Consider the following 57,671-nt stretch of genomic DNA (forward strand, 5'->3'; position numbering starts at 1 on the left):
AAAGAGCTGATCTGGGTGCCCTTCCTGGGTCTGGCCTGGTGGGCGCTGGATTACCCGTTCATGAAGCGCTACGGCAAAGCCTTCCTGGCCAAACACCCGGAACTGGCGGGCAAGGATCTGGAAATCACCAGACAGGCCTGCGAGCTGTTCAAGCGCCAACCGGTGACGGTGGTCAATTATCTGGAGGGCACCCGCTTCACGGCGGCTAAAAGTGCCCGGCAACAGTCACCGTTCAATCACCTGCTCAAGCCCAAAGCCGGCGGCGTGGCCTTTGTGCTGGCGGCGATGGGTGAACAGCTGGACGCGATTCTCGATGTGACGGTGGTTTACCCGCAGCAGCAGATTCCGGGGTTCTGGGACTTGATCAGCGGCAATGTGCCGAAGGTCATCATCGATATCCAGACCCGCGAACTCGACCCGGCGCTGTGGCAGGGCGATTACGAAAACGATCCTGTATTTCGCGAGAAGGTCCAGAACTGGGTCAACCAGCTCTGGATCGAGAAGGACCGGCGCATCGACGCCTTGCGCGCCGGGTGCCGCTGAATCAGCTACCGGCGCCAGCGCCCCAGATGCTGCCCAGACTGCTCAGCAGCGTACCGCCGACGCCCTGCTGACCGAAGTATTGCAGGAGCACCGGGGCAAACTGGCCAATCATCCCGCTGTCCATGCCCAGGGCGCTGAAAGCGTTGTTGAGGTCGTTGGTGTCCTTAACGTTGCCCAGGGCGTTATCCAGCCCTGCCGCTTTGCCGCTGGAGCCAAGCAGACTGGCCAGCGCACCCAACTCACCGCCGCCCGAGAGCATGTCGATGCCCGGCACGCTTTTGGCCAGTTCCGAGTAGTCGGTTGAGCTCAACTGGTTCTTCGCCAGCCCCAGCATCGCCCCGGCACCGCCGATGGCTTGCTGCGGGGTGATGTCCAGTTCACTGAGGGTGCTCAGCAGGTCGGCTGTCTGCGGCGTCGGTGCGGCAGTCGCGGCCGCGTCACTGCCCTTCATGCCCGAAATCGCATTGGCCGCATCGCTCAGGTTGAACTGTGCAAAGGCCGGGCTGGCGGACAGCGCCAACAGCGAAGCCAGTGCAATACCGCGTGAAATCTTCATCCAGACATCCTCTTGTGCCACGAAACCATCCGAAAACCGGCGGTAAAACTCCCGGTTTGACCGGGCATCTTCAATCATGTTCCTTGCCGCGCATCCGTTTTTACACAGGTCACGCATAAGAAACGTGAATCCCTGGATGCCGTGCGATGAATGGCATGACCGGGCAACCGTTTGAAAAAGATATCCAAACAAAAACGGCGACCCGAAGGTCGCCGTTTTGTATTACGCAAAGACTTACGCCGCGCTGAACATCTTGTGCGGATCGATCACAAACTTCTTCGGCACGCCCGCGTCAAACTCGCCATACCCCTGTGGAGCCTGGTCCAGGCTGATCACCTGAACGCCTACCACTTCGGCGATGTTGATACGGTCCCACATGATCGCTTGCATGAGCGCGCGGTTGTACTTCATCACCGGGGTCTGGCCGGTGTGGAAGCTGTGGGATTTGGCCCAGCCCAGGCCGAAGCGGATGCTCAGGCTGCCCATTTTCGCCGCAGCGTCGACGGCACCCGGGTCTTCGGTCACGTAGAGGCCGGGGATACCGATCTTGCCTGCCACACGCACCACGCCCATCAGCGAGTTGAGTACGGTGGCCGGGGCTTCGTGTTTCACGCCGTCATGGCCGTGGCCACGGGCTTCGAAGCCAACGGCGTCGATGGCGCAATCCACTTCCGGTTCGCCCAGCAGTGCGGCGATCTGTTCGTGCAGCGGCGTGTCCAGTGACAGGTCGGCGATTTCGAAACCCTGGGCCTTGGCGTGGGCCAGGCGGACGGTGTTGACGTCACCGACGATCACCACCGCCGCACCCAGCAGGCGAGCGGATGCGGCCGCCGCCAGGCCGACCGGACCGGCACCGGCGATGTACACGGTGCTGCCCGGGCCGACGCCAGCGGTCACGGCACCGTGATAGCCGGTCGGCAGAATGTCGGAGAGGCAGGTCAGGTCGCGGATTTTTTCCATCGCCCGGTCGCGATCCGGCAGTTTCAGCAGGTTGAAGTCGGCATACGGCACCATGGCGTATTCGGCCTGGCCGCCGGTCCAGTCGCCCATGTCGACGTAACCATAAGCACCGCCCGGACGCGCCGGGTTGACGCTCAGGCAGACGCCGGTGTGCATTTCTTTGCAGGAACGGCAGCGCCCGCAAGCCACGTTGAACGGTACGGACACCAGGTCGCCGATTTGCAGGTTCTCGACGTCGCTGCCCTTCTCGATCACTTCACCGGTGATCTCATGACCCAGCACCAGGCCGGTTTGCGCCGTGGTACGACCGCGCACCATGTGCTGGTCGGAACCACAGATGTTGGTGGAAACCACACGCAGGATGACGGCGTGGTTAATCTTCCTGCCGCGCGGGTCCTGCATTTTCGGATAGTCAATACTCTGTACTTCGACCTTGCCAGCGCCGAGATACACCACACCACGATTACCAGACATGCTTTCACCTCGCTGTTGTTTTTATGGAACCGCGTTGCCCAGGCAGGCAGCGCGTTAAGTGCTTGGGTTATTGCCTGTGTGTCTTGTGTTGTCTGTTATGCCGCTATCGCGAGCAGGCTCGCTCCTACAGGGGTATGCATTCCAATGTAGGAGTGAGCCTGCTCGCGATGGCAATCTAAAGAACGACTGTTCTGTTCGCGTTTAAAAACACGCGTCTCTCAATGTGATACCCGACGGCTCGGGCCAGGGTCAGCCCTTCGATATCCCGCCCCTTGGCAATCAGGTCTTCCGGGTAATGGCTGTGATCCACCGCCTCGACGCCCTGGGCAATGATCGGGCCTTCATCCAGGTCGTTGTTGATGTAATGCGCGGTGGCGCCCACCAGTTTCACGCCCTTGTTGTAGGCCTGGTGATAGGGCTTGGCGCCCTTGAAACCGGGCAGCAGGGAGTGGTGGATATTGATCGCCTTGCCATCGAGCTTGCGACACAGTTCCGGCGACAGCACTTGCATGTAGCGCGCAAGGATCACCAGTTCCGCACCGGACTCTTCAATCACCTGCCACACCTGACGCTCTTGCGACGGCTTGTCGTTCGGGTCCAGCGGGAAGTGGTAGTACGGAATCTGGTGCCAGTCAGCCAGTGGCTTGAGGTCCGGGTGGTTGGAGACCACGGCGGCGACGTCCATCGACAACTGGCCGATGCGCTGGCGATAGAGCAAGTCGTTGAGGCAGTGATCGGCCTTGGAGACCATGATCACCACTTTCGGCCGATAGTTCGGCGCGGTCAGTTCGAAGATCATGCCGAAGGCTTCACCGCGCTCGGCCAGGCCCGCGCGGAAGGACTGCTCGTCGAAACCGTCAGGCTGGCGGAACTCCACACGAATGAAGAAACGGCCCGAGAGCCGGTCATCGAAGGAATGGTGCTCGGTGACGTAGCAGCCCTGCTCGAACAGAAAGCGGGTCACCGCATCCACCGTGCCGAGTACGCTGGGGCAGTCGGCGGTCAGAATCCATGTGTCTGGGGCGCGGCTCATAGTACGGTGACTCCTGAGAAATCGGTGGATGCCTACTGTAGGAGTGAGCCTGCTCGCGATGGTCGTCAACGATGACGCGTACTTCCTGACTTAACGCGTCGCTCTCAAGTCCATCGCGAGCAAGCTCGCTCCTACAGGGTCAGGTGGTGATCAAGCCTGAACGCTCAGCCCGAACTCGGCAGAAGCATCCTGCAACCACAACCACCAGTACTCCGAGAAGCTGCGACGAATCAGCAGTTCCCAGGTGTCTTCGGCGGTGTGACGGATCATCAGTTGCGACTTGGCGAACACCGTGCCGACGGCTTTACCTACCGGGAAGTTGTTCGGATGCACGTCGTAGCTGGTGGATTTCATCAGCACCTGGCGCACGTTCGGGCCGCTCAGTTCGAGGAGTTGCTGGCCACCGCTGACGTTGACGATTGCAATGTGCAGATCGCCCAGTGCTTCGCGCAGTTTTTGCTCGGCGGCCAGTTCTTCACCGGTCGGCACGATCAGCAGCCATTCATCCGGCCCCATCCATTGCAGGCTGGTTTCACCTTTGACGATGACGCTCAGCGCACCCGGCAATTCGATGCCCAGGGCCTTGTGCACGCCCGCGGCGAATGCGGCATCGTGGCCATCGCCACGGATGGTCAGGTGGCCGAGGAGTTTTTTCTCACGCACGGTCACACCGGCGTTCTTGCGACCCTTGCCCACCAGGCTGGCGAGGTCGGCGTGATGCAGCGACGACTCGGCCTTGGCCCCGGTGGTTGGGCGTTGTTGGTAAACATTGGCTGCGGTCATAAAGCACCTGTTCTGAATTCTGTTGGTTCCTGTGGTGGCTGCACTGCCGCCATCGCGAGCAGGCTCACTCCTACAAGGGTTACGCGGTCACCTGTAGGAGTGAGCCTGCTCGCGATGAATTCACCACGGTGCAGCTGCACCCCACAGGATCCGAACCATCAAACGTTCTGGCGTTCGCCTTTCGGATCGAAGAACACCGAAGAAACGATTTCCGCCTCGATCACGCTGCCGTCGGCCAGCGGTGCGAACACGCGCTCGCCCATGCGGTTCAGACCGCCCTTGACCACGCCCATGGCAAACGAATAGCCCAGGGAGTTGTGCAGGTAACTGGAGGTCACGTGACCGACCATGGTCATCGGGATCGCCTGCTTGGTGTTGAACACCAGTTGCGCGCCTTCCGGCAGCCATTTGTTCGGATCGATCGGCTTCAGGCCAACCAGTTGCTTGCGCTGATCACGCACGCAGTCTTCACGGTTCATGCCACGCCAGCCGATCCACGAGAACGGTTTGGTGCGACCGACACACCAGCCCATGTTCAGGTCGTCCGGGGTCATCGAGCTGTCAGTGTCCTGACCGACGATGATGAAGCCCTTCTCGGCCCGCAGTACGTGCATGGTTTCGGTGCCGTACGGGGTCAGGTTGTACTTCTTGCCGGCATCGACGATTTTTTCCAGCACGCCCATGGCGTAGTCGGCTTGCACGTTGACTTCGTACGACAGCTCACCGGTAAACGAAATCCGGAATACCCGCGCCGGGACACCACCGACCAGACCTTCTTTCCAGGTCATGAACGGGAACGCTTCGCTGCTCAGGTCGATGTCGGTGACTTCAGCGAGCAGCTTGCGGCTGTTCGGCCCGGACAGGGTCATGGTCGCCCAGTGGTCGGTGACGGAGGTGAAGAACACCTTCATGTCCGGCCATTCGGTCTGGTGGTACAGCTCCAGCCACTGCAGTACGCGAGCCGCGCCGCCGGTGGTGGTGGTCATGACGAAATGGTTGTCGGCCAGGCAAGCCGTCACGCCGTCGTCGAAGACCATGCCGTCTTCTTTGCACATCAGGCCATAACGGGCCTTGCCCACATCGAGCTTGGTCCAGGCGTTGGTGTAGACGCGGTTGAGGAACTCACGCGCATCCGGGCCCTGGATGTCGATCTTGCCCAGGGTCGAAGCATCCAGCAGGCCGACGCTGTCGCGCACCGCTTTGCATTCGCGCTTAACGGCGGCATGCAGGTCTTCACCGGATTTCGGGAAGTACCAAGGACGCTTCCACTGGCCGACGTCTTCGAACTCGGCGCCGTTTTTCAGGTGCCATTGATGCAGTGCGGTGTAGCGCACCGGCTCGAAGATGTGCCCACAGTGACGACCAGCCACGGCGCCGAAAGTCACCGGCGTGTAGTTCGGACGGAACATGGTGGTGCCCATCTGCGGGATGGTCACGTTCAACGAGCGGGCAGCGATGGCCAGGCCGTTGACGTTGCCGAGCTTGCCCTGATCGGTACCGAAGCCCAGCGCCGTGTAGCGCTTGACGTGCTCGACCGACTCGAAGCCCTCGCGGGTCGCCAGTTCGATGGCGGCGGCGGTGACGTCGTTTTGCAGGTCGACGAATTGCTTCGGCGCCCGTGCGGTGTTCTTTTCATGAGGCACCTGGAACAGCGCCAGGGTCGGTTCTTCGAGACGGCTCAGGGCTTTCGGCAGTACGCCTTCGACCGATTGGAAGCCGGCTTCGGCAGCAGCGCGAACGCCACCTTCAAAACCGTCGGCCAGGGAATCGCCAAGGCCGTAGACGCCGTTGATACCACCGACGCACACGCGTTTCTGCGGTGCTTCGCCCGGTACGAAACCGAGGATATCTTCACGCCAGATCGGCTTGCCGCCCAAGTGCGAAGCCAGGTGAACCACCGGGCTGTAGCCTCCGGAGCTGGCGACCACGTCGCAGTCGAGCCATTCACCCGGGCTGGTCACGGTGTGGGCCTTGACATCGATCGCGGCCACACGGGCAGCGGTCACGCGCTTGCTGCCACGGGCTTCGATCACGGCGCTACCGGTGAGAATGCGGATGCCTTTGGCGCGGGCTTCTTCCACCAGCGCACCACGGGGATTGCTGCGGGCGTCGGCGATCGCCACCACTTGCAGGCTGGCATCGAGCCAATCCAGGGCAACGCGGTAGGCGTGGTCGTTGTTGGTCGACAGCACCAGCTTCTTGCCCGGTGCCACGCCGTAACGACGCACGTAGGTCGAGATGGCGCCGGCGAGCATGTTGCCCGGTACGTCGTTGTTGCCATAGACCAGTGGACGCTCGTGAGCGCCGGTCGCCAGTACCACGCGATTGGCGCGGACCCGGTGGATGCGCTGACGCACCTGGCCAATCGGTGCGCGGTCGCCGAGGTGATCGGTCAGACGCTCGTGAATGGTCAGGAAGTTATGGTCGTGGTAGCCGTTGACGGTAGCGCGCGGCAACAGCAGCACGTCCGGGGTGTTCTTCAGCTCGTCGATGACGCTGGCCACCCACTCCATCGCAGGCTTGCCGTCGAGGCTTTCGCGGGAGTCGAGCAGGCTGCCGCCGAACTCTTCCTGTTCGTCCGCCAGGATCACACGGGCACCGCTGCGCGCAGCGGCCAGTGCTGCGGCCAGACCGGCAGGGCCGGCACCGACGATCAGCACGTCGCAGTGCTGGTTCATGTAGTCGTAGGTGTCCGGATCGTTCTCGGTCGGCGAGCGGCCAAGGCCGGCGGCCTTGCGGATGTACTTCTCGTAAGTCATCCAGAACGATTGCGGGTACATGAAGGTTTTGTAGTAGAAGCCCGGCGGCATCAGCTTGCCGCCGACCTTGCCGAGAATTCCCATCATGTCGTTGTTCACGCTCGGCCAGCCGTTGGTGCTGGTGGCGACCAGGCCTTGATACAGCGCCTGTTGCGTGGCGCGCACGTTCGGGATCTGCGTGGCTTCGGTGGCGCCGATCTGCAGCACCGCGTTCGGCTCTTCGCTGCCTGCGGCGAAGATGCCGCGCGGACGAGAATACTTGAAGCTGCGACCAATGATGTCGACACCGTTGGCCAGCAGTGCAGCGGCCAGGGAATCGCCTTCGAAGCCTTTGTAGTTCTGGCCGTTGAAGGTGAAGGTCAAGACTTTGTTGCGGTCGATCCGTCCGCCGTTGGACAGGCGATTGATCTGGCTCATACCTTCTCTCCCAGAGCCGTGCTGGCCGCTTTCGGGCTATCGGTCTTGTCGGTGAATTGTGGCTTGGTGCCGATCTTGTAGGTTTCGAGAATCTCGTAGGTCACGGTGTCGCGGGTGACGTTGAAGTACTGACGGCAGCCGGCGACGTGATCCCACAGCTCGTGGTGCAGACCGCGCGGGTTATCGCGGAAGAACATGTAGTCGCCCCACTCCTCGTCGGTGCAGGTGTTCGGATCCAGTGGACGCGGGATGTGCGCCTGGCCGGATGCATGGAATTCCTCTTCGGAGCGCAGTTCGCCGCAGTGAGGACAGAAGATATGCAACATGGGGATTTCTCCTGTTAGTGGGCAACCGCAGCAGCGCCGTGTTCATCGATCAACGCACCGTTGTGGAAACGGTCGATGGAGAAAGGTGCGGCCAATGGGTGCATTTCACCCTTGGCCAGGCTCGCGGCAAATACGTTGCCCGAACCAGGTGTCGCCTTGAAGCCACCGGTGCCCCAACCGCAGTTGAAGAACATGTTCGGTACCGGTGTTTTCGAAATGATCGGGCAGGCATCCGGCGTGGTGTCGACGATGCCGCCCCACTGGCGGTTCATGCGTACGCGCGACAGCACCGGGAACATCTCGACGATGGCCTGGATGGTGTGCTCGATCACCGGGTACGAACCACGCTGGCCGTAGCCGTTGTAGCCGTCGATACCGGCACCGATCACCAGGTCGCCCTTGTCGGACTGGCTGATGTAGCCGTGTACGGCGTTGGACATGATCACGCTGTCGATAATCGGCTTGATCGGCTCGGACACCAGCGCTTGCAGCGGGTGGGATTCGATCGGCAGACGGAAACCGGCAAGTTTGGCCATGTGCCCGGAGTTACCGGCGGTCACTACGCCGACGCGCTTGGCGCCGATGAAGCCCTTGTTGGTTTCAACGCCGATGCACACGCCGTTTTCCTTGCGGAAACCGATCACTTCGGTCTGCTGGATCAGGTCCACGCCCAGGGCGTCGGCGGCCCGGGCAAAGCCCCAGGCCACGGCATCGTGACGGGCCACACCGCCGCGACGCTGGACGGTAGCGCCCATCACCGGGTAGCGAGTGTTTTTCGAGCAGTCGAGGTACGGAATCTCATCGGCAACCTGCTTGGCATCGAGCAGTTCACCGTCCACGCCGTTGAGGCGGTTGGCGCTGACCCGACGCTCGGAATCACGGATGTCCTGCAGGGTGTGGCACAGGTTGTAGACGCCGCGCTGGGAGAACATCACGTTGTAGTTCAGGTCCTGGGACAGGCCTTCCCACAGTTTCATCGCGTGTTCGTACAGGTGCGCCGACTCGTCCCACAGGTAGTTGGAGCGAACGATGGTGGTGTTGCGCGCGGTGTTACCGCCGCCCAGCCAGCCTTTCTCGACCACGGCCACGTTGGTGATGCCGTGTTCCTTGGCCAGGTAGTAGGCCGTGGCGAGACCATGCCCGCCACCGCCGACGATGACCACGTCGTAGACCTTTTTAGGGGTCGGCGTGCGCCACATTTTCTGCCAGTTTTCATGATGGCTGAGAGAGTGTTTGAAGAGGCCGAAGCCCGAGTAGCGTTGCATAGTCATTTACTCCAAAACCGCACTCAGCGATAAACCGGGAAGTCCGCGCACAGGGCTGCCACTTGCTCGGCGACATTGGCCTCGACATCGGCGTCGCCGAGGTTGTCGAGGATGTCGCAGATCCAGCCGGCCAGCGTGACGCACTGGGTCACCTTGAAGCCGCGAGTGGTGACCGCCGGGGTGCCGATGCGCAGGCCGGAGGTCACGAACGGCGACTGTGGATCGTTCGGGACAGCGTTCTTGTTCACAGTGATGTGGGCGCGACCGAGTGCTGCATCCGCCTCTTTGCCGGTGAGGCCCTGACGGATCAGGCTGACCAGGAACAGGTGGTTGTCGGTACCGCCGGACACTACATCGTAGCCGCGTTTGATAAACACGCCGGCCATGGCCTGGGCGTTGTCGATCACTTGTTGTTGGTAAACCTTGAAGCCAGGCTCCAGCGCTTCCTTGAAGCACACGGCCTTACCGGCGATCACGTGCATCAGCGGGCCGCCCTGGGCACCCGGGAAAACTGCCGCGTTGAGCTTCTTCTCGATTTCTTCGTTGGACTTGGCCAGGATCAGGCCACCACGCGGACCGCGCAGGGTCTTGTGGGTGGTGGTGGTGACCACGTCAGCGTAAGGCAGCGGGTTCGGATACAGACCAGCTGCGACCAGACCGGCAACGTGGGCCATGTCGACGAACAGCAGCGCACCGACCTTGTCGGCGATCTGGCGGAAGCGCGGGAAGTCCAGGGTCTTGGAGTAGGCCGAGAAGCCGGCAACGATCATCTTCGGCTTGCACTCGACGGCCAGGCGCTCGACTTCGTCGTAATCGATCAGACCGGTCTTGGTGTCGATGCCGTACTGCACGGCGTTGTACAGCTTGCCCGAGGACGACACTTTGGCGCCGTGGGTCAGGTGACCGCCGTGGGCCAGGCTCATGCCGAGGATGGTGTCGCCGGCTTGCAGCAGGGCCAGGTACACGGCGCTGTTGGCCGAGGAACCGGAGTGCGGCTGCACGTTGGCGTAATCGGCGCCGAACAGCTGCTTGGCGCGCTCGATGGCCAGCGCCTCAACCTTATCAACGTGCTCGCAGCCACCGTAGTAGCGCTTGCCCGGATAGCCTTCGGCATATTTGTTGGTCAGGCCGCTGCCTTGCGCTTCCATCACGCGCTTGCTGGTGTAGTTCTCCGACGCGATCAGCTCGATATGATCTTCCTGACGTTGCTCCTCGGCATTCATCGCCGCCAGCAGTGCATCGTCGTAACCCTGGATCTGGTCTTGCTTGCTGAACATCGCGTCTCTCCCAGCGGCGGCGGTGCGCCATTCGTCTCGGTGAGGCACTGGCGTTTCGGCAGTGCCCTTTGGTAGCGATGGTATGACTGGCTTGGAGTCGTCAAATGCCTACGGGCGCCACGCAAAGGTGCGTTTACGACATGACGGTAAATGGCATGCCGGACACGACCGTCGATCCGGCGCAGATCCTCTGTAGGAGCGAGCCTGCTCGCGATAGCGGTGGGTCAGCCACCATCATTACCGAATGTGGCGCCGCCATCGCGAGCAGGCTCACTCCTACAGGGTCAGGCGATGACCTGTCGCACTGCGAGCAATAACAGGAAATGCGCGGGATAGAGCGCATACGCCCAGCGCCGCATCGGCGGTGGTTTTACGCCCTTTGCATGTCGCAACAAGAACAGCCCGAGCCATGGCGCAATCAGGCACGTGACGATGGCCGGAATCGCCGCGACATTGCCCAGACGAGTGGCGTAATACAGTACCTGCCACTGATTGGCCGCCAGGCATACCACCCCCGCCAACAGCGCGAAATACCAGGGCCGCTGCAGTAACAGCAGCATCGCCAGCGGCAACAGCACGCCAAAAAACCCGAACATCAATCGCTGGGAGAAAACCCCTGCCAGCAGCAACGCGCCAACGGCCAGCAGGCGCGAGGCAAACACCGGCTGCTGCCAGCCACGAATCACCAGCAAACCCAGGGCAAGGGTGGGCAGTACGTTCAAGGTGTCGGGATTGGGAATATACATCCGGTAAGGAATTTCACTCACCGCGCTAAACAGCAACAACCAGCCCAGATAGCGCCACTGGCCACCGGTCGTCGTAGTTCGCGCGCGCGCCAGATTGGCCGCCATTGCCAGGCAGAACCACGGAAACGCCAGGCGCCCCGGCACATACAGCCAATCGGCGGAATAACCGACATATCGCAGGTGATCGAGCACCATGCTCAAAAGCGCCAGCCACTTGAGCAGATCCAGTGCACCGTCGCGCTGTTTTAAGTGCATGGCCTTGTGCATGCTCTTGTGAATAGTCACGTGCATAATTGCCCTTCGACTGTGTATGTTCCCGACAGCGACATCCTGTGCGCTCTACCTGACGATCTTGGGTACAGTGCGCACCCTCATTACCACGGGACGCTTCACCATAGGCATCTCGACCACGGAAGCAGGCCATGACCGACAAGAGCCAACAATTCGCCAGCGACAACTATTCCGGCATCTGCCCTGAAGCATGGGCTGCCATGGAACAGGCCAACCACGGCCACCAGCGCGCATACGGCGACGACGAGTGGACCGCCCGCGCGTCCGATGATTTCCGCAAACTGTTTGCGACCGACTGCGAAGTGTTTTTCGCCTTCAACGGCACCGCCGCCAACTCGCTGGCGCTGTCGTCGCTATGCCAGAGTTACCACAGCGTGATCTGCTCGGAAACCGCCCACGTCGAAACCGACGAATGCGGCGCCCCGGAGTTCTTCTCCAACGGTTCCAAACTGCTGATCGCCCGCACTGAAAACGGCAAGCTGACCCCGGAATCGATCCGCGAAGTCGCGCTCAAGCGCCAGGACATCCACTACCCGAAACCCCGCGTTGTGACCCTGACCCAGGCCACTGAAGTCGGCAGCGTCTACACCCCGGACGAAATTCGCGCCATCAGCGCCACCTGCAAGGAACTGGGCCTGAACCTGCACATGGACGGCGCACGGTTCTCCAACGCCTGCGCATTCCTCGGCTGCACTCCGGCTGATCTGACCTGGAAGGCCGGCGTCGACGTGCTGTGCTTTGGCGGCACGAAAAACGGCATGGCGGTGGGCGAGGCGATTCTGTTCTTCAACCATAAACTGGCTGAAGACTTCGATTACCGCTGCAAGCAAGCCGGGCAGCTGGCTTCAAAAATGCGCTTCCTGTCGGCGCCGTGGGTCGGGATCCTGGAAAACGACGCCTGGCTCAAATACGCCAACCACGCCAACCACTGCGCGCAATTGCTGGCCGAACTGGTCAGCGACATCCCTGGCGTGGAACTGATGTTCCCGGTACAGGCCAACGGCGTGTTCCTGCAACTGTCGGAACCGGCCATCGCCGCACTGACCGCCAAGGGCTGGCGCTTCTACACCTTCATCGGCAACGGCGGCGCACGCTTCATGTGCTCGTGGGATACCGAGGAAGAGCGCGTGCGTGAATTGGCGCGGGATATCCGTGAAGTGATGTCTCACTAACGCCACAAACCCTGTGGGAGCGAGCCTGCTCGCGATGAGGCCCGATCATTCACCAGATCTGCTGGATGAAAGACCGCTATCGCGAGCAGGCTCACTCCTACAAAAGCCCTCCGCATCCCCTGACAGTCCGCACCTGAAGACTTCGTCTACATTGTCTGTCGAGCCACCCCGCTCACATAACAACAATCAGGAGCGTCAGCATGTCATTGCAAGGCAAAACCCTGTTCATCACCGGCGCCAGCCGCGGCATCGGTCGCGAGATCGCGCTGCGGGCCGCACGCGATGGGGCCAACATCGTGATCGCCGCCAAAAGTGCCGAACCCCACGCCAAGCTGCCAGGCACGATTTTCAGTGTGGCCAAGGAAGTGGAAGCCGCGGGCGGCAAGGCGCTGGCCTTGCAGGTGGATGTGCGTGAAGAGGATGCCGTACGTGCGGCCCTGGCCCAGGCCAACGAACATTTCGGCAGCATCGATGCACTGATCAACAACGCCGGGGCGATCAAGCTCACCGGGGTCCAGCACCTTGAGCTCAAGCGCTTCGATCTGATGCACCAGATCAACACCCGCGCCGTCTTGCTGTGCAGTCAGGCTGCGTTGCCGTACCTGAAGAAGTCCGGCGGCCACATCCTCAACCTGTCTCCGCCGCTGAACCTGGCCACCAAGTGGTTCGCCCAATACAGCCCCTACACCGTCACCAAGTACGGCATGAGCATGCTGACTTTGGGCATGAGCGAGGAATTCAAGAACTACGGGATCAGCGTCAACTCGCTGTGGCCACAGACCATGATCGCCACTGCCGCGATCGAGTTTCAGCTGGGGTCGAGGGAGTCGTTCAAGCATGCGCGTCTGCCGACGATCATGGCGGATGCCGCCCATGTGATTCTGAGCAGCGCAAACCGCAGCCTGACCGGGCGCTTGCTGATTGATGAGGAAATTCTGCGGGAAAGCGGTGTGACGGAATTCGAACACTATCGGTTCGCGCCCGACAGCAGCGACAAGCTGATGACTGACCTGTTTATTGACTGAAACACCCTCCCCTGTAGGAGCGAGCATGCTCGCGATGAACCTGAGAACGCCGCGGGGTGTCAGGTTGCAAGCGTTATCGTTGACGTCCATCGCGAGCATGCTCGCTCCTACAGGGGTTATTGCGTGACCATCAATATTCGATCCGCACATCCCCCTTCGGCACGCTGCAGCACGACAGGATGAACCCTTCCGCTTCGTCTTCCTCGGTGATCCCGCCGTTGTGATCCATCTCCACTTCGCCGCCCAGCTTCAGTACCTTGCAAGTCCCGCAAATCCCCATGCCGCAGGCTTTCGGAATCATCAGGCCGACTTTGGCCGCCGCCGCATGCACGGTCTCGCCCGGGGCCACACGAATGCTCTTGCCGGACGCCGTGAATTCCACCTGGTGCAGATCCGCCACGTCGACTTCCGGCGCCTCGGCCGCTTGTTCGGCGTGTTCCACGGCGTCAGCGCGCGCCTCTGGCGGGGTCGCACCGAAGGATTCTTCGTGATAACGCGACATGTCGAAGCCAGCGGCTTCCAGCAAGCGCTTGACCGCATTCATATAGGGTGTCGGCCCACAGCAGAACACTTCGCGCTCAAGGAAGTCCGGCGCCATCAATTCAAGCATTCTGTGGTTCAGGTAACCGCGATAACCGGCCCAGGGCTCACCCATGCCGTGCTTCTCGCAGATCAGGTGCAGGCTGAAGTTTTCGATCCGCGATGCCATATGTTCCAGTTCGCGGTGGTAAATGATGTCTTTGGGCGAACGGGCGCTGTGAATAAACACCATGTCGACATTGCCGTTGGTGTCATAGAACCAGCGCGCCATGGACATGACCGGCGTGATACCAACGCCGCCGCTGAGGTAGAGCACTTTCGGCGCGGTGAAGTCCATGGCATTGAACAGTCCGACCGGCCCGTGCACCGCCAGCTCCTGGCCTTCGTGCAGCGTGTCGTGCAGCCAGTTGGACACCTTGCCGCCCGGCACGCGCTTGATGGTCACCGAAAAGCTGTACGGCACTGACGGCGAGCTGGAAATGGTGTACGAACGCATGATCGGCTGGCCTTCAATCTCCAGCTCCAGGGTGACAAACTGCCCCGGTTTGAAGAAGAACAGGATCGGCTGGTCGGCCATGAAGCAAAAGGTGCGCACATCCCAGGTTTCCTGGATGACTTTGACGCAACGGACGATGTGTCGACCATTGGCCCAGGTCTGGGTGGTTACCGGGTTCAGGAAGCTGTTGGACATGCTGATCTCCACGGCCGACTGCCGGCCTTCATGTTGGCGATTCTGCGTATAGCGCGAATCATCCATTTACCTATCTGCGACATTGACATGCTTATCGCGACCAGCCCCCAACGACCGGGGCTTGCGCGTCGGGAACAGATTGCACCATGTCGCCCATGGATAAGGTTCTGGCCAGCGCCGGCCCCACACTCGCCCCATACCAAGACACAACCATTACACCTTGCGTAGCAACCCTGATTAGCCACTTTCGCCGGCCACGCAGATGGCCTTGAGGATTAAACGATGGACGTCACTACTACCCTGAGCCTGGGCGATCCGCTGGAACCCGCACGCAAGGCCACCGCACAGATGCTGCAAGAGCGCGAGCGCACGTTCTCGCTGCCGCAGCCGTTTTACTCTGACGAACGCCTGTTTGATATCGACATGCAGGAAATCTTTCAGAAAGAGTGGTTGATCGCCGGCATGACCTGCGAGATCCCGACCAAGGGCAACTACCTGACCCTGCAGATCGGCAAGAACCCGATCATCGTCATTCGTGGAGCCGAAGGCGTGGTGCATGCGTTTCACAACGTCTGCCGCCACCGTGGCTCGCGCCTGTGCACCAGCGACAAGGGCAAGGTCGCCAAGCTAGTCTGCCACTACCACCAGTGGACCTACGAACTCGACGGCCGCCTGCTGTTCGCCGGCACCGAAATGGGCGCCGACTTCGACATGAACCAGTACGGCCTCAAGCCGGTGAACGTGAAGACCGCTGGCGGCTACATCTTCATCAGCCTGGCGGAGAACCCGCCGGCCATCGATGACTTCCTGTCGACGCTCAACCATTACATGGAACCGTACGACATGGAAAACACCAAGGTGGCAATTACCACCACCTTGATGGAAAAGGCCAACTGGAAACTGGTGCTGGAAAACAACCGTGAGTGCTACCACTGCAACGCGTCGCACCCGGAACTGCTGAAAACCCTGCTGGAGTGGGACGACGTTACCGACCCGCGCGCGGACCAGGCCTTCAAGGACCACGTAGCCGCCTCCGCCGCTGCCTGGGAAGCCGAGAAAATCCCTTACGCCCACGCCAGCTTCGGCCTGCGTAACCGCATCGTGCGCATGCCGCTGCTCAAGGGCACCGTGTCGATGACCATGGACGGCAAACAGGGCTGCGCCAAGCTCATGGGCCGCATCAAGAACCCGGACCTGGGCTCGATGCGTATCCTGCACCTGCCGCACTCCTGGAACCATTGCATGGGCGACCACATCATCGTGTTCACCGTGTGGCCGATCAGCGCCCAGGAAACCATGGTCACCACCAAGTGGATCGTGCACAAGGATGCGGTCGAAGGCGTGGACTACGACGTGGAGCGTATGCGCCAGGTCTGGGACGCCACCAACGACCAGGACCGTCGCCTGGCCGAAGAGAACCAGCGCGGCATCAACTCCACCGCGTACCAGCCTGGTCCGTACTCCAAGACCTATGAGTTCGGCGTGGTCAACTTCGTGGACTGGTACAGCGAGCGCCTGCTGAGCAACCTGGGGGCCGAGCCTGCGCCGTACCTCAAGGGTGTACCAGTACAAGGCTGAAGCAACTCCCTGTAGGAGCGAGCTTGCTCGCGAAAAACCCAAAGCCACCGCTGGCATCTGGTTTTAAGCGTTATCGTTCACGACCTTCGCGAGCAAGCTCGCTCCTACAAGGGGCTTGCCCGCGACAGGTTTTCTCTCAGCGCATTAGAACTGTACGAAATATGACCTATCTCGTTCAGGCCTATGCCCGCCGCACCTCCCAGCCTTCCGCGAACAAGTTATCCACATCTCCACCCACAGCTATTGGGGACAACTGTGGAAAGACCGCAAATTTTCTTCACAAAACCCAAAGATAAATCGTGACTTGTCCAGAAGCATGCTTCCACGGGCGAGCTGATCGTTTTTTAGCCACAAGTCTGAAAGACACGGACTGCGTAGCTTACAGAGGATCGCAAACACCTTATCCACAGAAACGCCAACAGACTTTGGGGTTAACTTCGAAGGCTCTGTGGAAAACCGCTACAACCCGTAAGAAACCGGTGTTTGCGTGGAATTCCATGGCTCAAACACACCAATTGATCACTTTTTGATCGAACCCATGAAAGCCGCTGTTTATAAGGCCTACAGCCGATAACAAACATCTTATCCACAGAAGCGCCAACAGAGATTGGGGGCAAGTCGGCATCTACAGCAGCACTTATCCCCTTGAAAAAGCTTGGAAAAACCACGAGCAACACTGGTTGTTTTTTGAACGACGACTTGCAAGGCTTGATTTGTATGGGGTGTAGCGAGGGGCGAACATGTTATCCACAGAACCACCAACAGGGATTGTGGGTAAACACCGACGTTGCTCAAACTTTATTGAGGCATGAGCGACCTGAATCCAGGTCCAGGTTCAACTCAAAGTCTTTGAACGCGCGCCATCCGAGCAATATCGACGGGACGTATTGCCCACCAATCAGCGACGGCGGGATGGTAAAGCCCGGGTAGTATTTGTAGGTGACCGCCATGGTGTTGCCTTGCAGGGCCAATACGCCGTCGTAGCGTTGGAAACGCTTGTTGTCGTTGGTGGAAACGCTTGAGCTTCCGGGTGTCAGCCCCTGCACGACACTGAGCTGTCTGCCGGGCGACGAGGCCGTCAGGTAGTCGACATTTCCGGTATCGATGATGGCCTGCGTTGCCCGGCGATCCAGCTGTGCGGCCATCACCAACCGTTGATTGAGATCCAGGCGGCTAATGACAATCGACGCATCACAGCGTGTGGCCGGCGGCGGATTCAGCTCCAGTGTTCTGCTGGTGATCCTCAAGCGCCCCAGCTTGCCGATCAGATCGAGCCCCAACAGATTATCCCGGTCGCTGACAAAGACCAGGACGTTCCTGAACTCGCGGGTGCCGACTTTCAGCGACCGGAGAATTCCCAGTCTCGCGGCCAAGCCCTTTTCGCCATAAAACGTGCTGTAGCGATAAAAAGCATCGGGCAACAACCTGATGCCCATCTGTTTCGCAGTGTCGATGTTAACCCGGGTTTGCGGTGCGCCCGTGTCCAGGACAAAACGCGCCGAGACACCATTGGCCGCGCCGACCTCGATAAATGGCAGCACTTGTTCAGCAGTGTATGAGTCGTCAGCATACGGATGAAGCGGCAGCACCTCATGCCGCGCCGAACCGTTGATCGTGAAATCGCCGGTCGCCGCCAGGATAGCCAGTGATTTACTGCCAAACGTGGAGAACAGGGGCTTCAGATCGGCGCTGGCGGCAATCGCCCGGGCATGCCTGGCTTTTATCGCCAGGTAGTATTCGGGGATTTGGTTGACGGCCTTGGCTTCGAGCATTCTGGCGAAGACCGTCACCGAACAGCTGAGGTGTCTATCGGCATCCAGCACCTTGTCGCACTGTTGCCGCAGTTGCGCCAGGGACGCGCTACGACCCTGTTCGGAGTCTATCCAGCGGTAAAAATCCTGATCAGCCTCGGACGCTTTTGTCTGGGCCGCAGAGATCAAGCCTGTGGATAACCACATGGCCAATGCACAGAGCAACAGAAGAGCGAAAGTCCTCATATTCAGACCAGTCATAAAAACAGGGTTTTATGAGTCAGCGCTGAATGTCTGAAAACTCCCGAAAGCATGCCGCACCCTTGATCAGCGCATAGAAAACTGTAGCTCACCGGGCTGACGAGTGTGGTGCGGGACGAAGAGATCCTGTGGGAGCGAGCTTGCTCGCGATGACGGAGTATCAGTCGACATCAATGCCGCCTGATACGACGCTTTCGCGAACAAGCCGCCCCCACAGTGTTTGCTAGCGAACTACACCTTCTTCAATCAGCAATTTGAGGATCGCCTCGGCGCCGGCCTGAGCCGTCACACCCTTGAGCACCTGCCCGCCTCCACCACTGGCCTTGGCCGTCGCGGCTTTCATGCGGTCGGCGCCACTCTTGGCCTTGATCACCTTCAAGCGCTTGGGCCGTGGCTTGGCCGGTTGCAGGGTGGCGACCGCGAGCAGCTCATCGTCGATGACCTCGACGTCCTGCGCTTGCAGCACGCCGCGTCGGGCCGGGCCATAAGCGCTCTGCCGAGGCTTGGGCGCGGCGTTATCCACCGTTGCCAGGAACGGCAGGCGCACCTTCAGACGACGACGCTGACCGCGCGGCAAGGCTTGCAGCACCAACGCCGAACCGCCACCGATGGACTCGACCTGCGCCAGCCCCACCACCAGCGGCCAGCCCAGGCTTTCGGCGAGCAGGAAGGGCAGCATGCCCGAGCCTTCGCCGGTTTCCGCCTGACTGCCGGTCAACACCACCTGAGCACCGGCATCGCGCAGATACTCGGTCAGCGCTGGTAGCGCATCGGCGCCTTGCGGTTGCTCCAACACATGCAGTTGCTCCAGCCCCATGCCCAGGTAAGCGCGCAATGCAGGCTCGGCGATGTCGCCGGCATGCAGCACCTGCAGGTTATCCCCAGCCAATTGCAGGCCCAGTTCTACCGCCCGTGCATCCTGTTCCGCGCGACGCGGTCGACCGGACGTCGGGTGGGCACCGATGGACACCAGGCTGATGATTTTCGTGCTCATAACCCTTTCCTTCCCTTAAGCCGCATCGCGCTTGGCGTCGTTGCGGTAAGCCTCTACCGCCTCGATCAAGGCTTGAAGAATCTCCGCGCTCTCACCGATCACCGAGAGGTCCGCGCGCTTGATCATGTCGCAGCCTGGGTCGAGGTTGATCGCCACCACCTTGTCGCAGGCACCGATGCCTTGCAGGTGCTGGATCGCCCCGGAAATCCCCACTGCCACATAGACCCGTGCCGTGACCCAGGTGCCGGATGCGCCGACCTGGCGGTCGCGGGCCATGAAGCCGTCGTCCACCGCCACCCGCGATGCGCCTTCGGTCGCGCCGAGGGCTTCGGCGGTCCTGTGGAAAAGTCCCCAGTCCTTGACCCCGTTGCCGCCGGAGAAAATGAACTCGGCTTCGGCCATGGGAATTGCCGCCGGATCGACGGCCACCGCGCCCAGATCTTCGATCCGCGACAGGCTACGCGCCACGGTTGTGGATAACTCCACCGGCAAGGCTTCGTGACGGGTTTCGCTGACCGGTTCGGCGCATTCGACAGCCGCCAGAATCAACCGCGCCAGCGGCCGCGCCAGGTCTTGCAAACCGGCACCGGCACGGCCGATACACTCCTGATCCTTGACCTGCCAGACCCGCGTGGCCGGGCGTTCGCCCAGGGCGGCGGCAAAGCGCCGACCCAGTTCACCGCCACCGGTGCGACTGTCCGGCAGCAACCAGTGACGCGGGCTGAACTGGTTATCCACAGCCCGCAGGCCCTGGACCCGTTGTTCCGGTGCATAACCGTTGAATTCTTCGCCCTCAAGCACCAGCAGACGGTCGACGCCCGCCGTGGCAAAAGCGCTCTCCTTGTGCTCACCGAACACCACGGCCAGCACTGCGCCGTCGCTGCCGGCCAGTTGATGGGCCAGGCCCAGCAGGTCGCGGTCATGACTGCTCAAGCGACCACCGACCATGTCCGGCACCACGCTGATGTAAAACGCCGGCGCGGCCACCTGATGCAGCGGCAATTGCACTTCGACGGCAGCCGAGCGCTTGGTCGCCCCGCCCTGTTGAGCACCGCTGCGGTCGATGCGTTTGATGCCGTTGGGGCCAATGAAACCGACACCATGGGGATTTTTGCGGATGACGCCGTTAGGCCCCATCCAGCTGTGTTGTGCCGGCTGCATGGCCGCGTGCAACGGGTGCAGACGGTTGCGTGCAATCCATTCGGCCCGGGGGTCGCGGCGGATAATGTCGCTCATCAGTGCACCTCCGCAGGTTCACGTTTTGCCGGCGCGGCCGGCTTTGCCGCGTCGTCTTCCAGCAGCGCGTCGGCCACCAGTTCGGCAATGTCCTTGATCAGCGGACGGGGTTCGACCACGCCTTCGAGCATCGCCGTACATTGTGGGCAACCCACGGCCACCAGTTCGGCGCCGGTTTCGCGGATGTCTTCCATGCGCATGTCGGGAATGCGCTGCTTGCCCGGAATGTCGGTGATCGGCGCGCCGCCACCACCGCCGCAGCAGCGGGAGCGGAAGCCGGAACGTTGCATCTCTTTCACTTCGATCCCGAGGGCACGCAACACCTGACGCGGCGCCTCGTATTCGCCGTTGTAGCGGCCGAGGTAGCACGGGTCGTGGTAGGTCACGCTGTCGCCTTTGTGCTGGCCGAGATTGAGCGCGCCAGCATCGATGATTTCCGCCATGTAGGTGCTGTGGTGCTGCACCAGGTAGTTGCCATCGAAGGCGCCGTACTCGTTTTTCAGCACATGGAAGCTGTGCGGGTCACAGGTGACGATACGGTTGAAACTGTATTTGGCCAGGGTCTGGATGTTGCGTTTGGCCAACAGCTGGAAGGTCGCTTCGTCGCCCAGGCGCCGGGCCACGTCACCACTGTCACGCTCTTCGAGGCCGAGCACGGCGAAGTCGATTTTCGCCGCTTTCAGCACTTTCACGAAGGCGCGCAGGGTGCGCTGGTTGCGCATGTCGAAGGCGCCGTCGCCGACCCAGAACAGCACGTCGGTGGATTTCTTTTCGCTGAGCAGGTTGAGGTTCAAATCTGCCGCCCAGTTCATCCGTCCGCCCGGCGCGAAGCCGCCGGGGTTGTCGGTGGCGATCAGGTTTTCCAGGACTTCGGCACCCTTGTTCGGGGTTGCGCCTTTTTCCAGGGTCAGATGGCGACGCATGTCGACGATGGCATCGACGTGCTCGATCATCATCGGGCATTCCTCGACACAGGCACGGCAGGTGGTGCACGACCACAGGGTTTCGGCGTCCACCAGGCCGTTGACGATCGGTTGATGCGGATTGCCTGCGTGCTCACCGATGGCCTTGCCCGGATACGGACTGCCGGCAAACTTGGCATCGGTGCCGCCGGCCAGGCCGACGACCATGTCCTGAATCAGTTTTTTCGGGTTCAGTGGCTGGCCGGCGGCGAACGCCGGGCATGCCGCTTCGCATTTACCGCACTGCACGCAGGCGTCGAAGCCGAGCAATTGGTTCCAGGTGAAATCCTTGGGTTTTTCCACGCCCAGCGGCGCGCTCGGGTCGCTCAAGTCCAGAGGCTTGAGGCCCGTGGACCGACCACCGCCAAAGCGTTCGGCGCGACGGTGCCAGGCCAGGTGCAGCGCACCGGCGAAGGCGTGCTTCATCGGCCCGCCCCAGGTCATGCCAAAGAACAGTTCCGACACGCCCCACAACACGCCAACCCCGAGAACCGACGCCAACAGCCAGCCACCGAAGTTTTCCGGCAGGATGCCCGCCACCGGCAGGGTCAACAGGAAGAACGAGGCCGAGAACGCCAGCAGGCTTTTCGGCAGGCGCATCCACGGGCCTTTCGACAGGCGCGACGGCGGGTTGCGTCGACGCAGGTAAACAAAGATCGCGCCGACGAACATAACCGCCGTCATCAACAGCAGTGCGTAGCCGAGGAAGCGATTATGCAGGCCGAAACCATGCACCAGGATCGCCAGCACGATGGACGCCACCGCACCACCCGCCGTGGCGACGTGGGTGTTGGCAATGTATTTGTCCCGCGCGACCACATGGTGCAAATCGACCATGTAGCGCTTGGGCATGGCGAACAGGCCGCCGATCAGGTCGACTTTCGAAGCCCGGCCCCGGCGCCACATGGCCACCCGCCGCAACGCGCCCAGGACACCAAGGCCAAGGGCTGCGAACAACAGGATAGGAAGAAGGGTGTTCAACATAGGTGAAGCTCCCAAAGACATCGGGCTTAACTATCTGGATGCCTTGCTTGATCCCTTGTAGGAGCGAGCCTGCTCGCGAAAAACCTGAGAACACCGCGTTGAATCAGACTCCCCGCGTCATCGTTCACGTCCATCGCGAGCAAGCTCGCTCCTACAAGGGTTATCCACAAGCTCTTAGAAATCCTTGCACAACCGTAGCGCGTCGTAGATCGCAGCGTGTGTATTGCGCTGAGCCACGCAGTCGCCGATACGGAACAGCAAGTAGCCGTCACCCGTGGTGCTCAGCGAAGGTTGCGGCTTGATCGCGAACAAAGCTTCGATGTCCATCTGGCCTTTGTTGCGCGAGCCTTCCTTCAGCGAGTAGTAGATTTCTTCGTCCGGACGCACGCCGTTTTCCACCACCACCTGGTCGACCACCCGCTCCTCTTTGGCACCGGTGTATTCGTTCTCCAGCACCGCCACCAGCTTGTCGCCTTCGCGGTAGACCTTCTCCAGCATCATGTCGCCGGTCATGATCACTTCTTTGGGGTACATGCTGCGGTAGTAAGTCGGGAACGACGTACCGCCGATGGCCACACCCGGTTTGATGTCGTCGGTGACGATCTCGACCTGGCTGCCTTTGTCCGCCAGGTAGTCGGCGACCGACATCCCGGTGAACTCACAAATGGTGTCGTAGACCAGCACGTTCTTGCCCGGCGCCACCTTGCCGTCGAGCACGTCCCAGCTGCTGACCACCAGGCCTTCAGCCGCGCCCCAGTGTTCGTTCTGCTCCAGGAACGGATGACCGCCGACGGCGAGTACCACCACATCCGGACGCAGGTCGAGAATGGTCGCTGCATCCGCCGCCACGCCCAGGCGCAGGTCCACCTTCAAACGCGCCAGTTCCAGCTGGAACCAACGAGTGATACCGGCGATCTGATCCCGCTGTGGAGCTTTCGACGCGGTAGTGATCTGCCCGCCGATGAATTCTTTCTTCTCGAACAGGGTCACGTCGTGGCCACGTTCGGCCGACACGCGAGCCGCTTCCATCCCGGCAGGACCGGCACCGACCACCACGACTTTGCGCTTCACACCGGTCGACTTCTCGATGATGTGCGGCACGCCCATGTATTCACGGGAGGTCGCGGCGTTCTGGATGCACAGCACGTCCAGGCCCTGGTACTGACGATCGATGCAGTAGTTGGCGCCGACGCACTGCTTGATCTGGTCGACCTGGCCCATCTTGATCTTGGCGATCAGGTGCGGATCGGCGATGTGGGCGCGGGTCATGCCGACCATATCGACGTAGCCGCCCTCCAGAATACGGGTGGCCTGGTTCGGGTCCTTGATGTTCTGCGCGTGCAGTACAGGGGCCTTGACCACTTCCTTGATACCGGCCGCCAGATGCAGGAATGGCTCCGGTGGATAACTCATGTTGGGGATAACGTTGGCCAGGGTGTTGTGGGTGTCGCAACCTGAACCGACCACGCCGATGAAGTCGATCATGCCGGTGTCGTCGTAGTACTTGGCGATCTGCTTCATGTCCTCGTGGGACAAGCCATCCGGGTGGAATTCGTCACCGCAAAGGCGGATGCCGACGCAGAAGTCCGGACCGACTTCCTTGCGCACCGCCTTGATCACTTCCAGGCCGAAACGCATGCGGTTCTCGAAGCTGCCGCCCCATTCGTCGGTGCGCTTGTTGACCCTCGGGCTCCAGAACTGGTCGATCATGTGCTGGTGCACGGCGGACAGTTCAACGCCGTCCAGGCCGCCGGCCTTGGCCCGTGCCGCTGCCGTGGCGTAGTTGCCGATCACGCGCCAGATTTCTTCCGGCTCGATGGTCTTGCAGGTCGCACGGTGCACCGGTTCACGGATGCCCGAAGGCGACAGCAGGGTTGGCCAGTGCTCGCCGTCCCAACGCGAGCGTCGGCCCATGTGGGTAATCTGGATCATGATCTTGGCGCCATGCTTGTGCATGGCATCGGCCAGGTTCTGGAAGTGCGGAATGATCCGGTCGTCCGCCAGGTTGACCGACTTCCACCAGCCTTGCGGGCTGTCGATGGCGACGCTGGAGGAGCCGCCGCAAATCGCCAGGCCGATCCCGCCCTTGGCTTTCTCTTCGTAATACTTGACGTACCGGTCGGTGGTCATGCCGCCGTCGGTGGCATAGACCTCGGCGTGCGCGGTGCTGAGCACGCGGTTGCGGATGGTCAGTTTGCCGATCTGGATCGGCTGGAACATTGCTTCGAAAGCCATGGCGGGTTCCTCGACTTACAACGGCTTGACGGTGAACAAGCCGTCTTCGTGGCCCTCTTCGGAGCCACCGTAGACTTGTTCGGCCACGGTGCGGATCTTGCTGCCGCGAGCGGCGAGGATCTGGTCCATGGCCCCTGCAAACCAGCCAGTGAACATATAGTCGACCTTACGCCCGACCTTGCCGTACACGTAGACAAATGCCGAGTGTTCGAGCTTGACACTGGCGGTGCCTTTGTCGAGGTCGATGTCCTGGATCTTGAACAGACCCCAACCGCGCTGCGACAGGCGCTTCATGTAGTGCTCGAACACCGCGACGCCTTCCAGGCCGTGGCATTCGGCTTCTTTTTCACACCAGTGCCAGGCGGACTTGTAGCCGGCCTTGTAGAGGATTTCGGCGTAGGCTTCGGCGCCCAGCACTTCCTCGATGCCCATGTGGTTGTTGACGAAGAAATGGCGCGGCACGTACAGCATCGGCAGGGCGTCGGAGGTCCAGACACCGGTTTCGCTGTCGACTTCGATTGGCAATTGCGGGGCGATCTTGGCCATGGAAACTTGACTCCAGAAAATTCGTTGTGTTGCCCGCTGCTCGGATGGCAGCGGGAAAGGATTCAGAGGTGCTGTGGCTTACTCGCCCCAAACGTCCTTGAGAACGTTGACCCAGTTCTCGCCCATGATCTTGCGCACCACGCGCTCGGAGTGGCCGCGCTTGAGCAGGGTCTCGGTCAGGTTCGGGAACTCGCCCACGGTGCGGATACCCAGCGGGTTGATGATCTTGCCGAAGCTGGTCAGACGGCGGGCGTAGCCTTTGTCGTGGGTCAGGTATTCAAAGAAGTCCTGGCCGTGGCCCTGGGTGAAGTCGGTACCGATGCCGATAGCGTCTTCGCCGACGATGTTCATCACGTACTCGATGGCTTCGGCATAGTCGTCGATGGTCGAGTCGATGCCCTTGGCCAGGAACGGCGCGAACATGGTCACGCCGACAAAGCCGCCATGGTCGGCAATGAACTTGAGTTCTTCATCGGACTTGTTGCGCGGGTGCTCCTTGAGCCCCGACGGCAGGCAGTGGGAGTAGCAGACCGGCTTCTTCGATTCGAGGATGACTTCTTCGGAGGTCTTGGAACCGACGTGGGACAGGTCGCACATCACGCCAACCCGGTTCATCTCGGCGACGATTTCGCGACCGAAACCCGACAGGCCGCCGTCACGCTCGTAGCAACCGGTGCCCACCAGGTTCTGGGTGTTGTAGCACATCTGCACGATACCGACGCCCAGTTGCTTGAACACCTCGACATAGCCAATCTGGTCTTCAAAGGCGTGGGCATTCTGGAAGCCGAAAAGGATGCCGGTCTTGCCCTGCTCCTTGGCCTTGCGGATGTCGGCGGTGGTGCGGACCGGAATCACCAGGTCGCTGTTCTCGCGGATCAGCTTCTGGCTCGCGGCGATGTTGTTGACGGTGGCCTGAAAGCCCTCCCACACCGACACGGTGCAGTTGGCCGCGGTCAAACCGCCCTTGCGCATGTCTTCGAACAGTTCACGGTTCCACTTGGCGATAATCAGCCCGTCGATAACGATGCTGTCGGCGTGCAATTCGGCTGGGCTCATCAGGCTGTCCCCTATTAGCGATTCATGCGCCGAATCGTCTGCCGGCGCTTTGGGGCCAGCATATGCCTCGGTGCAGGGGCAGCCGGGTGCAAAAACGACAGGGGGTTTGCCGAAAGCGTCAATCCGCGACAAAGGGTCGTCGCCAGGCACAATCTGCGACCTGTTCAAGGCCCTCGGCTTGGGCCAGAATTCGCCGCATCACTGGATGCTTCACTGGACAAGAGCGGCGACGATAATGAAATCGATCATTCTGGCAATGGCAATGATTGCGACCGGCGTACACGCAGCGCAGGTGTCCGACGACAACCCGTGCGACAAAGTCGAAAACGACATCCAGACCCTGGAATGCTCGGCCTTCAGCAAAACCTCCGCCGAAGACCTGTTGAGCGAAAACCTCAAAAGCCTGAACGACCGCATGCAGTCGCTCTACGGCAAGAACCCGTCGCAACTGACCGACGTCACCGCAAAAATCAAGGCCGCCCAGGCCCAATGGCTCAAAACCCGCGATGCCGATTGCGCCGTAGAAGCCTTTCCGGCCACGGCCGGCAGCAAGGCATTCACCATTGCCCAGAACGATTGTGTGGCGCGGATGAGTGATGAGCGATCGGAGTTTTTGGAGTCGATTGGGCAGGAGTGATCCGTTCCCCAGCCAGCTTGAGCTGTAAGCTGCACACCCTCTGTCACTAATGGGATTGAACATGAAAATCTGCGGCATCGAAATCAAAGGCAGCGAAGCGATCATCGCCGTGGCCACGCTGGACGGTCAGGCGCTGGGCCATGTCGCACTCGCCACCAAGAAAATCGCCCTGGACGATGACGACGAAGCCGCCAACGTCAAACTGTTCGCCGCTCAGGTTGCGTCCTTTGTTCGCGAGAACTCGATAGACCGCATTGCGATCAAGAAGCGCAGCAAGAAAGGCGAGTTCGCCGGGGGGCCGACCACGTTCAAGATCGAGGGGGTTTTCCAGTTGCTGGAGAATTGCGAGGTGATGCTGTTGTCGCCGCAGACCATCAATGCCCAGGCCAAGAAGCACAACTTCGAATTGCCGGGAACGCTGAACAAGTACCAGCATGAGGCGTACAAGGCGGCGTGTTCGGCGCTTTTGAAGAAGTAACAGGTCTTCCTGACAGAACAAACTAACTGTGGGAGCCAGCCTGCTGGCGATGGCGGTGCATCAGTCGATATTCATGTGTCTGACATACCGCTATCGCCAGCAGGCTGGCTCCCACAGGGGGTATCAAGTATTCATGCCTTGGCGGTACGCCGATCCTCCCGCGGGCACCGCTCATACTTCGCCCGATAACTGCGGGTGAAGTACGACGGCGATTCAAACCCGCAGGCAATACTGACCTCCAACACGCTCATGTCGGTCTGCCGCAGCAACTGCCGGGCCTTTTCCAGCCTCAATCGAAGATAGAAATTGCTCGGTGTGTCGTTCAGGTGCAGGCGAAACAGGCGCTCCAGCTGGCGCCGCGTCACCTTGATCGATTCCGCCAGTTCCAGCGTGCTAAGCGGCGGTTCGCTGTGTTGCTCCATCTCACCGATCACATGCACCAGTTTCTTGTTGCTGAGGCCATAACGCGTGGCGACTTCCATGCGCTGGTGGTCTTTACGCGGGCGGATGCGGCCGAGTACGAATTGTTCGCTGACCTGGATCGCCAGTTCCGGGCCGTGAGCCTGGGCGATCAGATCCAGCATCAGATCAATGGAAGCGGTACCGCCGGCGGAAGTAATGCGCCGGCGATCAATCTCGAACAGTTCCTGGGTGACGCTGAGCTGTGGATAAGATTCCTTGAAGGCATCGATGGCTTCCCAGTGCAGGGTCAGGCGATGGCCATCGAGCAGGCCGGCTTCTGCGAGGATGAAGCTGCCGGTGTCGATGGCACCGAGGGTCACGCCTTCATTGTCCAGGCGGCGCAGCCAGTGTTCCAGCGCCGGCGTGGTGAACTTCAGGGGTTCGAACCCTGCGACCACCAGCAGTGTCGCACCTTTCTTCAACGGTTCCAGCGCCGCATCGGCGTTGACCGACATGCCGTTGCTGGCCAACACCGCCCCGCCATCCGCGCTCAGCACATGCCAGCGATAGAGTTCGCCACGAAAGCGATTGGCGACCCGCAACGGCTCGATGGCCGAGATAAATCCAATGGCCGAGAAACCCGGCATCAACAAGAAGTAGAAATCCTGGGACATGGAGCGCACTCGCTTAGCAGGTAACAGGAGGCCAGGTAACGAGAGGGCGGGCAGCCTAGGGATGTTGATACGCCACTTGCGAGCGGCATTCAAGAGCGCAGGTCGCTGCAGTGCAAGAGCTGGTCGCCGCAGTGCGTTTTCATCGGTGCTTTGCTGCGTAACTTGGCATCACCGGCGCATCAGACACCGGAACTCACAATAAACGAACTGCCGAGGAACCTGAGATGAAACGACTGATCAGCAGCTGTGTTCTTGCACTCAGTGGTACCGCTTTGCTGAGCGCCAGTGTCATGGCCGCCGAACCCGCCGCGTGTCAGAACGTGCGCATGGGTGTAGTGAACTGGACCGACGTGATCGCCACCAGTGCCATGACCCAGGTATTGCTCGATGGCCTCGGCTACAGCACCAAACAAACCAGCGCCTCCCAGCAAATCATCTTCGCCGGGATCCGCGACCAGCGTCTGGACCTGTTCCTCGGTTACTGGAACCCGCTGATGACCCAGACCATCACCCCGTTCGTCGACGCCAAACAAGTCAAGGTGCTTGAAGCGCCGAGCCTGCAGGATGCCCGCGCGACTCTCGCCGTGCCGACCTACCTCGCCGACAAGGGCCTGAAAACCTTCGCTGACATCGCCAAATTCGAAAAGGAACTGGGCGGCAAGATCTACGGCATCGAACCTGGCTCGGGCGCCAACACCCAGATCAAGGCGATGATCTCCAAGAACCAGTTCGGCCTCGGCAAGTTCCAGCTGGTCGAATCCAGCGAAGCAGGCATGCTCGCCGCCGTGGATCGCGCCGTACGTCGCAACGAAGCTGTGGTGTTCTTCGGCTGGGCGCCGCACCCGATGAACGTCAACGTCAAGATGACCTACCTCACCGGCAGCGACGACGCTCTCGGCCCGAACGAAGGCAAGGCCACCGTGTGGACCGTCACAGCACCGACATACACCGAACAATGCCCGAACATCGGTCGCCTGCTGAGCAACCTGACGTTCACCGCCGAAGACGAGAGCCGGATGATGCAGCCACTGCTGGATCACAAGGACGCTTTCGAGTCGGCCAAACAATGGCTCAAGGATCACCCGCTGGACAAAAAACGCTGGCTTGAAGGTGTCACCACCTTCGACGGCAAACCGGCCGCTGAAAACCTGCAACTGACCACTAAATAAACACGATTGAACCACCGACTCGCAGCCCCAACGGGCTGCGGACGGGACCACCACGCCTGGCCAAAGCCAAAAACTCGCCTGTAAGGAATCGCCTCATGAACCACGACGTCATCATCACCTGCGCACTCACCGGTGCTGGCGACACGACCGCCAAGAGCCCACACGTGCCGGTCACCCCGAAACAGATCGCCGCTGCCGCCATAGAAGCCGCCAAGGCCGGCGCCACCGTGGTTCACTGCCATGTGCGTGACCCGCAAACCGGCAAGTTCAGCCGTGACGTGGCGCTGTACCGCGAAGTGATGGAGCGCATCCGCGAGGCGGACGTGGACATCATCGTCAACCTCACCGCCGGCATGGGCGGCGACCTGGAAATCGGTGCCGGCGAGAATCCGATGGAATTCGGCCCGAACACCGATCTGGTCGGCCCGTTGACCCGCCTGGCCCACGTCGAAGAACTGCTGCCGGAAATCTGCACCCTCGACTGCGGCACCCTGAACTTCGGCGACGGCGACACCATCTACGTCTCCACCCCGGCCCAGTTGCGTGCCGGCGCCAAACGCATTCAAGAGCTGGGTGTGAAAGCCGAGCTGGAAATCTTCGACACCGGTCACCTGTGGTTCGCCAAGCAGATGATCAAGGAAGGCCTGCTCGACAACCCGTTGTTCCAGCTGTGCCTGGGTATCCCTTGGGGCGCACCGGCGGACACCACCACCATGAAAGCCATGGTCGACAACCTGCCGGCCGATGCGGTCTGGGCTGGCTTCGGTATCGGCCGGATGCAGATGCCGATGGCGGCGCAAGCGGTGTTGCTCGGCGGCAACGTACGGGTCGGCCTGGAAGACAATCTGTGGCTGGACAAGGGCGTGCTGGCGACCAACGGCCAACTGGTCGAGCGCGCCAGCGAAATCCTCAGCCGCCTTGGCGCCCGCGTCCTGACCCCGGCTGAAGGCCGGGCAAAAATGGGCCTGACCAAGCGCGGTTGACCCTACCCACTTTCCCCCTGTGGGAGCGAGCCTGCTCGCGATAGCGGTTTACCTGCCTCAATTGATGCATCGGATGTACCGACGCCATCGCGAGCAGGCTCGCTCCCACAGTTTTTTCCGAGCCAAATTCAGGAATCGACCATGAGCTTTATCACCGAAATCAAAACCTTCGCAGCGTTAGGCAGCGGTGTCATCGGCAGCGGTTGGGTGTCCCGCGCCCTCGCCCATGGCCTGGATGTAGTGGCCTGGGACCCGGCCCCCGGCGCTGAAGCCGCCTTGCGCAAACGCGTCGCCAATGCCTGGGGCGCGCTGGAGAAACAAGGCCTGGCGCCGGGTGCATCGCAAGATCGCCTGCGCTTTGTCGCGACCATCGAAGAGTGCGTGCGCGATGCCGATTTCATCCAGGAGAGCGCCCCGGAACGACTGGAGCTGAAACTGGACCTGCACAGCAAAATCAGCGCGGCGGCCAAGCCCAATGCGTTGATCGGCTCCAGCACCTCTGGCCTGTTGCCAAGCGAGTTCTACGAGAGCGCCACGCATCCTGAACGCTGCGTGGTCGGTCACCCGTTCAACCCGGTTTACCTGCTGCCCTTGGTGGAAGTGGTCGGCGGCAAAAACACCGCCCCTGAAGCGGTGCAAGCGGCCATGAGGGTCTATGAATCCCTGGGCATGCGCCCGCTGCACGTGCGCAAGGAAGTACCGGGTTTCATCGCCGACCGCCTGCTCGAAGCGCTGTGGCGTGAGGCCCTGCACCTGGTCAACGACGGCGTGGCGACCACCGGCGAAATCGACGATGCCATCCGCTTCGGCGCGGGCTTGCGCTGGTCGTTCATGGGCACCTTCCTGACCTACACCCTGGCCGGCGGCGATGCCGGCATGCGCCACTTCATGGCGCAGTTCGGCCCGGCGTTGCAGTTGCCGTGGACCTACCTGCCGGCACCGGAGTTGACCGACAAACTGATCGACGACGTGGTCGATGGCACCAGCGATCAACTGGGTAAACACAGCATTTCGGCGCTGGAGCGCTATCGTGATGACTGCCTGCTGGCGGTGCTGGAGGCGGTGAAGACCACCAAAGAGAAGCATGGGATGGCTTTCAGCGAGTAATCGACAATCTGGACTGGCCCCATCGCCAGCAGGCTGGCTCCCACAGGGGAATGCATTCCAATGTGGGAGCCAGCCTGCTGGCGATGACGGCACTCCAATCATAATCTGTTCTGGATCAGCCATCATGCCCACCCTCACCACCTACCAAACCACCATCATCCCCGACTGGGTCGACTACAACGGCCACCTGCGCGACGCCTTCTATCTGCTGATCTTCAGCTACGCCACCGACGCCCTGATGGATCGCCTGGGCCTGGACAGCAACAGCCGCGAGGCCAGCGGCAACTCGCTGTTCACCCTCGAACTGCACCTGAACTACCTGCACGAAGTGAAGCTCGACGCCAAGGTCGAAGTGCACACCCAAATCATCGCCCACGACAGCAAGCGCGTGCACCTCTATCACAGCCTGCATCTGGTCGGTGATGCCCAGGAACTTGCAGGCAATGAACAGATGCTGCTGCACGTGGATCTCGCCGGGCCGCGTTCGGCGCCGTTCAGCGAACAATCCTTGAGCCGGCTGCAAGCCATCGTCGCCGAACAGGAGGACCTGCCTGCGCCCGATTACGTTGGCCGAGTGATCGCATTACCCCCAAAAAAATAACAAGGAGATCGCCATGAATACCGCCGCAGCATTTGCCGACTTTCGTACCTATCCGTTGATCAGCGCGCTGACTGGCGTGCAGACCCTGGCGGACCGTATTCTGGTGAAGTGGGCCGACGATCGCGTCAGCCCTTTCCACCATCAATGGCTGCGGGATAACTGCCCGTGCCCGCAGTGCGTCTACACCGTGACCCGCGAGCAAGTGCTGGAAATCGTCGATGTGGCTCAAGATCTGATACCCGAACAAGTGCACATCGACACCGATGGTTGCCTGTCGGTGGATTGGCGGGACGGCCACAGCAGCCGCTTCGACCCCGGCTGGCTGCGCGCCCACGCCTATGACGAGGAATCCCGCGCCGAGCGCCAGGCACGCAAGCCAAAAGCCAGGCTCTGGCACAGCGATTTGCGGTTGCCGGTGTTCGAATATCAAGCACTGATGACGGATAACGACGCTCTGTTGCAATGGCTGTTGGCGGTGCGGGATGTCGGATTGACCCAGGTCCGAGGCGTGCCCACCGAACCCGGTTCTCTGAAGCTGATCGCCCAACGCATTTCCTTCATCCGCGAGAGCAATTTCGGCGTGCTGTTCAATGTGCAATCCAAGGCCGACGCCGACAGCAACGCCTACACCGCCTTCAACCTGCCACTGCACAGCGATTTGCCGACCCGGGAGCTGCAACCGGGGCTGCAATTCCTGCATTGCCTGGTCAATGACGCCGAGGGTGGCGAGAGCATTTTTGTCGACGGTTTTGCCATTGCCGACGCCTTGCGCCGGGAAGATCCCGGATCCTTCAAAAGCCTCTGCGAAATCCCCGTGGAATTTCGCAACAAGGACCGTCACAGCGACTACCGCTGCCTCGCGCCGATCATCGCCCTGGATGCGTTGGGGCAGGTGTCGGAAATCCGCATGGCGAACTTTCTGCGCGGGCCGTTCGATGCCTCGGTGGAGCAGATGCCCAAGCTCTACCACGCCTATCGGCGCTTTATCGCAATGACCCGCGAACCTCGATTCAGGCTGATGCAGCGGCTCAATCCCGGCGAGCTCTGGTGCTTCGACAACCGTCGCACCCTGCATGCCCGCAACGCCTTCGACCCCGCCACCGGGGCGCGGCACTTCCAGGGCTGCTATGTGGACCGGGATGAGTTGTTGTCGCGGATTCTGGTTTTACAACGCTAGACCGCGTCATCGTTCATCGCGAGCAGGCTCGCTCCCACAGTTGACCGGGTTCTCTCATGGGAACGCGGTTGAATGTGGGAGTGAGCCTGCTCGCGATGGCACCCGGACAGACACCGCATATCTCCCTGAATCACAGACAAAAAAAACCCCGATCAAGCCGTGACAGGATCGAGGCAGAGGGTACTGTTGAGGAGCTGCCGTGCGAGGGTGACCAAACCTTCGTGAAGCGAGCTGAGTCCAGTGTGCCCACTCCCCCGCGCGCCAGGTTAGCCGAAAACGACATGTTCATAACCAATTGAGCCATTGCGACAATTCGTCCTTGCCGACACCCGGTACCCCTACCAGAATCGAACCACGACACCGTTCCCTGAAGAAGGATTGCGTCATGATGCACGCCGATTTGATAGACCAGGAAGACCTGTTGGGCCAGCTCAAGTCGTTGGGCTTCAACGTGCCCAACGGAGCCACCGCCGAGCAGGCTTGCGAATGCGTGGTAAGGGGCCTGGACGATGCTCGGGCGTATGAGCTTCGCAAGATGGTCAAGGAAATGTACACCAGCAGCGCGACGATCCTGCCGGCAGTGCGCCAGGCCATCGACAAACAACTGCTGCCGGCGTTGTCGGAGTACCAGCAAAGCCACACCGCCCGATAAAACGCCTTCGCGAGCAAGTCGGATCGCCGCACCGCCGCTCCCACATTGGTTCTGTGAACAACACAGATCAAATGTGGGAGCGAGCCTGCTCGCGAATGAAGTCGACCTGGTCTAGAGCCTTACACTGGCAAACGTCGACTCATTGCGCGCCTGGCTCAGCGCCGACAACGGCCCGGACAACGGCGACAGCACCAGTGCTTGTGGCAGCGGCATCATCGCCACTTGCTGGGTGGTGTTGGACCCTACGCGCTCGTCACGTGGAGGAATGCCGAAGTATTCGCGGTAGCACTTGGAGAAGTGCGGCGTGGACACGAAACCACAGACCGATGCCACTTCGATGATCGACATCGGCGTTTGCTTGAGCAGCTGGCGCGCACGGATCAGGCGCAGCTTGAGGTAGTAACGCGACGGCGAGCAGTGCAGGTATTTCTGGAACAGCCGCTCCAGCTGGCGACGGGACACCGCGACATACACCGCCAGTTCGTCCAGGTCGATCGGCTCTTCGAGGTTGGCTTCCATCAGCGCAACGATTTCCTGCAACTTCGGCTGGTTGGTGCCGAGCATGTGCTTGAGCGGCACACGCTGATGATCCTGCTCGTTGCGGATGCGCTCGTAGACGAACATCTCCGAAATGGCCGCCGACAGCTCACGACCGTGATCGCGACTGATCAAGTGCAGCATCATGTCCAGCGGCGCGGTGCCGCCGGAGCTGGTGAAACGGTTACGGTCGAGGGTGAACAGGCGAGTACTCATCGCTACACGCGGGAAAGCTTCCTGCATCGCCGCCAGGCATTCCCAGTGCACGCTGCAATCAAAACCGTCGAGCAGGCCGGCGCAGGCCAGGGCCCAGCTGCCGGTGCACACCGCACCGAGACGGCGGGACTGGCGAGCCTGGCTTTGCAGCCATGACACGTGTTCGCGGGTAACAGTGCGCTGGATGCCGATACCGCCGCACACAATGACCGTGTCCATTGGCGGGGCTTTGTGCATGGAGGCGTCGGGGGTGATCTGCAGGCCGTCACTGGCCCAGACCTGGCCGCCATCGACGGTGAGGGTGGTCCAGCGATACAGCTCGCGACCGGACAACTGGTTGGCCATGCGCAGGGGTTCCACTGCGGAGGCCAGAGAAATCAGCGTGAAATTGTCCAGCAGCAGAAAGCCGATGGATTGAGGCGCACGGTTCTGGGGTTGGGCCCCGGAGTTGAACGTCGTCATCGCGGTATCTCCTCACACAAAGCGGGTGATGGCCTCAGGCGGAGGCTCTTTTTATTGCCATCGTTCTCGCGTGGGAGACGGGCTTTGTAATGACAGAGCAATTGCCATGCCTAAATTTGAATGCGCGTTCAATAACTCCTAAAAACGACGTCGGAATGTGTCTACATATGTCTTGCAAGGCAGGGGGATTTAAATGGCCATCAGGGCTGGCAAGCGCCCCGCCCCACAAGCTGTGAGCAATTCGGTAGCACTTGTGGGAACGGCGTTGCGCCGCGATGGAAGGGAGTGTCACCGCAGGCACGGGTGACAGGCGGTCGAAGGCCGGTTGGCCCTTGATCAGTGGCAAGACGATTTATCTGTGAGCGACGCGCCAAAAGGTGGCGCGTTTTAAACCGGGTGTTCACTTAGCGCGCAGTTTTGACTGGTCTGCCCCTATCGCCAGCAGGCTGGCTCCCACAGGTTTTGTGGTCGATACAAATCTACTGTGGGAGCCAGCCTGCTGGCGATAGGGGCGATGCGGTCTCAGCACTCCACTGCGCTAACCGCCAACCCACCCCGCGATGTCTCCTTATATTTGTCATGCATATCGGCACCAGTATCGCGCATGGTGCGGATCACCCGATCCAGCGAAATGAAATGCTGGCCATCACCGCGCAATGCCATTTGCGCGGCATTGATCGCCTTCACTGCGGCGATTGCGTTGCGCTCGATGCACGGCACCTGGACCAGCCCACCCACCGGGTCGCAGGTCAGGCCGAGGTTGTGTTCCAGACCGATCTCCGCCGCGTTGCACAATTGCTCTGGCGTGGCGCCAAGGATTTCCGCCAACCCGGCGGCCGCCATGGCACAGGCCGAACCGACTTCGCCCTGGCAGCCGACTTCGGCACCGGAGATCGATGCGTTCTTCTTGCACAGGATTCCCACCGCCGCCGCGCCGAGGAAGTAGTCGACGACATTGGCGTCGGTCACGGCTTCGCTGAATTTCATGAAGTAGTGCAGCACCGCCGGAATGATCCCCGCCGCACCGTTGGTCGGTGCCGTGACCATGCGTCCGCCAGCGGCGTTTTCTTCGTTGACCGCCAGGGCGAACAGGTTGACCCATTCCATGGCGCTCAAGGTCGAGCCGATCACATTGGGTTTGTTCAGTTCCTGCAGGCTGCGATGCAGCTTGGCCGCGCGACGGCGCACGTTCAGCCCGCCGGGCAGGATGCCTTCGTGCTTCAGGCCTTGTTCGACGCAATCCTGCATGGCGCGCCAGAGCTTCATCAGGCCGCTGCGGATTTCGTCCTCGCTGCGCCACACCCTCTCGTTGGCCATCATTAATTCAGCTACACGCAGCTTGTGTTTTTTACACAGCTCCAGCAGCTCGGCAGCGCTGGAAAAGTCATATGGCAACACGGTGCGGTCGAGGTCGACGACACCGCTGGAGGCCTGAGCCTCATCGACGACAAAACCGCCGCCGACCGAATAGTAGGTGTCGCGATACAACTCGCCGTCATCGCCTTCGACAATAAGAGTCATGGCGTTGGGGTGGAATGGCAGGTTCTCGTCGATCAGGCGCATGTCCCGGGCCCAGATGAAGGGCACTGGCAAGCGACTGTCGAGCAGCAGCGTATCGGTCTCGCGCAGGGTGGCGATGCGAATGCCGATTTGCGACGGATCGATCGCATCCGGCCACTCGCCCATCAGGCCCATGATCACGGCATTGTCGCTGCCGTGGCCGATGCCGGTGGCCGACAATGAACCGAACAACTGGACTTCGACACGCCGCACCTGCTCAAGCAACCCCCGCTCGCGCAGGCCCTGCACAAACAACGCCGCCGCCCGCATGGGACCCACGGTGTGTGAACTGGAAGGGCCGATGCCGATTTTGAACAGGTCGAAAACACTGATAGCCATTACTGCCGAACTCCTGGATAGGCTCACTGCGCACGCAAAAGCGCACGATGACGGAGCTGCTACGCTCAAGCTGCAATCCGCCGAGATGACCGCATCATCAAGCTTTTATCCAGTTGTTCGACGTCTCTAACCGACGCACTCATGCCCACCAGCGCCGCGTGTCTTTTACGCTGTGTTTTCACCGTTTTTTTGCGGTTCAGAGGGGGAAATCGGGCTGAAAAAATCTGTAAACGACGTCACCGACACTGGATGCGACCATCCCTGTACTGGATACGACGCACCCTGTAGGCGTCAGATTTTCACTGGTACATGATCATATCGACTCGATTGCAAGGCGACGTGGTAGAGCTGTCTCCAGAACGCCATCCAACCGCAACCTATAAGTGCGGTGGTCCAGTCGGAACACTGCCAAAAAAAACACCAAGGAGTCCATCCATGAAAGGTTCCCCGTCGTTGTTGTTGGCCGCCATGCTTAGTCTGCCGGTTCTGGCGCAAGCCGCAGAACCGGCGCAATGCAGTACCGTAAACTTCTCCGATGTCGGCTGGACCGACATCACCGCGACTACCGCGACCACCAGCGTTGTGCTCAACGCCCTCGGCTACAAGACCAAGACCACCATGATTTCCGTGCCCGTGACCTACAAGTCCCTGGCCGACGGCAAGAACATGGACGTGTTCCTGGGCAACTGGATGCCGACCATGGAAAACGACATCAAGGCCTACCGCGATGCCGGCACCGTGGAAACCGTGCGCACCAACCTCAAGGGCGCCAAGTACACCCTCGCCGTCCCTCAGGCGCTGTACGACAAGGGCCTGCATGACTTCGCCGATATCGCCAAATTCAAGAAAGAGCTCGACGGCAAGATCTACGGCATCGAGCCTGGCAACGACGGCAATCGTCTGATCCAGAGCATGATCGACAAGGATGCCTTCGGCCTGAAGACCGCCGGTTTCAAAGTCGTCGAATCCTCCGAAGCCGGCATGCTGTCGCAGGTCGACCGCGCGCAGAAACGCGACACCGCCGTGGTGTTCCTCGGCTGGGCGCCGCACCCGATGAACAAGCGCTTCAAGATTCAATACCTGACCGGTGGTGATGACTTCTTCGGCCCGGACTTCGGTGCCGCCACCGTGGCGACCAACACCCGCAAGGGTTATGCGCAGGAGTGCGGCAACGTCGGCCAGTTGCTGAAGAACCTGGAGTTCACCGTCGACATGGAAAGTGAACTGATGGGCAACATCCTGGACGACAAGATGAAGCCTGACGCGGCCGCCAAGGCCTGGCTGAAAAAGAATCCACAGGTGCTCGATACCTGGCTCGCTGGCGTGACCACCATTGACGGTAAACCTGGCCTGGAGGCCGTGAAAGCCAAACTGCAGTAATCGCTTATGCCGGGCAGGTTCGCCTGCCCGGGCTGTTTATTTCCTTGCATGCGGACGTTCACTACCATGCTGATTGATCAGAAAATACCCCTAGGCCAGTACATCGCAGGCTTCGTTGAATGGTTGACGCAACACGGCGCCAACACCTTCGACGCCATCGCCGTGACACTGGAAACGATGATCCACGGCGTGACGTTTGCGCTGACCTGGTTCAACCCGCTGGCATTGATCGGCCTGATCGCACTACTGGCACACTTCATTCAACGCAAATGGGGCCTGACCGCGTTTGTCGTTGCCTCCTTTCTGCTGATCCTCAATCTGGGGTACTGGCAGGAAACCATGGAAACCCTCGCCCAGGTGCTGTTCGCCACCCTGGTCTGCGTGGTCATCGGCGTGCCGCTGGGCATCGTCGCCGCGCATAAGCCGATGTTCTATACTTTAATGCGTCCGGTACTCGATCTGATGCAGACCGTACCGACCTTCGTGTACCTCATTCCTACCCTCACCCTCTTCGGGCTGGGTGTGGTTCCGGGCCTGATCTCCACGGTAGTGTTCGCCATCGCTGCGCCGATCCGCCTGACCTACCTGGGTATCCGCGATGTTCCGGAAGAATTGATGGACGCCGGCAAGGCCTTCGGCTGCTCGCGTCGCCAATTGCTCTCAAGGATCGAACTGCCCCACGCCATGCCAAGCATCGCGGCCGGCATCACCCAGTGCATCATGCTGTCTCTTTCGATGGTGGTGATCGCGGCACTGGTGGGTGCCGATGGCTTGGGCAAACCGGTGGTCAACGCACTGAACACTGCTGATATCGCCTTGGGCTTCGAAGCAGGCCTGGCGATCGTACTGCTGGCGATCATGCTCGACCGTATCTGCAAACAACCCGACGCCAAAGTAGGGGGTGATGCATGAGCATTATTCGCTTTGATAACGTTGACGTTATCTTCTCCAGGGATCCACGCGAGGCGCTCAAGCTGCTGGATCAAGGCATGACCCGTAACGAGATCCTGAAAAAGACCGGGCAGATCGTGGGGGTCGAAAAGGCCAGCCTGGATATCGAAAAAGGTGAGATCTGCGTACTGATGGGCCTGTCCGGTTCCGGCAAGTCCAGCCTGTTGCGCTGCATCAACGGCCTCAACACCGTCAGCCGTGGCAAGTTGTTCGTCGAACACGAAGGCAAGCAGATCGACATTGCCTCCTGTACCCCGGCGGAACTGAAAATGATGCGCACCAAGCGCATCGCGATGGTGTTCCAGAAGTTCGCCCTGATGCCTTGGCTGACGGTGCGCGAGAACATCAGCTTTGGCCTGGAAATGCAGGGTCGTCCGGAAAAGGAACGACGCAAACTGGTGGACGAAAAGCTTGAGCTGGTGGGCCTGGCCCAGTGGCGCAACAAGAAACCCGATGAGCTGTCCGGTGGCATGCAGCAACGCGTGGGCCTGGCCCGTGCGCTGGCGATGGACGCCGACATTCTGCTGATGGACGAACCGTTCTCGGCCCTCGACCCGCTGATCCGCCAGGGCCTGCAAGACGAGCTGCTGGAACTGCAACGCAAGTTGCACAAGACCATCGTCTTCGTGAGCCACGACCTTGATGAAGCGCTGAAACTCGGCAGCCGTATCGCGATCATGAAGGACGGCCGGATCATCCAGTACAGCAAACCGGAAGAAATCGTCCTCAACCCTGCGGACGATTACGTGCGGACCTTCGTAGCCCACACCAACCCGTTGAACGTGCTGTGCGGCCGCAGCCTGATGCGCAGCCTGGACAACTGCAAACGCATCAACGGTTCGGTATGTCTCGATCCGGGCGGCGATTCGTGGCTGGACCTGGCTGAAGGCAACACCATCAAAGGCGCACGCAAGAACGGCTCGAACATGGACCTGCAGAACTGGATGCCTGGGCAAGCCGTCGAAGGCCTGGAACGCAAGCCGACTCTGGTGGACTCCAGCATCGGCATGCGCGACGCGTTGCAGATTCGTTATCAGACCGGCAACAAGCTGGTGCTGCACGACAACAACAAGGTGGTGGGGATCCTTGGCGACAGCGAGCTGTATCACGCACTGCTCGGCAAGAACCTGGGGTAAGGCAACAGATGCAAAAACGCCGCGATAGAATCGCGGCGTTTTTGTTTATCGGGACAGCGGGCGCTGCTGTGTTGAAGTTGAAGGCCCCATCGCCAGCAGGCTGGCTCCCACAGGGGAATGCATCCAATGTGGGAGCCAGCCTGCTGGCGATGATGCCGACGCGGAGCTTCTGACTGAAACACCGCGTCACTCACACCTTAGCTGTAAACCCGGCCAAGGAGCTGCCGATGGCTTTCAAACTGATCGAGCACGTCACGGGTGATCTGATCCTGGGTGAAGCCCATCAAGTCGTAGTCCTGGCTGCCGTTGTGCAGGTACACCTCGGCGCGATAGAAACGCTGACGTGCTTCATCGGACTGCGCCGACTCGGTCGGTGTGGCCAGGTAGCCATCCAGGCTCACTTCGTAGACGAAAGGGTTGCCCTCTTCCATCTCCACCCGTACGCCCATGCAACGTTTGGACTTGCCCAGCAGTGTCTGCACTTGCAGGCCTTGAGCACGCATTTGCGCCGTCGCGTCTTCCAGCGCCGGGCTCACGTGCTTGTCCATGAAGCGCTGCACCACCGACTGGCTCGGTTGCAAGTCCAGTTGGGTCAAACGCTCGCTGAAACCACGGCGACCGCGCGCTGCTAGCTCCGCTTGCTCCTGTTCGATCTGCACGTCCTGGCGCATGGCCTTGTGCAAGCCGAACATGAAGAACACCAGCACCACCGAGAACGGCAGACCGGCCAGCACTACCATGGTTTGCATGGCTTCGAAGTTGCCGGCGAACAGCAGGCCGATGGTCACCAGGGTGATCACCGCCGACCAGAAAATCCGCAGCCAGTGCGGCGCATCCTCATCGACATTGCCGCCCTTGCACGAAAGGTTGGCCATCATCACCGCGCCGGAGTCCGCCGGGGTCAGGAACAGCACGAAACCGACAAAGATCGACACGCCGATCACAACCTTCGACGCCGGGTAATGCTCAAGCAACTGGTAGATCGCCATGGACGGCTGTTCCAGCGCAGTCTTTCCGAGCTCCACCGCCCCATGGTTCATCACCAGGTCCAAAGCCGAGTTACCGAAGATCGACAGCCACGCCAGGGTGAAGCCCAGCGGAATCAGCAGCACACCGGCCACCAGTTCGCGCACGGTGCGACCACGGGAAATACGCGCGATGAACATGCCCACGAATGGCGCCCAGGAAATCCACCAGGCCCAGTAGAACAGGGTCCACAGGCCGAGCCAGCGGTCGGACTTCTCACTGTCGCCTTCGTACACATACAGATCGAAGGTCTTGAGCACCACGCCGTTCAGGTAGTCACCGACGTTTTGCACGAAGCCGTTGAGCAGGTGCAGGGTCGGGCCGAACAACAGCACGAAAATCAGCAGGCCGCTGAACAGCACGATGTTGAGGTTGGACAGACGGCGGATACCGTTTTCCACGCCCGACACGGCAGCGATGGTCGCCACGGTGCTCATCACGATGATCACGATCAGCAGGTTGGTGTTGCTGTGTTCCATGCCGAACAGGTTTTCCAGCCCCGATGACACTTGCAGCGAACCGATCCCCAGGTTCGTCACCAGGCCCAGCAGGGTCACGAACATGCCGAAGCCGTCCACCGCGTGTCCGGCCGCGCCCTTGACCCAACGCTCGCCCACCAGCGGATACAACGCCGAACGCAACGCCAGCGGCTGGTTATGCCGGTAGGCAAAGTACGCCACGGCCAAACCTACCAGCGCGTAGATCGCCCAGCCATGCAAGCCCCAGTGCAGGAACGTCAGTTGAACGGCCTGACGGGCGGCAAGGTTGCTGCCGGCCACGCCTTCCGGCGGGTTGAAGTAATGGTCCAGGGGCTCCGACGCGCCGAAGTACAGCAGCGAGATGCCGATACCCGAGGAGAACAGCATTCCCGCCCAGGCGCCGTAGCTGAAGTCCGGGGTGTCGTCCTTGCTGCCCAGTTTCAGTTTGCCGTAGGACGAAAACGCCAGGCCGACGACAAAAATCAGATAGGCGGCAATCACCACCATGTAGTACCAGCCGAAGCTGCGGGACAACCAGGCTTGCGCCGTACCCAGCATTCTGCCGGCCTCTTGCGGGGCGATGATCAGAATGGCGGTCAACAACAGAATCAACGCGGTAGAGGTGTAGAACACCCAACCGTTGACCGTCACCTTCTCGGGTGGGGTCTTTATTAGCGAGGCAGAACTCATGGCACAGATGCTCCGGGCAGTGCGAGAGAAGAACGCAAGGCAAACGGGTTACCCGACCAATCGGTTAGTGGGCAGCCGACCGGCGGGTGATATAAAGACAGCCCGAAAAAAGCCCGAAACCCCTGGAGCGCCGCAGCGCGTAGGTTTCGAGCAGTTTCGGAAGTCGTTTTTTCCGCCGCTACATATAGGAAAAATCTGCAGGCAGCGACGATTTGTCGCAGATCTTATTCTTTGTTGATTGAACGTTCAATCAAAACAAAATAGACTGGCCTTCAACCCGGTTGCCGTCGTACGTCCACCGGAAGGCCTAAGGAGATGTGCAAGATGCCCAAGGTCGGTATGCAACCCATCCGTCGCCAGCAATTGATCGAAGCCACTTTGCAGGCCGTCGATCAGGTCGGAATGGGGGACGCCAGCATTGCGCTGATCGCCCGTTTGGCCGGTGTCTCGAATGGCATCATCAGTCACTACTTTCAGGACAAGAACGGCCTGATTGCCGCCACCATGGGGTACCTGATGGCCGTCCTGAGCGAGAACGTCACCCTGCGCCGACTGGCGCTGACAGACGACAGCCCGAGGGCACATCTGCAGGTGATCATCGAAGGCAACTTCGACGCCAGCCAGGTCAATGGCCCGGCAATGAAAACCTGGCTGGCCTTCTGGGCCACCAGCATGCACCAGCCGTCTTTGCACAGGTTGCAGCGGATCAACGATCACCGCCTGTATTCCAACCTGTGCTGCCAGTTCCGCCGTGTGCTGCCGCTCAAGGATGCGCGCAGTGCCGCCCGAGGCCTGGCAGCGTTGATTGACGGCTTGTGGTTGCGCGGCGCGCTGTCGGGAGACGCTTTCGACACCGAGCAGGCGCAACAGATTGCTTACGAATACATGGATACCCAACTGGCAAAGCGGGTGAGTTAGAGCACACATAAACGCTCAACCACCGAACCGCGCCAGCCACTTAATGCTCTTGCGAGGACTTTATGGCCCGTTTCGAACTGCAAAAACTCTACATCGATGGCGCGTACAGCGACGCCAGCAGCGACGCCACTTTCGAAGCCATCAACCCGGCTAACGGTGAAGTCCTCGCAAAAGTGCAACGTGCGACCTTCGATGACGTCGAGCGTGCCGTCGTCAGCGCCGAGAAGGGCCAGAAAATCTGGGCCGCCATGACCGCCATGGAGCGTTCGCGCATCCTGCGTCGTGCCGTGGAAATCCTGCGCGAGCGCAACGACGAACTGGCCGCCCTGGAAACCCTGGACACCGGCAAGGCCTACTCTGAAACCCGCTACGTCGACATCGTCACCGGCGCTGACGTGCTGGAGTACTACGCAGGCCTGGTACCGGCCATCGAAGGCGAGCAGATTCCGCTGCGCACCACTTCGTTCGTCTACACCCGTCGCGAGCCGCTGGGCGTCGTGGCCGGTATCGGCGCATGGAACTACCCGATCCAGATCGCCCTGTGGAAATCCGCGCCAGCCCTGGCGGCCGGTAACGCGATGATCTTCAAGCCAAGCGAAGTCACCTCGCTGACCACCCTGAAACTGGCCGAGATCTACACCGAAGCCGGCGTGCCAAACGGTGTGTTCAACGTCCTGACCGGCAGCGGCCGTGAAGTCGGCACCTGGTTGACCGAGCACCCGCGCATCGAGAAAGTTTCGTTCACCGGCGGCACCGACACCGGCAAGAAAGTCATGGCCAGCGCTTCGAGCTCTTCGCTCAAGGACGTGACCATGGAACTGGGCGGCAAATCCCCGCTGATCATCTGCGACGACGCCGACCTCGATCGCGCCGCCGACACCGCGATGATGGCCAACTTCTACAGCTCCGGCCAGGTCTGCACCAACGGCACTCGCGTGTTCGTACCGGCTCACCTGAAGGCCGCTTTCGAAGCCAGGATCGCCGAGCGCGTTGCACGCATCCGCATCGGCAACCCGGAAGACGAAAACACCAACTTCGGTCCGCTGGTCAGCTTTGCGCACATGGAAAGCGTGCTGGGCTACATCGCCAAGGGCAAGGAAGAAGGTGCCCGCCTGCTGTGCGGCGGTGAGCGCCTGACCGACGGCGAATTCGCCAAGGGTGCGTTCGTGGCGCCGACCGTGTTCACCGACTGCACCGACGACATGACCATCGTGCGTGAAGAAATCTTTGGCCCGGTGATGGCGATCCTGTCCTACGAAACCGAGGAAGAAGTGATCCGCCGCGCCAACGACACCGACTTCGGCCTGGCTGCCGGTATCGTCACCAAGGACCTGAACCGCGCGCACCGCGTGATTCATCAACTGGAAGCCGGCATCTGCTGGATCAACGCCTGGGGCGAGTCCGACGCGAAGATGCCGGTTGGCGGCTACAAACAGTCGGGTGTCGGCCGTGAGAACGGCATCAGTTCGCTGAACAACTTCACCCGCATCAAATCGGTACAGGTCGAGCTGGGCGATTACGTCTCGGTGTTCTAAGGCGATATCCGCTTCGCCTGCGAGGCCGTCATCGCCAGCAGGCTGGCTCCCACATTGGAACGCGTACTCCTGTGGGAGCCAGCCTGCTGGCGATCGAGTGCACAGCACTCGCCAAGGCCAGACCTGACCAACATCAAAGAGGGTGCATTCAATGTCCCAAGAATTCGACTACATCATCATCGGTGCCGGCTCGGCCGGTAACACCCTGGCGACTCGTCTGACCGAAGACGCCGGCGTCACCGTCCTGCTGCTCGAAGCGGGCGGCCCGGACTACCGTTTCGACTTCCGCACGCAGATGCCGGCCGCCCTGGCGTTCCCGCTGCAAGGCCGTCGCTACAACTGGGCCTACGAAACCGACCCAGAACCACACATGGATGGCCGTCGCATGGAATGCGGTCGCGGCAAGGGCCTGGGTGGTTCCTCGCTGATCAACGGCATGTGCTACATCCGCGGCAACGCCATGGACTACGACGGCTGGGCGAAACTGCCAGGCCTGGAAGACTGGTCGTACCTGGACTGCCTGCCGTATTTCCGTAAAGCGGAAACCCGTGACATCGGCCCGAACGACTACCACGGTGGCGATGGTCCGGTCAGCGTGACCACGCCGAAAGCCGGCAACAACCCGCTGTTCCACGCCATGGTTGAAGCCGGCGTGCAAGCCGGTTACCCGCGTACCGAAGACTTGAACGGCTACCAGCAGGAAGGCTTCGGCCCGATGGACCGCACCGTGACACCCAAAGGTCGTCGTGCCTCCACCGCCCGTGGTTACCTGGACGTGGCCAAGAAGCGTTCGACCCTGACCATCGTCACCCACGCCCTGACCGACAAGATCCTGTTCGAAGGCAAGCGTGCGGTCGGCGTGCGTTACCTGGTCGGCGCCGCTGAAGAGCGCGTTGAGGTCAAGGCGCGCAAGGAAGTGCTGCTGTGCTCCGGCGCCATCGCTTCGCCGCAGATCCTGCAACGCTCCGGCGTCGGCCCGGCCGAACTGCTGAACAAGCTCGACATTCCGGTGGTCCACGACCTGCCGGGCGTCGGTGAAAACCTGCAGGATCACCTTGAGTTGTACCTGCAATACGCTTGCACCCAACCGGTCTCGCTGTACCCGTCGCTGCTCTTGCACAACCAGCCGGCCATCGGTGCCGAGTGGCTGTTCAACGGCACCGGCATTGGCGCCAGCAATCAGTTCGAAGCCGGCGGTTTCATCCGTACCCGTCCGGAATTCGAATGGCCGAACATCCAGTACCACTTCCTGCCGGTAGCGATTAACTACAACGGCAGCAACGGTGTGAAAGAGCACGGTTTCCAGGCGCACATGGGCTCCATGCGTTCGCCAAGCCGCGGGCGCATCCAGGCCAAGTCCAAGGACCCGCGCCAGCACCCGAGCATCCTGTTCAACTACATGGCCACCGAGCAGGACTGGCAGGAATTCCGCGACGGCATCCGCCTGACCCGGGAAATCATGCAGCAACCTGCACTGGACGCCTTCCGTGGTCGCGAGATCAGCCCGGGCATCGACGTGCAGAGCGACGAGCAACTGGACAAGTTCATCCGCGAACACGCCGAAACCGCGTTCCACCCGTCCTGCTCCTGCAAGATGGGCACCGACGAAATGGCCGTGGTCGATGGCGAAGGTCGCGTGCATGGCATGCAAGGCCTGCGGGTGGTCGATGCGTCGATCATGCCGATCATCACCACCGGCAACCTCAACGCACCAACGATCATGATGGCCGAGAAAATCGCCGACAAGATCCGTGGCCGCAAGCCGTTGCCGCGCAGCACCGCCACTTACTATGTGGCGGGTGAAGCGCCGGTGAAGGGCAAGCCGGTGCGGGAAGTGAGCCAGATCGCTTAAGGCGTTACACCGCGTTACGGCTAATCGCTGGCAGGCCAGCTCCCACAGGGGATCGGTAGTGAACACATATTTTGTGAACACTGAAGATCAAATGTGGGAGCTGGCCTGCCAGCGATGAGGCCCTACAAATCAGCGCACCTCTCCCTGATTCACAGTAATGCCTACCACACCCCTCTTCACTTGATCCTCCCCCCCTTGCAGGCCTAATCTAGCGCCACGCAATCGTTTCACCCCTCTCCTCGCAGCACCGCGCCATCGCCACTCCATTTCCAGGAGGTTCACGAATGTTCGATTTCCATCCCCAGCTCAAGCAGCGCTTCGCTGCCTTGCGCACGGGTGCCGAATTTTTTTCCCTGCGTTATGTGCGCGAATCCGGGCAGTACCTGTCGGTGCGCAAGAACGTCGCCGAACCGCCGAGCCTGAGCCGTGACGAAGGGGCGATGCTGACCGTGCGGGTCAATGGCGTCGAAGCCTACGCGGCCACCAACGACCTATCGCAACAGGGCCTGCAAGCCGCCCTCGAACGCGCCGAACTCCAGGCCCGTCGACTCAAGCCCCACGCCTTGCTGGACCTGCGCGAGCAAGCCGTTTCCAGCGACCGCGCCGATTACTTTTCACCCAACCTCGCTCAGGCTTTCCCGTCCCTGAGCGACTGCTACCAGTTGCTCGGCGCCGAATCCGCCGCAGTGCCCAAGGATGACCGCCTGGTGAACTGGCAGGTCAGCCTCGGTATCACCCACGTCGAGCAGATCTACCTCAACAGCGCCGGTGCCGAACTGCGCCAGGCCCAACGCTTTGTGTACCCCGGCCTGGACGTCACGGCCTACGACGGCAGCGACAGCCAGACCCGCAGCCTTGGCCGCGAGAACTTCGGTCAGCAAGGCGCGGCGGACGTCATCAGCCGCTGCGGCCTGATCGGTGCCGGAGCCCAGGTGGCCGATCAGGCCCTGCAATTGCTCCTGGCGCCGAATACCCCGCAAGGCAAACGCGACCTACTGTTGATGCCCGACCAGATGATGCTGCAGATCCACGAGTCCATCGGCCATCCACTGGAACTGGACCGCATCCTCGGCGACGAGCGCAATTACGCCGGCACCAGTTTCGTCACTGCCTGCGATTTCGGCCGCCTGCAATACGGCTCCGGCCTGCTCAACGTGACCTTCGACCCGGACATCCCCGAAGAGCTCGCCAGCTATGGCCATGACGACGACGGAACGCCTGCCAGCAAACAGTTCCTGATCCGCGAAGGCCTGTTGCTGCGTCCGCTGGGCGGCGCGTTATCGCAATTCCGTGCCGGCATGGACGGTGTCGCCAACAGCCGTGCCTGTGGCTGGAACCGCCCGCCGATCGACCGCATGGCCAACCTCAACATCGAGCCGGGCGATCGGTCCATCGAACAGCTGATCGGCGGCATCGAACACGGCGTGCTGATGTCGACCAACCGCTCATGGTCGATCGACGATGCGCGCAACAAATTCCAGTTCGGCTGCGAATGGGGCCAACTGATCGAAAATGGCGAACTCAAGGGCGTGGTGAAGAACCCCAACTACCGGGGCATCTCCGCGCAATTCTGGAAGAGCCTCAGCGCCGTCGGCGATGCCAGTACCTTGAAGGTCCTCGGCACACCGAACTGCGGCAAGGGTGAACCGAACCAGGTGATCCGCGTCGGCCACGCATCACCGGCCTGCGTGTTCAGCAACGTTGATGTATTCGGAGGAGACGCCTGATGAATCCTTCAAACAGCCAGTCCGCGTCGTTCAAGGCGCTGGTCAACAGCTTGCGTGAGGCGCTTCTCGAGCCCGAGCAGTTCACCCTCAGCTACGCCGCAGAATCGTCGGCCTTCGTACGATTCAACCATGCCAAGGTGCGTCAGGCCGGTCAGGTGCAGCAGGCGAGTATCGGCCTGAAACTGATCAACGAAGGCCGCCATGCCGACCTGCACATCACCCTGGCCGGCGATCCGCAGGTGGATGCGCAGCGCCTGAGCGAAGGTCTGCAACAGTTGCGTGAAACCCTGCCACTGCTGCCTGCGGACCCGTACCTGCTGCTCAACCACAACGGCTGGCAGAGCAACAACGTGCAGTCGCACCCGCTGCCGGACACCGAGCAGGTCGTCGCGCAAATCACCCAGGCCGCCGAAGGCCTGGACCTTGTCGGGTTCTACGCTGCCGGCCCGATCAGTCGTGGCTTTGCCAGTTCTTCGGGCGCCTTTGGCTGGCATCAGGCCAACAGTTTCAACTTCGACTTCAGCCTGTTCCACGAGAACGGCCAGGCCGTGAAAGCCAGCTACGCCGGGCACGACTGGAACAGCGAAGGCTTTGCCAGACGCTTCCAGCAGGCCCGCGAACAGCTTGAGTTTCTGGGCCGGCCGCTGCGCACTTTGCCGCCCGGCCAATACCGCGCCTACCTGGCACCGGCGGCGCTGGAAGAAATCATGGGCATGCTGTGCTGGGGTGGTTTCTCGGCACAGTCGATTGCCAGCAAAAGCAGCCCGCTGCAAAAGCTCTACGGTGGCGACAGCGCGTTCAGCCCGCTGGTCTCGCTGGATGAAAAAGTCAGCGGCTCGCTGAGCCCGGCGTTTTCCGATGAAGGTTATCCACGCAACGATCTTAAGTTGATCGTCGACGGTAAGGCCGGGGCACAACTGGTCAGCTCGCGCAGCGCCGCCGAATACGGCTTGACCGCCAATGGCGCCAGCGGTGGTGAATCGCCGAGCGCGTTGAACATGAAGGCCGGGGCATTGCCTGACGCGGACATCCTCAAGCAATTGGGCACGGGGTTGTACATCAGCAACCTGTGGTACCTGAACTTCTCGGATCAACCGGCCGCACGCCTGACCGGCATGACCCGGTTTGCCACATTCTGGGTCGAGAACGGCGAGATTCAGGCACCGGTAAGCACCATGCGTTTCGATGACAGTGCGTTCAGCCTGCTCGGTTCACAGCTGGAAGCGTTGACCGAGGAGCGCGAAATGTTGCTGTCGGCGAGTACCTATAGTCAGCGGGCGACGGCTTCGGCGTTGTTGCCTGGGGCGCTGGTCAGCCGACTAACTTTGACACTGTAAACACGCCTACCCCTGTAGGAGCGAGCCTGCTCGCGATGGTCGTGAACGATGACGCGTGCTGCCTGGAAAAACGCAGCGCCTTCACATTCATCGCGAGCAGGCTCGCTCCTGCAGGAACGGAGTAAAGCTCACACTGACAAGGGGTCCCATGCCCAACCGCCCACCTCTCGACGCTGTGACCGCCCGCTGGATACCCTGGGTCGTCGCCATTGCCTTCTTCATGCAGTCCCTCGACGGGACGATCCTCAACACCGCCCTGCCCGCCATGGCCCGGGACCTCGCAGAAGATCCATTGCGCATGCAGGGCGTGATCATCGCCTACATGCTCACGGTCGCCTTGCTGATTCCCGCGTCCGGCTGGATCGCCGATCGCTTCGGCACCCGGAAAATCTTCTTCAGCGCGATTTTGCTGTTCAGCCTCGGCTCGCTGCTCTGCGCATTGTCGAGCAGCCTGAGCATGTTGATCGGCGCCCGGGTGATCCAGGGCCTGGGCGGCGCGTTGATGTTGCCGGTCGGGCGGCTGGTGGTGTTGCGCGCCTACCCGCGCTCGGAACTGGTGCGGATCATGGGCTTCATCACCATTCCCGGGCTGCTCGGTCCGTTGATCGGCCCGACCATGGGCGGCTGGATGGTGCAGTACCTGACCTGGCACTGGATCTTCCTGATCAACCTGCCGGTGGGGCTGGTCGGTTGCTACGCCGTGTGGAAATTCATCCCGGACCTGCGCGGTTCCGAGCGCACCCGTTTCGATAGCCTGGGTTTCGTGCTGTTTGGCGCGGCGATGATTCTGATCACTATCGCCATGGAGGGCCTGGGCGAACTGCACTTGCCGCACCTTCGGGTGATGTTGCTGCTGTTTGGCGGGATGGCGTGCCTGGCGGCGTACTGGTTGCGCGCCGGGCATATCGAAAACCCGTTGTTCGCGCCGTCGCTGTTCAAGACCCGAACCTTTGCCGTCGGCATTCTCGGCAATCTGTTCGCCCGCCTCGGCAGCGGCGCCCTGCCCTTTCTGGTGCCGTTGCTGCTGCAAGTGGCGCTGGGCTATTCGCCGTCCCAAGCCGGGATGAGCATGTTGCCGCTGGCGGCGGCGGCGATGATCGCCAAGTGGGTGGCGCGGCCGCTGATCGAGCGCCTGGGTTACCGCATCGTGCTCACCGGCAATACCCTGGCGCTGGGGATCATGCTGGCGAGCATGGGCCTGGTCAGCGAGCAGACGCCGTACTGGCTGCTGCTTTGCCTGCTGGCGATCCTCGGGGCGATCAACTCCTTGCAGTTCACCGCGATGAACACCGTGACTCTGATCGACCTCGACGACGCCAGCGCCAGCAGCGGCAACAGTTTGCTGTCGGTGGTCGCACAGTTGTCCCTGAGCTTGGGGGTTGCCTGCGCGGGTGCGCTGCTCGGTGGCTTTACCGCGGAAATTGGCAATGATGGCGTGGACACGGTCCTGGGGGCATTCCAATTGACCTTCGTGACCGTGGGAATCATGGCGATGCTGGCCGCGACGATCTTCTCGCAACTGTCAAAAAATGACGGACGGCGAGTTAAGCGTCCGGAAGAACACATAGAGCCTTAGGGCGAATGGCCACTGGACTGGTACACTGCGCGACATTTTGTTTTGCAGGCCAGTCCCGTGACCACCATCGCCACCGAATTTAATACTTTGCCGCTGTCCGCCGCCATGCTGGCTAACCTCGACTCCCTCGGTTATGCCCAGATGACGCCGATCCAGGCGCAAAGCTTGCCGGTGATCCTCAAGGGGATGGACCTGATCGCCCAGGCCAAGACCGGCAGCGGCAAGACCGCCGCCTTCGGCATCGGCCTGCTGAACCCGATCAATCCGCGTTACTTCGGTTGCCAGGCGTTGATCCTGTGCCCGACCCGCGAGCTGGCTGACCAGGTCGCCAAGGAAATCCGTCGCCTGGCCCGTGCCGAAGACAACATCAAGGTCCTGACCCTGTGCGGCGGCGTGTCCCTCGGCCCGCAGATCGCTTCGCTGGAACACGGCGCGCACATCATCGTCGGCACCCCGGGGCGCATCCAGCAGCACCTGCGCAAAGGTTCGCTGGTCCTTCACGGCCTGAACACCCTGATCCTCGACGAAGCCGACCGCATGCTCGACATGGGTTTCTACGATTCCATCGAAGAAATCATCATGCAGGCCCCGGAGCGTCGCCAGACCCTGTTGTTCTCCGCCACCTACCCGGTAGGCATCAAGCAGCTGGCCTCGAAGTTCATGCGCAACCCGCAGCAGGTGAAGGCCGAGGCGTTCCACGACGACACGCAGATCGAACAGCGCTTCTACGAGATTTCCCCGGATGACCGCATGAGCGCAGTGACCAAGGTTCTTGGCCACTTCCGCCCGGCCTCCTGCGTGGCCTTCTGCTACACCAAGCAGCAGGTTCAGGAAACCGTCGATCACCTGACCGCCAAAGGCATCTCCGCCGTCGGCCTGCACGGCGATCTGGAACAGCGTGACCGCGACCAGGTGCTGGCGATGTTCGCCAACCGCAGTACTTCGGTGCTGGTGGCGACTGACGTCGCGGCCCGTGGCCTCGATATCGACTCTCTGGACATGGTGATCAACGTCGAGCTGGCCCGTGATTCGGAAATCCACATTCACCGCGTCGGCCGTACCGGTCGCGCCGGTGAGAAAGGCCTCGCCATCAGCCTGGTGGCGCCGTCCGAAGCACAGCGCGCCCAGGCCATCGAGCAATTGCAGAAGACCCCATTGACCTGGGACCAGGTGGACAACCTCACCTCCAAGGGTGGCGGCCCGCTGTTGCCGCAGATGAGCACCCTGTGCATCGCTGCCGGCCGCAAGGACAAGGTTCGCCCGGGCGACATTCTTGGCGCACTGACCGGTGACGCCGGCATCCCCGGCGCCCAGGTCGGCAAGATCGCGATTTTCGACTTCCAGGCCTATGTGGCCGTGGAGCGCGGCGTCGCCAAGCAGGCCTTGCAGCGTTTGAACGATGGCAAGATCAAGGGCCGTTCGTTGCGCGTTCGTATCCTCTAAGATCGCCGCGGCCCCTGTGGGAGCTGGCCTGCCAGCGATGGCATCGACTCGGTCTGACTGGCAAACCGAGTCGATGCCATCGCCGGCAGGCCAGCTCCCACATTTGATTGCATTCCAGATCAGCTCTTGTGTGAGGACACCGTTTTGCGCTCTACCGAAGTCGTGATCATTGGCGCTGGCGCCGCAGGGTTGATGTGTGCACTGACCGCCGCCGGGCGTGGGCGCAAGGTATTGTTGCTCGACCATGCCAACAAGGCCGGCAAGAAAATCCTGATGTCGGGCGGTGGCCGCTGTAATTTCACCAACATGTACACAGAACCGGGCAATTTCCTCTCGCAGAACGCACACTTCTGCAAATCTGCCCTGGCCCGTTACACCCAGTGGGACTTCATCGGCATGGTGGCCAAGCACGGCGTGCCGTACCACGAGAAAAAACTCGGCCAGTTGTTCTGCGATAACAAATCCAGCGACATCCTCGAAATGCTGCTCAACGAGTGCGAACAGGTCGGCGTCAGCCTGCACCTGGACACCTCGATCCAGACCATCGAGAAGCTCGAAAGCGGTTACCTGCTGGACACGACACTCGACCAAATCACCTGCGAATCCCTGGTAATCGCCACCGGCGGCCTGTCGATCCCGACCCTGGGCGCCACCGGTTTCGGTTACCAGGTCGCCAGGCAGTTTGGCCACGAGTTGCTGCCGACCCGCGCCGGTCTCGTGCCGTTCACCATCACCGATCAGCTCAAGGCCTTGTGCACCGAGCTGTCCGGTACATCGGTGGATTGCCTGGTGAGCTGCAACGACCAGAGCTTCCGCGAGAACATCCTGTTCACCCACCGCGGCCTCAGCGGCCCGGCGATATTGCAGATCTCGTCGTTCTGGGAATCCGGCGATACCGTCGAGATCAATCTGCTGCCGGATCACGACGTACCGGGCTGGCTACAACAGCAACAGGCCGAACGTCCCAACAGCGAGCTGAAAACCCTGCTCGGTGAAATTTTCACCAAAAAGATGGCCAATCTGTTGGCGGACAACTGGTTCGCCTCCAAACCGATGAAGCAGTACACCCACGCGGAACTGGCCGATATCGCGGAAAAACTGGCGAGCTGGAAAGTCGTGCCCGCCGGCACCGAAGGCTATCGCACCGCCGAGGTGACCCTGGGTGGGGTCAACACCAATGAAGTGTCGTCCAAGACCATGGAGTCGCTGAAAAGCCCGGGGCTGTACTTCATCGGTGAAGTGCTGGACGTGACCGGGCATCTGGGCGGGTTCAACTTCCAGTGGGCGTGGGCATCGGGCTACGCAGCTGCGCAGTACGTCTGATCCAACCCAAAACCTGTAGGAGCGAGCCTGCTCGCGATAGCGGCCTAACAGTCGACATCAATATTGAATGTACCGGCCTCATCGCGAGCAGGCTCGCTCCTACATTGAATACGTGTGGTATCAAGGAACAGATTTTGCTGTCTGATGTGATCGACGCCATTGCGTCGGCGTCATTAGTGGCTCAATTTAGCGTCATTGCCTCGGAAGGCCTTCGCATTTCATGTCATCGACTTCGTTCCGCCAGTCTCTGCGTCGCCTTTGGGCGCTGGATAAATTCAGCTACAGCGTGCGGGTATTCATTGCCCTGACCGGCACCATGGCGCTGTGTTGGTATCAGGATGAAATGGGCCTGCTGATCCCCTTGTTCCTGGGGATTATCGCCAGTGCCCTGGCCGAGACCGACGACAGCTGGCAGGGCCGTCTCAACGCACTGGCGGTGACGCTGGTGTGTTTCGCGGTTGCCGCTCTGTCCGTCGAACTGCTCTTCCCCTACCCCTACCTCTTCATCATTGCCTTCGCCCTGGCCGCATTCTGCCTGACCATGCTCGGCGCCCTCGGCGAGCGCTATGGCGCGATTGCCTCGGCGACGCTGATCCTGTCGGTCTACACCATGATCGGTGTGGACCAGCGTGGTGGCGCGGTCACCGACTTCTGGCACGAACCCCTGCTGTTGGTGGCCGGTGCTGCCTGGTACGGCGTGCTCTCGGTGTTGTGGCAGGCGCTGTTTTCCAATCAGCCGGTGCAACAGAGCCTGGCGCGCCTGTTCCGCGAGCTGGGCTTTTACCTGAAGCTCAAATCCTCGCTGTTCGAGCCGATCCGGCAGATGGACGTGGAGGCGCGGCGCCTGGAATTGGCCCAGCAGAACGGCCGGGTGGTAGCGGCACTGAACGCCGCCAAGGAGATCATCCTGCACCGGGTCGGCAACGGTCGCCCGGGGTCGAAAGTCAGCCGCTACCTCAAGCTGTACTTCCTCGCTCAGGACATCCACGAACGCGCCAGCTCATCGCACTACCCTTACAACGCCTTGGCCGATGCCTTCTTCCACAGCGATGTGCTGTTCCGTTGCCAACGCCTGTTGCGCCAGCAAGGCAAGGCATGCCGGGCCCTGGCCGAATCGATCCAGATGCGTCAGCCGTTCACCTATGACGCCGGTTTTGCCGAGGCCCTGAGCGACCTGGATGCCTCTCTCGAACACCTGCGCATCCAGAGCAACCCGGCCTGGCGCGGCTTGCTGCGTTCACTGCGGGCACTGGCGGCCAACCTCGGTACCCTCGACCGTTTGCTCAGCGATGCCAGTAACCCCGACGCCTTGGCCGACGCCACCGACAGCAGCCTGCTCGACCGTTCGCCGCGCAGCCTGAAAGACGTGTGGCTGCGCTTGCGCACGCAGCTGACGCCGACCTCGCTGCTGTTCCGCCATGCCCTGCGATTGCCCCTGGCCTTGAGCATCGGCTACGCCATGGTGCATTTGATTCACCCGTCCCAAGGCTACTGGATCATCCTTACTACGCTGTTCGTCTGCCAACCGAACTACGGCGCCACCCGCCGCAAACTCGGTCAGCGGATCATCGGCACCGCCATCGGCCTGACCCTGGCCTGGGCGCTGTTCGACCTATTCCCGAACCCGCTGATCCAGTCGTGTTTCGCCATTGCCGCCGGGGTGGTGTTCTTTACCAACCGCACCACCCGCTACACCCTGGCGACGGCGGCAATCACCCTGATGGTGCTGTTCTGCTTCAACCAGGTGGGTGACGGTTACGGGCTGTTCCTGCCACGGCTGTTCGATACCTTGCTCGGCAGCCTGATCGCCGGCCTCGCAGTGTTCCTGTTCCTGCCGGACTGGCAGGGCCGACGCCTGAACAAGGTGCTGGCCAACACGCTGACCTGCAACAGCATTTACCTGCGCCAGATCATGCAGCAATACGCGGCGGGCAAAAGCGACGACCTGGCCTACCGCCTGGCCCGCCGCAACGCGCACAACGCCGACGCGGCGCTGTCGACCACACTGGCCAACATGCTGATGGAGCCGGGACATTTCCGAAAGGAAGCGGACGTAGGCTTCCGCTTCCTGGTCCTGTCGCACACGCTTCTGAGCTACTTGTCGGGCCTGGGCGCGCACCGGGAAACCCAACTGCCGGCGGACGTGCGTGAGCACTTGATCGAAGGGGCCGGGGTGAAACTGGCCGCCAGCATCGACGCGATCGCCCAAGGGCTGGCGAGCAAGTCTTCGATCGAGATTCAGAGCGATGAAGAAGAAGCACTGGCCAATGAACTGGAACAGATGCCGGATGAAATCGATGAGGGTCAGCGGTTGGTGCAGACACAACTGGCGCTGATCTGCCGGCAGTTGGGGCCGCTGAGGACGTTGGCAGCGCATCTGATCAAGGATACCAGTGAGGATTGAGATCTGTGGTGTCTGGGCGGGCCTCATCGCGAGCAAGCTCGCTCCCACATTGGTTTTGTGAACGACGCAAATCTACTGTGGGAGCTTGCTCGCGATGAGGCCATCAGCAGCAACACAGAAACTGGCTCAACCCACTCACATCCCGTGCTGCTTCATCAGCTTCTCATAACTCCCGTCCGCCTTCATCGCCGCGATCTCCCGGTCGAAACCGGCGACGATCCGCGCATGCTCGGGATTCTTCAGGCTGACCATGATATGCAGGCTGTTCTCGCTCAATGGCTTGGGCAGGAATTCCACGGCGTTTCGCACCGTCGGCGACTCACGGGCCAGGTAGTAGCGGGCGACGAATTCATCTTCCAGCGTCAGCTTGACCCGGTCGGCCGCGAGCATGCGCACCGCCATGGCGAAACTGTGCACGGGGATTTTCTGCAACGACTCG

At 61.0% G+C, this 57,671-nt stretch carries 46 protein-coding genes (2 of these 46 only partly in view); 24 read left to right on the forward strand and 22 right to left on the reverse strand.

Annotation, left to right across the window (positions count from 1 at the left end; genetic code table 11):
- Positions 1–543, forward strand: the 3' portion of a protein-coding gene (gene yihG, locus AC3ITA_RS26575) for a 1-acylglycerol-3-phosphate O-acyltransferase, YihG family (protein ID WP_414929549.1). The gene continues 345 nt to the left of window position 1, outside the view; only the last 543 of its 888 coding nucleotides appear in the window; its start codon lies off the left edge, out of view; its stop codon occupies positions 541–543.
- A 1-nt stretch (position 544) separates the two neighbouring features.
- Here the strand turns inward: yihG and AC3ITA_RS26580 are convergent, their stop codons facing one another.
- The 9 genes from AC3ITA_RS26580 to AC3ITA_RS26620 all read right to left on the reverse strand — a co-directional run bounded on the left by AC3ITA_RS26580 (position 545) and on the right by AC3ITA_RS26620 (position 11,430).
- Entirely contained in the window at positions 545–1,099 is a 555-nt protein-coding gene (locus AC3ITA_RS26580) for a DUF2780 domain-containing protein (protein WP_414929548.1), read from the reverse strand.
- A 234-nt stretch (positions 1,100–1,333) separates the two neighbouring features.
- Positions 1,334–2,533 carry a formaldehyde dehydrogenase, glutathione-independent gene (gene fdhA / locus AC3ITA_RS26585; protein ID WP_056726583.1) on the reverse strand — a complete coding sequence of 400 codons (1,200 nt, stop codon included), beginning with the start codon at positions 2,531–2,533 and terminating at the stop codon, positions 1,334–1,336.
- A gap of 175 nt (positions 2,534–2,708) precedes the next feature.
- Positions 2,709–3,566 carry a formyltetrahydrofolate deformylase gene (purU, locus tag AC3ITA_RS26590; protein ID WP_007981374.1) on the reverse strand — a complete coding sequence of 286 codons (858 nt, stop codon included), beginning with the start codon at positions 3,564–3,566 and terminating at the stop codon, positions 2,709–2,711.
- A gap of 150 nt (positions 3,567–3,716) precedes the next feature.
- Positions 3,717–4,349: a sarcosine oxidase subunit gamma gene (locus tag AC3ITA_RS26595; protein ID WP_095944903.1), complete on the reverse strand. Its 633-nt coding sequence runs from the start codon at positions 4,347–4,349 to the stop codon at positions 3,717–3,719.
- A gap of 158 nt (positions 4,350–4,507) precedes the next feature.
- The gene (locus AC3ITA_RS26600) at positions 4,508–7,525 is read right to left on the reverse strand and encodes a sarcosine oxidase subunit alpha (RefSeq protein WP_150672034.1); all 3,018 of its coding nucleotides are present in this window, start codon (positions 7,523–7,525) and stop codon (positions 4,508–4,510) included.
- Entirely contained in the window at positions 7,522–7,851 is a 330-nt protein-coding gene (locus AC3ITA_RS26605; RefSeq protein ID WP_046039383.1) for a sarcosine oxidase subunit delta, read from the reverse strand. Before AC3ITA_RS26605 ends, AC3ITA_RS26600 begins: the two co-directional genes overlap by 4 nt.
- A gap of 14 nt (positions 7,852–7,865) precedes the next feature.
- Positions 7,866–9,116, reverse strand: coding sequence for a sarcosine oxidase subunit beta (locus tag AC3ITA_RS26610; RefSeq protein ID WP_007947735.1), 1,251 nt, complete (start codon positions 9,114–9,116; stop codon positions 7,866–7,868).
- 23 nt (positions 9,117–9,139) lie between these two features.
- Positions 9,140–10,393: a serine hydroxymethyltransferase gene (gene glyA, locus AC3ITA_RS26615; RefSeq protein ID WP_046039380.1), complete on the reverse strand. Its 1,254-nt coding sequence runs from the start codon at positions 10,391–10,393 to the stop codon at positions 9,140–9,142.
- A gap of 284 nt (positions 10,394–10,677) precedes the next feature.
- Entirely contained in the window at positions 10,678–11,430 is a 753-nt protein-coding gene (locus tag AC3ITA_RS26620; protein WP_489278814.1) for a TraX family protein, read from the reverse strand.
- Positions 11,431–11,561: 131 nt separating this feature from the next.
- On the opposite strand from AC3ITA_RS26620, the gene AC3ITA_RS26625 reads away from it, so the two are divergent.
- Positions 11,562–12,602: a threonine aldolase family protein gene (locus tag AC3ITA_RS26625; RefSeq protein ID WP_095944899.1), complete on the forward strand. Its 1,041-nt coding sequence runs from the start codon at positions 11,562–11,564 to the stop codon at positions 12,600–12,602.
- A 200-nt stretch (positions 12,603–12,802) separates the two neighbouring features.
- Entirely contained in the window at positions 12,803–13,627 is an 825-nt protein-coding gene (locus tag AC3ITA_RS26630; RefSeq protein WP_489278816.1) for an SDR family oxidoreductase, read from the forward strand.
- A 130-nt stretch (positions 13,628–13,757) separates the two neighbouring features.
- Here the strand turns inward: AC3ITA_RS26630 and gbcB are convergent, their stop codons facing one another.
- A complete protein-coding gene (gbcB, locus tag AC3ITA_RS26635; protein ID WP_095944897.1) occupies positions 13,758–14,858 on the reverse strand; it encodes a glycine-betaine demethylase subunit GbcB in 1,101 nt (366 codons plus the stop codon).
- Positions 14,859–15,140: 282 nt separating this feature from the next.
- Here gbcB and gbcA point away from each other — a divergent pair, with 282 nt between their 5' ends.
- Positions 15,141–16,436 carry a glycine-betaine demethylase subunit GbcA gene (gbcA, locus tag AC3ITA_RS26640; RefSeq protein WP_095944895.1) on the forward strand — a complete coding sequence of 432 codons (1,296 nt, stop codon included), beginning with the start codon at positions 15,141–15,143 and terminating at the stop codon, positions 16,434–16,436.
- Positions 16,437–17,227: 791 nt separating this feature from the next.
- Here the strand turns inward: gbcA and AC3ITA_RS26645 are convergent.
- From AC3ITA_RS26645 to AC3ITA_RS26675, 7 genes are all read right to left on the reverse strand, one after another.
- Positions 17,228–18,394, reverse strand: coding sequence for a retropepsin-like aspartic protease (locus tag AC3ITA_RS26645; protein WP_489278818.1), 1,167 nt, complete (start codon positions 18,392–18,394; stop codon positions 17,228–17,230).
- Positions 18,395–18,671: 277 nt separating this feature from the next.
- On the reverse strand, positions 18,672–19,442 hold the full coding sequence (gene etfB, locus AC3ITA_RS26650; RefSeq protein ID WP_489278819.1) for an electron transfer flavoprotein subunit beta: 771 nt from the start codon (positions 19,440–19,442) through the stop codon (positions 18,672–18,674).
- Positions 19,443–19,457: 15 nt separating this feature from the next.
- Positions 19,458–20,678, reverse strand: coding sequence for an electron transfer flavoprotein subunit alpha (gene etfA, locus AC3ITA_RS26655; RefSeq protein ID WP_150672041.1), 1,221 nt, complete (start codon positions 20,676–20,678; stop codon positions 19,458–19,460).
- The gene (gene dgcB, locus AC3ITA_RS26660; RefSeq protein WP_414929543.1) at positions 20,678–22,624 is read right to left on the reverse strand and encodes a dimethylglycine demethylation protein DgcB; all 1,947 of its coding nucleotides are present in this window, start codon (positions 22,622–22,624) and stop codon (positions 20,678–20,680) included. The genes etfA and dgcB overlap by 1 nt, the downstream gene beginning before the upstream one ends.
- A 174-nt stretch (positions 22,625–22,798) precedes the next feature.
- Positions 22,799–24,859 (reverse strand): dimethylglycine demethylation protein DgcA, encoded by a 2,061-nt coding sequence (dgcA, locus tag AC3ITA_RS26665; protein WP_414929542.1) that lies wholly within the window; start codon positions 24,857–24,859, stop codon positions 22,799–22,801.
- 15 nt (positions 24,860–24,874) lie between these two features.
- A complete protein-coding gene (locus tag AC3ITA_RS26670; RefSeq protein WP_008048169.1) occupies positions 24,875–25,405 on the reverse strand; it encodes a DUF5943 domain-containing protein in 531 nt (176 codons plus the stop codon).
- A gap of 78 nt (positions 25,406–25,483) precedes the next feature.
- The gene (locus AC3ITA_RS26675) at positions 25,484–26,461 is read right to left on the reverse strand and encodes a dipeptidase (RefSeq protein ID WP_032829497.1); all 978 of its coding nucleotides are present in this window, start codon (positions 26,459–26,461) and stop codon (positions 25,484–25,486) included.
- A 235-nt stretch (positions 26,462–26,696) separates the two neighbouring features.
- On the opposite strand from AC3ITA_RS26675, the gene AC3ITA_RS26680 reads away from it, so the two are divergent.
- Together AC3ITA_RS26680 and AC3ITA_RS26685 are read left to right on the forward strand one after the other, a co-directional pair.
- Positions 26,697–27,098 (forward strand): lysozyme inhibitor LprI family protein, encoded by a 402-nt coding sequence (locus AC3ITA_RS26680; RefSeq protein ID WP_095944888.1) that lies wholly within the window; start codon positions 26,697–26,699, stop codon positions 27,096–27,098.
- A gap of 61 nt (positions 27,099–27,159) precedes the next feature.
- A complete protein-coding gene (locus AC3ITA_RS26685) occupies positions 27,160–27,576 on the forward strand; it encodes a DUF3010 family protein (RefSeq protein ID WP_095944925.1) in 417 nt (138 codons plus the stop codon).
- A gap of 131 nt (positions 27,577–27,707) precedes the next feature.
- Here the strand turns inward: AC3ITA_RS26685 and AC3ITA_RS26690 are convergent, their stop codons facing one another.
- Positions 27,708–28,652, reverse strand: a complete 945-nt coding sequence (locus AC3ITA_RS26690; RefSeq protein ID WP_095944887.1) for a GlxA family transcriptional regulator — start codon at positions 28,650–28,652, stop codon at positions 27,708–27,710.
- A 224-nt stretch (positions 28,653–28,876) separates the two neighbouring features.
- Between AC3ITA_RS26690 and AC3ITA_RS26695 the strand changes: the two genes are divergently transcribed.
- The 6 genes from AC3ITA_RS26695 to AC3ITA_RS26720 all read left to right on the forward strand — a co-directional run bounded on the left by AC3ITA_RS26695 (position 28,877) and on the right by AC3ITA_RS26720 (position 34,341).
- The gene (locus AC3ITA_RS26695) at positions 28,877–29,821 is read left to right on the forward strand and encodes a choline ABC transporter substrate-binding protein (RefSeq protein WP_095944886.1); all 945 of its coding nucleotides are present in this window, start codon (positions 28,877–28,879) and stop codon (positions 29,819–29,821) included.
- 95 nt (positions 29,822–29,916) lie between these two features.
- Complete coding sequence (gene cdhC / locus AC3ITA_RS26700; RefSeq protein WP_414929540.1) at positions 29,917–30,804, forward strand: 3-dehydrocarnitine:acetyl-CoA trimethylamine transferase CdhC; 888 nt, start codon at positions 29,917–29,919, stop codon at positions 30,802–30,804.
- Between the two features lie 141 nt (positions 30,805–30,945).
- Positions 30,946–31,911, forward strand: coding sequence for an L-carnitine dehydrogenase (locus AC3ITA_RS26705; protein ID WP_095944885.1), 966 nt, complete (start codon positions 30,946–30,948; stop codon positions 31,909–31,911).
- Positions 31,912–32,035: 124 nt separating this feature from the next.
- A complete protein-coding gene (locus AC3ITA_RS26710; protein WP_150672047.1) occupies positions 32,036–32,512 on the forward strand; it encodes a thioesterase family protein in 477 nt (158 codons plus the stop codon).
- Positions 32,513–32,525: 13 nt separating this feature from the next.
- Positions 32,526–33,689 (forward strand): gamma-butyrobetaine dioxygenase, encoded by a 1,164-nt coding sequence (locus tag AC3ITA_RS26715; RefSeq protein WP_150672048.1) that lies wholly within the window; start codon positions 32,526–32,528, stop codon positions 33,687–33,689.
- A gap of 385 nt (positions 33,690–34,074) precedes the next feature.
- A complete protein-coding gene (locus AC3ITA_RS26720; protein WP_095944882.1) occupies positions 34,075–34,341 on the forward strand; it encodes a hypothetical protein in 267 nt (88 codons plus the stop codon).
- A 111-nt stretch (positions 34,342–34,452) separates the two neighbouring features.
- On the opposite strand, the gene gbdR is transcribed toward AC3ITA_RS26720, so the two are convergent.
- On the reverse strand, positions 34,453–35,556 hold the full coding sequence (gene gbdR, locus AC3ITA_RS26725; protein WP_007975492.1) for a choline metabolism transcriptional regulator GbdR: 1,104 nt from the start codon (positions 35,554–35,556) through the stop codon (positions 34,453–34,455).
- 522 nt (positions 35,557–36,078) lie between these two features.
- Positions 36,079–37,455, reverse strand: coding sequence for an L-serine ammonia-lyase (locus tag AC3ITA_RS26730; RefSeq protein WP_489278824.1), 1,377 nt, complete (start codon positions 37,453–37,455; stop codon positions 36,079–36,081).
- Between the two features lie 435 nt (positions 37,456–37,890).
- Between AC3ITA_RS26730 and AC3ITA_RS26735 the strand changes: the two genes are divergently transcribed.
- The 3 genes from AC3ITA_RS26735 to choV all read left to right on the forward strand — a co-directional run bounded on the left by AC3ITA_RS26735 (position 37,891) and on the right by choV (position 40,922).
- Positions 37,891–38,835 carry a choline ABC transporter substrate-binding protein gene (locus tag AC3ITA_RS26735; RefSeq protein WP_095944880.1) on the forward strand — a complete coding sequence of 315 codons (945 nt, stop codon included), beginning with the start codon at positions 37,891–37,893 and terminating at the stop codon, positions 38,833–38,835.
- 66 nt (positions 38,836–38,901) lie between these two features.
- Positions 38,902–39,747, forward strand: coding sequence for a choline ABC transporter permease subunit (gene choW, locus AC3ITA_RS26740; RefSeq protein WP_095944879.1), 846 nt, complete (start codon positions 38,902–38,904; stop codon positions 39,745–39,747).
- Entirely contained in the window at positions 39,744–40,922 is a 1,179-nt protein-coding gene (gene choV / locus AC3ITA_RS26745) for a choline ABC transporter ATP-binding protein (RefSeq protein WP_095944878.1), read from the forward strand. The genes choW and choV overlap by 4 nt, the downstream gene beginning before the upstream one ends.
- Before the next feature lie 197 nt (positions 40,923–41,119).
- On the opposite strand, the gene AC3ITA_RS26750 is transcribed toward choV, so the two are convergent.
- A complete protein-coding gene (locus AC3ITA_RS26750; protein ID WP_224789981.1) occupies positions 41,120–43,060 on the reverse strand; it encodes a BCCT family transporter in 1,941 nt (646 codons plus the stop codon).
- Positions 43,061–43,441: 381 nt separating this feature from the next.
- Here AC3ITA_RS26750 and betI point away from each other — a divergent pair, with 381 nt between their 5' ends.
- The 9 genes from betI (at position 43,442) to yccS (ending at position 57,232) form a co-directional block, all read left to right on the forward strand.
- Positions 43,442–44,035, forward strand: coding sequence for a transcriptional regulator BetI (gene betI, locus AC3ITA_RS26755; protein ID WP_095944876.1), 594 nt, complete (start codon positions 43,442–43,444; stop codon positions 44,033–44,035).
- Between the two features lie 62 nt (positions 44,036–44,097).
- Positions 44,098–45,570 carry a betaine-aldehyde dehydrogenase gene (betB, locus tag AC3ITA_RS26760; RefSeq protein WP_095944875.1) on the forward strand — a complete coding sequence of 491 codons (1,473 nt, stop codon included), beginning with the start codon at positions 44,098–44,100 and terminating at the stop codon, positions 45,568–45,570.
- Between the two features lie 151 nt (positions 45,571–45,721).
- On the forward strand, positions 45,722–47,422 hold the full coding sequence (gene betA, locus AC3ITA_RS26765) for a choline dehydrogenase (protein ID WP_150672049.1): 1,701 nt from the start codon (positions 45,722–45,724) through the stop codon (positions 47,420–47,422).
- 284 nt (positions 47,423–47,706) lie between these two features.
- Positions 47,707–49,149: a TldD/PmbA family protein gene (locus tag AC3ITA_RS26770; protein WP_489278826.1), complete on the forward strand. Its 1,443-nt coding sequence runs from the start codon at positions 47,707–47,709 to the stop codon at positions 49,147–49,149.
- The gene (locus AC3ITA_RS26775) at positions 49,149–50,486 is read left to right on the forward strand and encodes a TldD/PmbA family protein (RefSeq protein ID WP_150672051.1); all 1,338 of its coding nucleotides are present in this window, start codon (positions 49,149–49,151) and stop codon (positions 50,484–50,486) included. Before AC3ITA_RS26770 ends, AC3ITA_RS26775 begins: the two co-directional genes overlap by 1 nt.
- Before the next feature lie 148 nt (positions 50,487–50,634).
- Positions 50,635–52,062 carry a multidrug transporter subunit MdtD gene (gene mdtD, locus AC3ITA_RS26780; protein WP_095944452.1) on the forward strand — a complete coding sequence of 476 codons (1,428 nt, stop codon included), beginning with the start codon at positions 50,635–50,637 and terminating at the stop codon, positions 52,060–52,062.
- A gap of 105 nt (positions 52,063–52,167) precedes the next feature.
- Positions 52,168–53,505 carry an ATP-dependent RNA helicase DbpA gene (dbpA, locus tag AC3ITA_RS26785; RefSeq protein WP_256589093.1) on the forward strand — a complete coding sequence of 446 codons (1,338 nt, stop codon included), beginning with the start codon at positions 52,168–52,170 and terminating at the stop codon, positions 53,503–53,505.
- A gap of 144 nt (positions 53,506–53,649) precedes the next feature.
- Positions 53,650–54,828 (forward strand): BaiN/RdsA family NAD(P)/FAD-dependent oxidoreductase, encoded by a 1,179-nt coding sequence (locus tag AC3ITA_RS26790; RefSeq protein WP_489278828.1) that lies wholly within the window; start codon positions 53,650–53,652, stop codon positions 54,826–54,828.
- Between the two features lie 220 nt (positions 54,829–55,048).
- Entirely contained in the window at positions 55,049–57,232 is a 2,184-nt protein-coding gene (gene yccS, locus AC3ITA_RS26795) for a YccS family putative transporter (RefSeq protein WP_095944450.1), read from the forward strand.
- A gap of 135 nt (positions 57,233–57,367) precedes the next feature.
- On the opposite strand, the gene AC3ITA_RS26800 is transcribed toward yccS, so the two are convergent.
- Positions 57,368–57,671 carry the 3' end of a substrate-binding periplasmic protein gene (locus AC3ITA_RS26800; protein WP_095944449.1) on the reverse strand. The gene runs 434 nt beyond the window's last position, so only the last 304 of its 738 coding nucleotides appear in the window; its start codon lies beyond the right edge, outside the window — the gene reads right to left on this strand; it ends in the stop codon at positions 57,368–57,370.

The organism is Pseudomonas sp. GL_090 (genome assembly GCF_057837765.1).

Bases quoted from the DNA above. Each gene is read 5' to 3' on its own strand.
- AC3ITA_RS26580 (WP_414929548.1), bottom strand. From the start codon at position 1,099: ATGAAGATTTCACGCGGTATTGCACTGGCTTCGCTGTTGGCGCTGTCC.
- fdhA (WP_056726583.1), bottom strand. From the start codon at position 2,533: ATGTCTGGTAATCGTGGTGTGGTGTATCTCGGCGCTGGCAAGGTCGAA.
- purU (WP_007981374.1), bottom strand. From the start codon at position 3,566: ATGAGCCGCGCCCCAGACACATGGATTCTGACCGCCGACTGCCCCAGC.
- AC3ITA_RS26595 (WP_095944903.1), bottom strand. From the start codon at position 4,349: ATGACCGCAGCCAATGTTTACCAACAACGCCCAACCACCGGGGCCAAG.
- AC3ITA_RS26600 (WP_150672034.1), bottom strand. From the start codon at position 7,525: ATGAGCCAGATCAATCGCCTGTCCAACGGCGGACGGATCGACCGCAAC.
- AC3ITA_RS26605 (WP_046039383.1), bottom strand. From the start codon at position 7,851: ATGTTGCATATCTTCTGTCCTCACTGCGGCGAACTGCGCTCCGAAGAG.
- AC3ITA_RS26610 (WP_007947735.1), bottom strand. From the start codon at position 9,116: ATGCAACGCTACTCGGGCTTCGGCCTCTTCAAACACTCTCTCAGCCAT.
- glyA (WP_046039380.1), bottom strand. From the start codon at position 10,393: ATGTTCAGCAAGCAAGACCAGATCCAGGGTTACGACGATGCACTGCTG.
- AC3ITA_RS26620 (WP_489278814.1), bottom strand. From the start codon at position 11,430: ATGCACGTGACTATTCACAAGAGCATGCACAAGGCCATGCACTTAAAA.
- AC3ITA_RS26625 (WP_095944899.1), top strand. From the start codon at position 11,562: ATGACCGACAAGAGCCAACAATTCGCCAGCGACAACTATTCCGGCATC.
- AC3ITA_RS26630 (WP_489278816.1), top strand. From the start codon at position 12,803: ATGTCATTGCAAGGCAAAACCCTGTTCATCACCGGCGCCAGCCGCGGC.
- gbcB (WP_095944897.1), bottom strand. From the start codon at position 14,858: ATGTCCAACAGCTTCCTGAACCCGGTAACCACCCAGACCTGGGCCAAT.
- gbcA (WP_095944895.1), top strand. From the start codon at position 15,141: ATGGACGTCACTACTACCCTGAGCCTGGGCGATCCGCTGGAACCCGCA.
- AC3ITA_RS26645 (WP_489278818.1), bottom strand. From the start codon at position 18,394: ATGTGGTTATCCACAGGCTTGATCTCTGCGGCCCAGACAAAAGCGTCC.
- etfB (WP_489278819.1), bottom strand. From the start codon at position 19,442: ATGAGCACGAAAATCATCAGCCTGGTGTCCATCGGTGCCCACCCGACG.
- etfA (WP_150672041.1), bottom strand. From the start codon at position 20,678: ATGAGCGACATTATCCGCCGCGACCCCCGGGCCGAATGGATTGCACGC.
- dgcB (WP_414929543.1), bottom strand. From the start codon at position 22,624: ATGTTGAACACCCTTCTTCCTATCCTGTTGTTCGCAGCCCTTGGCCTT.
- dgcA (WP_414929542.1), bottom strand. From the start codon at position 24,859: ATGGCTTTCGAAGCAATGTTCCAGCCGATCCAGATCGGCAAACTGACC.
- AC3ITA_RS26670 (WP_008048169.1), bottom strand. From the start codon at position 25,405: ATGGCCAAGATCGCCCCGCAATTGCCAATCGAAGTCGACAGCGAAACC.
- AC3ITA_RS26675 (WP_032829497.1), bottom strand. From the start codon at position 26,461: ATGAGCCCAGCCGAATTGCACGCCGACAGCATCGTTATCGACGGGCTG.
- AC3ITA_RS26680 (WP_095944888.1), top strand. From the start codon at position 26,697: ATGAAATCGATCATTCTGGCAATGGCAATGATTGCGACCGGCGTACAC.
- AC3ITA_RS26685 (WP_095944925.1), top strand. From the start codon at position 27,160: ATGAAAATCTGCGGCATCGAAATCAAAGGCAGCGAAGCGATCATCGCC.
- AC3ITA_RS26690 (WP_095944887.1), bottom strand. From the start codon at position 28,652: ATGTCCCAGGATTTCTACTTCTTGTTGATGCCGGGTTTCTCGGCCATT.
- AC3ITA_RS26695 (WP_095944886.1), top strand. From the start codon at position 28,877: ATGAAACGACTGATCAGCAGCTGTGTTCTTGCACTCAGTGGTACCGCT.
- cdhC (WP_414929540.1), top strand. From the start codon at position 29,917: ATGAACCACGACGTCATCATCACCTGCGCACTCACCGGTGCTGGCGAC.
- AC3ITA_RS26705 (WP_095944885.1), top strand. From the start codon at position 30,946: ATGAGCTTTATCACCGAAATCAAAACCTTCGCAGCGTTAGGCAGCGGT.
- AC3ITA_RS26710 (WP_150672047.1), top strand. From the start codon at position 32,036: ATGCCCACCCTCACCACCTACCAAACCACCATCATCCCCGACTGGGTC.
- AC3ITA_RS26715 (WP_150672048.1), top strand. From the start codon at position 32,526: ATGAATACCGCCGCAGCATTTGCCGACTTTCGTACCTATCCGTTGATC.
- AC3ITA_RS26720 (WP_095944882.1), top strand. From the start codon at position 34,075: ATGATGCACGCCGATTTGATAGACCAGGAAGACCTGTTGGGCCAGCTC.
- gbdR (WP_007975492.1), bottom strand. From the start codon at position 35,556: ATGACGACGTTCAACTCCGGGGCCCAACCCCAGAACCGTGCGCCTCAA.
- AC3ITA_RS26730 (WP_489278824.1), bottom strand. From the start codon at position 37,455: ATGGCTATCAGTGTTTTCGACCTGTTCAAAATCGGCATCGGCCCTTCC.
- AC3ITA_RS26735 (WP_095944880.1), top strand. From the start codon at position 37,891: ATGAAAGGTTCCCCGTCGTTGTTGTTGGCCGCCATGCTTAGTCTGCCG.
- choW (WP_095944879.1), top strand. From the start codon at position 38,902: ATGCTGATTGATCAGAAAATACCCCTAGGCCAGTACATCGCAGGCTTC.
- choV (WP_095944878.1), top strand. From the start codon at position 39,744: ATGAGCATTATTCGCTTTGATAACGTTGACGTTATCTTCTCCAGGGAT.
- betI (WP_095944876.1), top strand. From the start codon at position 43,442: ATGCCCAAGGTCGGTATGCAACCCATCCGTCGCCAGCAATTGATCGAA.
- betB (WP_095944875.1), top strand. From the start codon at position 44,098: ATGGCCCGTTTCGAACTGCAAAAACTCTACATCGATGGCGCGTACAGC.
- betA (WP_150672049.1), top strand. From the start codon at position 45,722: ATGTCCCAAGAATTCGACTACATCATCATCGGTGCCGGCTCGGCCGGT.
- AC3ITA_RS26770 (WP_489278826.1), top strand. From the start codon at position 47,707: ATGTTCGATTTCCATCCCCAGCTCAAGCAGCGCTTCGCTGCCTTGCGC.
- AC3ITA_RS26775 (WP_150672051.1), top strand. From the start codon at position 49,149: ATGAATCCTTCAAACAGCCAGTCCGCGTCGTTCAAGGCGCTGGTCAAC.
- mdtD (WP_095944452.1), top strand. From the start codon at position 50,635: ATGCCCAACCGCCCACCTCTCGACGCTGTGACCGCCCGCTGGATACCC.
- dbpA (WP_256589093.1), top strand. From the start codon at position 52,168: ATGCTGGCTAACCTCGACTCCCTCGGTTATGCCCAGATGACGCCGATC.
- yccS (WP_095944450.1), top strand. From the start codon at position 55,049: ATGTCATCGACTTCGTTCCGCCAGTCTCTGCGTCGCCTTTGGGCGCTG.